Here is a 56,947-nt window from a genome sequence, read left to right as displayed (position 1 = left end):
GGCCCGCGCCATGCGCGCATAGGGCGGCCAGGCCGTCAGCGTAATCGCAAGAACCGCGTTGAAGATGCCGGGACCGAGCGCGGCGACGAAAGCCAGCGCCAGCAACAGCTTCGGCACGGCAAGGAAGACGTCGGTGATCCGCATGAAGATTTTGTCGACGATGCCGCCATAGGTGCCGGAAATCGCGCCGACGACAAGCCCCACCGGCGCGGCCGTGACCACCACCTGCAGCACGATCATCAGCGTCAAACGCGAGCCGTAGAGAATGCGCGTGTAGATATCGCGCCCCAGCTCGTCGGCACCGAGCCAGAATTCCGCCCCCGGCGCCGACAGGCGCTTGGCGAGGTCCGGCAGATACGGATCATGGGTCGAAAGCAACGGCGCAAAGATAGCGCAAAACACCAGCAAGATGAGAATGGCCAGACCGGCCATGCCAAGCCGATTGCGCCTGAAGCGGCTGACAAAGCGGTTGAACTCGGCCCGGCGCGCCATGCGCAGCGCCTGTCGCGAAGAGATCGGTTCGATGGATAGGGTGGAACTCATGACAGGTGTTCTCGGGCGCGTGGATCGAGGACGCCGTAGAGAGCGTCCGACAGCATGTTCAGGAAGACGAAGACCGCGCCCACGACCAATGTGCCCCCGAGGACGGCGTTCATATCGGCCCGGAACAGCGATGAGGCGAGATAGTTGCCGATGCCCGGCCAGGAAAAGATGGTTTCCACCAGAACGGACCCCTCCAGCAGGCTGCCATAGGAAAGCGCGACGATCGTGACCAGCGGGATCGCGGCATTGCGCAGCGCATGCCCCACCACCACCTCGAATTCGCTGGCCCCCTTCAGCCGCGCCGTCAGCACATATTCACGGTTGAGCTGGTCGAGCATCATCGACCGCGTCATGCGCCCGATATAGGCCAGGCTATAGTAACCGAGCAGGAGCGCCGGCAGGATGATGTGGCTCATCGCATTCCAGAACACCTCCCACTCGCCGGCAAGCGCGCTGTCGATCAGGATCGAGCCGGTGCGGTTTTCGACGATGCCCTGGTAAAAGACATCCAGCTGGCCCGGTCCCGACACCCAGTCGAGCTTGAAATACAGAAAGAAAAGCCCGACCAGTCCCAGCCAGAACACCGGCACCGAATAGCCCACCAGCGCGATCAGCCGCACCAGATGATCCGGCCATTTCTCATGCCAGTAGGCAGCGGCGACACCGGCGGGAATACCGAGCACCATGCCGATCAGAAGCCCGATGGTCGACAATTCGAGCGTGGCGGGAAAAAAGTCGAGCAGATCGCTCAGCACCGGCCGGCTGGTGACGAAGGACTGGCCGAAATCCCCATGCAGCAGCCCCGAGACATAGGTGGCGAACTGGACGTAAAGCGGCTTGTCGCGGCCAAGCTCTATGAAAACCCGCTGATAGACATCCGGTGAAGCCTTGTCGCCGACAATGGCCAGAACCGGATCGATCGGCACGACACGGCCGATCACGAAGGTCAGCACCGCCAGGCCGAAAAGCGTAATGGCCACGGTCGCCGCCCAGGCGCCGGCATGGCGCGAATATGTCAGAAGCCGCAAAATCAAGGGTGCACCTGCCTGCTGATGAGCGGCCCGCGGACAAAATCGTCCGCGGGTCTTTGAGCAATTCCGGTTAGGCCCGGTTCTATTCCTTGGTGATCGTCCAATAGCGATCATCGGAGAAGGTCAGGCCGAGCACCAGCCCCTTGACCTTCGAATTGATGGCCACCTTGCGCGTCTGCTGGAACATGTAGAGGAAGGGCGACGTATCGGTGTGCGTCTTCTGGATCGCCTCGTACATGGCCTTGCGCTTCTGCGTATCCTGCTCGCGCACGGCTGCCATTGCCTGCTTCGAGAGATCGCCGGCATCCCAGCCGAAACGGTCCGCGAGGCTTTCCGACCCGTCCGGCGCATCCTGCTTGTTGACCGCGAAGGCCTTGGCGTTCGAATGCGGATCGGGATAGTCCGGTCCCCACAGACCGAGCCAGATGTCCAGATTGTGGTTGCGGTAGCGATCCAGCCATTGCTGGCCATCGACGACCTGCAGGTTCAGCTTGATGCCGGCCTGCGCCATCGTTGCCTGGATGGCCTGGGCGAAGTCGGTATAGGGCGGCGTATTCCAGACGACGGTGTCGAGCGAAATCTCGCCCTTCACGCCGGCCTCGGCCAGCAGAGACTTGGCCTTCTCGATGTCCAGCTTGTAGGGCTTGTAATCCAGAGCGCCGAGGAAGCCGTTGGGAACCAGCGTCTGATGGACTTCCATCGTGCCCTTGGAAATGGTGCCGGCGATGCCGTCGTAATCGACGAGATATTTCAGCGCCTCCACCACCTTGGGCTTTGCCAAGTTCTCATTCCGCACATTGAGGCCCATATAATAGATGGTGCCCGAGCGGCCGTTCATGACAGCGATGTCCGAATTGCCGGCAATGGCGTCGAAATCATCGGGGCCGAGCTTGTTGGCAATGTCGATATCGCCCTTTTCCAGAAGCAGCCTCTGCGCGGCACTTTCGGCACTGTGCTGGATGAAGACCCGCTCGACGCCGGGCTTCTCACCCCAGTAGTTGTCGTTGCGCTTGAGCAGGATCGACTGCTTCGGCTCCCATTTGGCCAGCACGAACGGCCCGGAGCCAGCCGAGTTGGCGGTTTTCAGCCAGGCATTGCCGAAATCGCCGTTGGTTTCATGCTCCTTGACTAGCTTGCTGTCGACGATGCCGCCGACATAGGAGGACAGGCAGTAAAACAGAAAGCTCGGCGAATAGGTGTCGCCGATTTCCACGACGAGCGTCTGGTCGTCCGTCGCCTTGATGTGATCGTTGACGTTCTCCGGCGTAAAGCCGAACTGCGTGATGATGAAAGCCGAGCGCGACTTCATCAACACGACCCGCCGCAACGAATATTCCGCATCCCTGGCGGTGACCGGATTACCCGAGGCGAACGTCGCCTTGGGGTTCATCTTGAAGGTATAGATCTTGCCATCCGGCGAAACCGTCCAGCTTTCGGCGAGCACGCCGACGATCTTGGTCGGGTCGCTGACGTCGAAGCTGACCAGCGGCTGGTACATCTGGTTGGACGCCAGCACGCCGCCGACTTCGGAGACCTCGCCGGGGTCAAGGGTGATCACATCGTCGATCGCATCGGCGACGACCAGCGTGTTGGCGGGCGTCGCGGCCCAGACGGGGCTCGATAGGGCCAGCACGGCGGCAAGGGCGACCGAGTTCGCCCAACGGGAAATATTCATTCTGCTTTTCCTCCTCCAATGGCCGGCTTGCCTCATGTTTGGCCGGATCAAACAACCGCAGCGCGGCACCCTCATGCCTTGCTACGGAAAAAACGGTTGGGTGCGGACCCAAAGCTCCAGCGTGGAAACGCTCCCCAGTGTCGCCGAACGATGAGGCAGATGCGATTGAAAGTGCATGGAATCGCCCCCGTTCAGAATGTGGCGCTCACCGGCAATCTCAAGCAGCATGCTGCCCTCCAGAACATAGACGAAGTCTTCCCCATCATTGTGCATGACCTCGGAAACATGGCCCGGCGGACGGCGGACCAGCGACGGATGCAGCTTCGCTCCGGGGAACCCCCGCCCCAGCAACTCATAGGTACGCCGGGCATCGCCGAGGCTGAACGACTGGCGCTCGCCCTGACGGGACACCGCGCCGGACTGGAGCGGCGACTTCACGAAAGCATCCACACTGACACCAAGCACATCGGCGATATTGCAGAGCGACGCCAACGAAGGCGTCGACATGCCGCGCTCGATCTGCGACAGGAAACCGATCGAAAGACCCACGCGCTCCGATACCTGCTGCAGCGTCATGTCAATGGCGCGCCGCCGTTGACGAATTTTCTGCCCAAGTGCTTGGTCCGCGGCGTCTTCTGTCACGCCTCTCCCCTCTGCTTTCGACGTCGGCGGCACGCCAAACCTGACATTCCTTCAGATTCCGCATCACCGACCGGGCACGAGTTTCGCTTGCGGAACGCGCCGCCATGAAATTCATTGCACCGGCAGGTCTTACACGCCGTCTCACTTCAAAAATTTTACTATTTCACTTCAATTTATTTTGCAAGAGTTCAATTTTTATAGATCGAGATTTCCAGGCCAAAGCGCGCCGGCGAGCCCCCGGCTCCTCCGCTGGATGTGGAAAGCGACGAAGCGCGCGGTCACTCTGCCTGTTTGTCGAGGCGTGCTCGCAGCTCGGCATTTTCGGTTTCAAGTTCAGCCAAACGCGCGCGAAGCGGACCCACCGCTTCGGTAACTTCCTCTTCGGTGAAACGCGGCGTGATGTGCTGCGGGCAGTTCCAGTCGAAACTTTCCAGGCGCAGCCGGAATATGCGCTCCAGCTTTGCCCGGTAGTTCGGAATAGTCACAAGTTCGGTCAGCGCCGGGTCGGCTTCGAGGGGGACGGTCTCGACGCGAGCGTAGATTTTGAGGCGCGCCCGATGCGGGTAATCCATGAGAAACAGGCAGGCCCGACCGTCGGCCGCCAGATTGCCGGTGCTGATATACTGGCGGTTGCCGCGATAATCCGCAAAAGCCAGCGTCCGATCATCGACAAGTCTGAGGAAGCCGCGCGGGCCTCCACGATGCTGGACGTAGGGCCAGCCGGTCTCGGAAACCGTCGCCATGTAGAAGCTGTCGCGGGCAGCGATGAAAGCGGCTTCGTTCCGGCTGAAACGATCAAATTCGCGATGCTCCGCAAAACCCTGCCAGATGTGATCCGCGCCCATGCTGGCCTGCACCGCCCGCACGCTGGGCGTCACGGCGATATCGAGAAATCCGTATGACATGGCAGTTCTCCTCACGTTGTAGGGTGCTGGGGCCGGCGGAAAACCGCCAGCCCCTGTTCACATCAGGCGGCTTCGTCGGCCCTGACGACCGGAAAGTCGATGTCGGTTTCCGCAACGATATTGAGCAGATTGGTGAAGATATTCTCGGCGGCAACGGCGATGATCTCGACGATCTGGGCATCGCTAAAGCCGGCATCGCGAACCGCCACGATGTCCTCATTGCTGACGTGGCCACGCTCGCGCACCACCTTGGCCGCGAAATGCACGGCGGCATTCGCCTTCGGGTCGCCGGACTGACCCGCACGATTGAGAGCGATCTCCTCCGGGCTGATCTTGGCGAGGTTCAGACCGAGGTAGCTATGGGCCGAAAGACAATAATCGCAGCCATCCACCTGCGCGACGGCGAGCGCAATCCGTTCGCGCGTCTTGACATCGAGCGTTTTGGCGAGCGCGCCATTGTTGCCGGCAAAGCCTTGAAGGGTGGCAGGGCTCCGGGCAATCAGGCGGAACATATTCGGGACGACCCCGAGCTGTGCATGCACAGCATCAAGGATCGGCTTGGAGGTTTCGGGAACTTCGTCACGAGCGGGAATGGCAAGGCGGGACATTGAGTTTTCCTTCTGGAGCAACAACCGGGGATCGGCGTGCACGACCCTGATTTAAGCCTTTCCGATAATCGTGATAATCATCTATCATTGGGAATAAAGTTCCCATTTAATGGAATAATAATGGACCGCCTCGAAGCCATGTCGATCCTGCTGCGGATCGTGGACAAGGGAAGTTTCTCGGCCGCCGGCCGCGATCTCGGCATGCCGCTCGCCACCGTCAGCCGGAAGATAAACGAACTTGAGGGGCATCTCGGGACGCGGCTTCTCGTCCGCACGACCCGCAAAATTGCGTTGACCGATGCCGGCACCGCCTACGTGACGTCAGCACGCCGCATCCTCGACGATATCGACGAGACCGAACGGATCGCAGCCGGCGAGTTTCACACGCCTCGTGGCGAACTCATCCTGACGGCCCCTCTCCTCTTCGGACGGCTGCATATCCTGCCGATCGTCACCGCGTTCCTGGCAGCCTATCCGGAGATCGACGTGCGGCTGCTGCTCTCGGATCGAAACCTGCATCTGGTCGAAGATCACGTCGATATGGCGGTGCGGATTGGCCGGCTACCGGACAGCACCATGATCGCCACCAAGATCGGCACGATGCGGACGGTGGTGTGCGCTAGCCCGAAGCTGCTTGCCGCATATGGCGCGCCCCAATCTCCCGAGGACATCACGAACCTGCCATGCGTGAACTTCGAAGTCCTGTCGCCTGCGCCCACCTGGCCGTTCCACGCGAGAGACAGCAAAGGCCGCACCGACATCCCGATCCGCCCGCGCCTGTCGGTCAACGCGGCCGAGGCAGCTGTATCGGCAGCCTGCGAAGCAGTCGGAGCAACCCGCGTGCTGCATTATCAATGTGCAGACGCTGTGCGCGCCGGATCGCTACGGATCATCCTGCCGACATTCGAGGTCGATCCGCTGCCGGTCCATCTGCTTCACGCCGGCGGAGGCGCACTTCCGTCGAAGGTGCGCGTTTTTCTGGACTTTGCCGTCGGGCGTCTGCGGGAAAAACTGAGTTCCCTCTGACGCCGGGCGCTATGAATTCGCGGGAAGATGGTTGCCGTGGTATTCGTCGCCGTGTGTCAATCTCGACGCAGAACCTTCAACGCCGCCCGGTGGATTTCCTCATTCGCCGCCATCAGCACGGTGTCATATTGCCGGGCGTCCGCGAGCGCCCGGCCGTCCCAATCGGTCACGATCCCTCCTGCCGCCTCAATGATGGGTTTTTGCGGGAGGATGTCGTAGTCGAAGACGTTGCTTTCGAGCAGAAGATCGATGCCGCCGAGGGCCAGAAGGCCGGCGGCGTAGCAATCATGCGAAAAGCGGGTGAAGCGAACGCTTGCGGCCAGTGCCGCGAAACGATCGTGGCGTTGGCTGTCGAACTGTTCCAGGGCGGAGGTATAGAGGACCGCTTCGTTAAGCACGGTTCCGTCGCCAGTGCGGATCGGCTCGTCGTTGAGGGTTGCTTTCATGCCGGTGCCGAGCCAGCGTTCGCCGGTGATCGGCTGGTTGATGAGGCCGAGAATGGGTTTGCCCCGATGGAGCAGCGCAATCTGCGTGCCGAAGGCAAGCGAGCCGGAAAGAAAGGATTTCGTGCCGTCGATCGGATCGAGCACCCAGATCCAGTCGGCATCGGTGCGGCAGACGCCGAATTCCTCGCCCCGGATGCCATGCTCGGGAAAGGCAGCCTCGATCATCCGGCGCATCACCGTTTCCGCATCGCGGTCGGCGATCGTCACTGGGCTGGCGTCGGCTTTGGCGTCGATGGCGAGCCGCTTGCGGAACCAGGGGCGGATGACCTCCGTGGCGGCATCCGCCATGGCATGGGCGAGCGCCAGGAAGGCCGGCGGGCAAGGGGTTTGAGCGTTCATCCTTCAGCCCTTTCGGCTTCTGCGGCGATGTCGCCGAGCATGGTTCGGATCGTTTCCACCTGCCGGTGGGCGGCTATGGTCTCCTGCCGCAGGCGCAGGTCCAGATCGCCCGGTCCGAGGTCGGTGAAGCTGGCGGTCCGGGCGGGGATGAAGGGATCGGGTCCATCCGAAGGGCGGCGCAGGGCCGGAGCGAAATAACCTTCCTCCTCCTCGAGGCCGAAGGCCAGGACCTGCGGCTGCTCGTCGCCGAGCAGAAGCAATTCGACAAACATCGCCTGCAGCGGCAGATGCCCCTTGCCCGAGAGGCAGGCAAGGTGAGCCCAGCCGCCGCGATCCGGCTGCACGAGGCAATCCTTGACATGCACGTCGGTCACGCAAGGCGCCTGGATCGCCAAAGCCGGCATCGGCAGCTCATAGGCATTGATCATGTTGCCGAAATCGAACAACAGGCCGAGACGCGGATTGCCGACGGCCTTGACGATGCCGACCAGCTCCTCCGATTTCAGATCCTCGTGCTGTTCCAGCGTGAATCGCAACCGGCGCTGCGGGTCGAAATCGGCAAGACGCCGAAGATCGGCGATCGTCCAGGCGATGATCTGCGACACCCTGCCCTCGTAACGCGGATAACAGCGCAGCGATGTGGCGCCCGTGGCGAGCGCGATGCGCACCGCATCGGCAAGGCCCGGCGCTTGCGTCGTGCTGGTCTCGACATGCAGTTCCAGCCCGCATGCTTTCAATTGCGCGGCGAAGGCGGTGAGCGCTTCTCCATCCATGCGGCCCAGGCTGGCCTGCTCGCCGTCATCCACGTGGAGCTTGATGCCGCAAAGCCCCTGCGCCCCGGCAAATTCGGCAAGCTGCAGCGGAGTCATGCCGCCGAAGCGCATGTTGAGGTGAAAGGCATAGGCATGGGCAAAGAGCGGGGCGGTGCGCGCCCGCTCGGCAAGCCGGATACGCTGCGCGGGCACAAGTGCTGCCACCCTTGCCCGCCAGTCCGGAGACGGCGCGTCGGCCCATAGCATGTTGGTCACGATGCCGGTTCCTTCCATCGGTTCGGGTTTACCCATCAGGCGGCCAGCACCAGCAGGTCGCGGTCGCAGATGCTGACCTCGACGGCTGCGCCGACGGCCGGCGGCGGCCGGTCGGGCTGGTTGAAGGTATCGAGGGAAAGAAGCTGGTCGCCAACCGCCACACGGATACGGATCACCGAGCCGAGAAAATGCACATCGGCGATGCGGCCGGACAGGATGACATCGTGCCCCTCCGCACGCCCGAGCGCCACCGTTTCGGGCCGCAGCGCCAGACTGATGCGCTCACCGGCGCGGGCGGACAAAGGCCGGTTCAGCGCTACGGGCACGTCGCCGAGACGCACGCGGCCGCTCACCGCCTCGACCACATCGGCATCGACGAGATTAAGGGTGCCGACGAACTCCGCCACGAAACGCGTGGCAGGCCGGTTGTAGATGTCGAACGGCGCGCCGACCTGATCGGCAACCCCTTGATGCATGACGACGATGCGATCCGAAATGGAGAGCGCTTCTTCCTGATCGTGGGTAACGAAGATGGTGGTGATGCCGAGATCCTGCTGGATACGGCGGATTTCCTCGCGCAAGCTGACGCGGATTTTCGCATCGAGCGCCGAGAGCGGTTCATCGAGCAGCAGCACCTGCGGCCGCGGCGCAAGCGCGCGGGCGAGCGCCACGCGCTGCTGCTGGCCGCCGGAGAGCTGGAAGGGATAGCGCCCGCCAAGCTGCGGCAGGCCGATCAGTTCCAGCATCTCCGCGACGCGCCTTGCGATGTCCGCCTTGCCTTCGCCCGCCACCTTGAGGCCGAAGCCGATATTGTCGGCCACCGTCAGGTTCGGGAACAGCGCATAGGCCTGGAACACCATGCCGATCTTGCGCCGGTTGGCCGGCAGGCCGGTGACATCCTGTCCGTCGATGCGGATCGCACCCGACGTCGGCGTTTCGAAGCCGGCGACCATGCGCAAGACCGTCGTCTTGCCGCAGCCCGAGGGGCCGAGGAAGGAAACAAATTCGCCCTTTTCGATGCCGAGGATGAAGTCCTTCACGACGCGCAGCTCGCCGAAGGATTTTTGCAGATGGTTGATATCGAGAAAGGCCATGGTCAGCGCCTCGCGGTGGAGAATTTTGAAAAGCGGGTGAAGAGCTGCATCAGTCCCATGCAGGCCCAGGTGATGGCGAAGGCGACGACGGCGAGCGCGGAGGGCTCATAGGCCCGGTTGCCGCCCATCCAGACCATGTAGGGACCGAAGGAATTGACGTTCAGCAGGGCGGCGAAGACATATTCGCCGATGACGATTGCGAAGGTCAGGAACGCACCCGACATCACCGAGACGAAGACGTTCGGCAAGATGACGACGGTGAGAATGCGCGCCCAGCCGGCCCCGAGCGATTGGGCGGCTTCCGTCAGGCTGCCGATGTCGATGGTGCGCAGGCCTGTGTCCACCGAACGGTACATGTAGGGCAGCGCCAGCGTCGCATAACCGAAGAGCAGCAGGATGTTCGTGCCCCACCAGCTTCCCGTCAGCGGCAGGATCGAGGAGGTGTTGTATATGCGGATATAGCCGAAGACGATGACGATGGGCGGAATGACCAGCGGCAGGAGCGTGATGAACTCGATGACGGGCCTGAGTCCCGGCAGCTTCAGCCGCACGAAATAGGCCGTCGGCACGACGATGAGGATGCCGATGACGATCGTCAGCAGGGCAAGCCCGACCGAATAGAGGAACGTGTGCTGGAACTGCGGGTCCGTCAGCACGATCCGGTAGGCTTCGAAACTGTACTCGCCGCGCTTCATGCGCATCGAGAAATCGACCATGCCGGCGAGCGGCAGCAGGAAATAAAGTCCGCCGAGCGCGACGGCGAGGAGAGACCAGAGGCGTTTTCCCGTCATTTGACCCACCGTTCGGCGCGCATGCGCAGGAAGATGTAGATGGCGTTGGCGATCGCGGTCAGCAGGATCATGCCGAAGGCGATGGCATAACCGAGATGCGGATCGTTGAGCACGTCGCCGCGGATCTGCGCAAAGAGCACGATCGGCGCGATGGAGAGCGAGGAGCCGGTGAGTGCAATCGCCGTGGCCACCGCCCCGAAGGCATTGGCGAACAGCAGCGCCAGCGTGCCGAGCAGCGACGGCCACAGCACCGGCAGCGCCACCATGCGCCAATATTGCAGGCCGCTGGCCCCGAGGCTTTCGGCCGCCTCGCGCCATTCGCGGCGCAAGCCCTCCAGCGCCGGCGTGATGATCAGCACCATCAGCGGGATCTGGAAATAGAGATAGGTGAGCGCCAGTCCCAGGAACGAGACGATGTTGAAGCCGGAGCCATAGAGATTGATGCCGAACCAGTTGCGCAGCAGCATCGTCACGAAGCCGAGCCGGCCGAGCGTGGCGATGAAGGCGAAGGCGAGCGGCACGCCGGCGAAATTCGAGGCGACGCCCGAAAAGGTGATGATGCCGTTGCGAAGCCAGCGCGGCAGCTCGCCGAGCGTGATCGCGGCGGCGATGAGGAAGCCGAACAGGCAACCGAGCACCGCCGTCAGCAGACTAAGCTCGATGGAGATCCAGAACGCCGCACGGATCGACGGCGAAAAGAGTTTGCCGAGGTTTTCCAGCGTCACCTGGCCTTGCGGATTGCGGAAGGCGCCGACGACGATGTTGAGCGTCGGCAGGATCAGGAACAGCGTGGCAAAGAGGAAGAAGGGGGCGACCCCGACCCAGTTGAGAAGCTGCCGCGGCCGCAAGGCCGCCGGCAGGGAAACGGCGCTTGTCGTCATCGGATTGTTTCCTGAAGGGGGGCATCGGCCGGAGGCTCCACGACGGGCGAAGCCTCCGCGCCGGATGCGCGTGTTACTTCACGTTGGCGCCGACCACCTTATCCCAGCCTTCGACGATGGCGCCCTTGTTGGCATCCAGCTGCTCGACGGTCGGGAAGATCGCCTTTTCATAGGCTTCGGCAGGCGGCAGCTTGTCGAGCAGTTCCTGCGGGAACTTGTTGGCCTTCTGCATGGCGTTGAAGCGCGCCGGGTGGCAATAGCCCTTCAGCCAGCCGGTCTGGCCTTCGTCGGAATAGAGATATTCCATCCAGAGCTTTGCCGCGTTCGGGTGCGGCGCATAGGCAGAGATCGCCTGTACATAGACGCCCGCGACAACGCCGGTCGCCGGCACGATGACATCCATCGGCGGGTTGCCGGCAAGGGCGTCGCGCCAGGCGAGTAGGTTGTAATCCCAGGCGGCGACGATCGGCGTCTGACCCTGGGCGATGGTGCCGGCCTTGCCGAGCACCGGCACGAAATTACCGGCCTTGTTCAGTTCGGCGAAAAGTTCCAGCCCCTTCTTGCCCGAGTCTGCGCCCGGCTCGGCGCCGCGCGAAATACCGGCGGACATCAGCGCCAGGATTGCCTGCGCCGAGGAGCGCGGATCGCCGGTAAGCGCCACGGCGCCGGAATATTCCGACTTGGTGAGATCCGCCCAGTCGGCCGGCGCGGTCTCAATCAGGTCCTTGTTGATGCCAAGCGCCATGACGCCGTAGTAATCGCCGTACCAGTTGCCGTCGGCATCCTTGATGTTGTCGGGAATTTCATCCCAGGTCTCGACCTTGTAGGGCTGCAGCAGGCCCTCCTTGGTGGCGGCGGGCGCAAAGGCGAGGCCGAGGTCCACCACGTCAGGAGCTTGCGCGCCGGTATTGCCCTTGTTGGCGCGGATGGCTTCCAGCTCATCGGCCGTGCCGGCGTCGGGGTTCAGTTCGTTGACCTCGATACCCGGATATTTTGCCTTGAATCCGGTGATGACCTCACCGTAGTTGCACCAGTCGTGCGGCAGGGCGATGACCGTCAGCATGCCTTCCTTCGTGGCGGCGTCAACGAGGTCCTTTGCGGGCTCGGCCGAGGCAAGACCGGGCAAAGCGGCAGAAAGGGCGAGCGTGGAAGCGAATGCACGCGAGATGTAGCGGTTCATGAAGTCCTCCTGTTGACCGTCGGCGACGGTTCGTGGGCGATGGCTGCGTTGGTCCTTGCATCCGGTCGTCGGCCGCGCCGTTCGTCCCGGTTCCCCTGGCACCTGTCTGCGCCCTTTCGGGGACTGCATCGGTGCGTTCTCGTATAGGCAGAGCATGTAACAATTGGACAACAATAAAACGTCCATTATGATGCGTTCGACTGTACCAATTTTTGGGGACGAACCTTGGCCAAGCAGTTCGAAGGCCCGATCCTGCCTTTCCTTCGCCTCGATGACGGCGTGGCCCTGCCAAAATTCCGGCAGGTGCAGGACCAGTTGCGTGCTGCGATCCTGCAGGGGCATCTGCGGGCAGGCACGCGCCTGCCGGCAAGCCGCATCCTTGCCGGGGAACTGGGCCTGTCGCGCCAGACCTTGGTGCGGGTGCTGGAGAACCTGAAGGCGGAGGGGTATCTGGAGGCGCGGCAGGGTGCCGGCACCTTCGTCTCGGCGGCCTTGCCGCGCGCGGCGCCCAAGCTGCGCATGACGCCTGCATCGGATGATCCGCCGGCCGCCCCGCGCCTCTCCCGCATCGGCACGCTATCCCGCGCGGTTTCGGCCGAGATCGGGCCGATGGAACGAAAGCCCTTCCTGCCCAACCAGCCGGCGCTCGACCGCTTCCCTTTCGCCATCTGGCGCAAGTGCTGGAATGCGGCGACCCGCAACGGCAAGGCCATGGGCTACGGCGACGTCGCGGGCGAACTGGTGCTGCGCCAGCGCATCGCCGAATATCTCGCCGTGCACCGGCGCGATCCCTGCGATCCCGAGCAGATCGTCATCACGCCCGGCGGCCATGCCGCCTTCACGCTCGCCGCGCTGGCGCTGGCCGATCCCGGTGACGACATCTGGTTCGAGGACCCCGGCCCCGTCACCACCTCCAACCTGTTCCGCACGCTAGGCCTTAACCTCTGCCTTGTCGATGTCGATGCGGATGGCATGGACGTTGCCGTCGCCATGGCCCGCTACCCGCACGCGCGGCTCGCCTTCGTCATGCCCTCGCGCCATCATCCGCTGGGCGTAACGCTCTCCCTGCCCCGCCGGCTCGCCTTGCTCGAATGGGCACGGGCAAACGACGCCTGGATCATCGAGGACGATTACGACAGCGAGTTCCGCTATGACGGCGCGCCGCTTCCCTCGATGCGCTCCATCGACAGCCATGGACGGGTGATCTATGCGGGCAGTTTCAGCAAGGCGCTCTATCCGGGTATCCGGGTCGGCTATCTGGTGCTGCCGCAACCGCTGGTCGGCGCCTTCCGTAATCTTTCCGGCCTGATCCACCGCAGCGTGCCGGTGGAAACCCAGCTCGCCCTTGCGGAATTCATCGGCGGCGGGCATTTCGCCAGCCACTTGCGCCGCATGCGCAGCCTCTATGCCGAACGCCGGGCGGCTTTTATCGACGCAGCAAGCGTCTCCCTTTCCGGCCGCGCCCGCATCGACTGTTCCGAAAGCGGCCTCAACGCGCTCGCCTGGCTGACTGACGGAGTGAAAGACAGCGCGGCCCATCGCGCCATCCTCGATGCCGGACTGCAATGTTATCCGCTGTCCGACTATACAATCGCGACCTCTCGGCCGGCAGCCCTCATCCTCGGCTATGCCGGTGTGCCCGCAGAGCGCATGCGCCCCTATTTAAGCCGCTTGGCCGAGGCGCTTTCCCGGCTTTGAAACCACTGCTGTCGAGCTACCGGCGAAGGCTGTGTTGGGGCAAGCCGACAGTTCGACAGCGGGGCGACGACGAAGAGAACCCCGCCGATGCCGATGATCGTGCCGGGGACGGCGAAGCTCATCTCAGCGCGAATTGCTGACATGCCCAAGCCACGCAAATGTACGTTATCTTTCACTTCCACCCAGTGGCGGATCGGAGATCTTGTCCAAAGCAGGTTCCTGTCCGCTCTCCGGGGCGCCCTCGACGCCCTCGGACTTGAAGTTCGCCATGAAGCGTAGCGTCGCGAACGTGGCGATGGACAGCACGATCGCCGTTTCATAGGCGCCCAGCCCGACCGAAGCGCCGATGGCGCCGGTTGCCCACAGGCTTGCCGCTGTCGCGGTTCCCCTGACACTTGCCTTGCCGACAAGAATAGCCCCGCCGCCGATGAACCCGACGCCGTTTATCAGTCCCTCGACGATTCTCGCCGTGGCTTCGGGACTATCACGGGTAACAGTCTCCGCAGCCTGTATGAAACCGCAGGCGGCGATCGCCACGAGCGGGAACGTGCGGAGACCGGCGCTCCGTTCGTTTCGTTCACGATCCCATGCGATAGGAAGTGCCAGCACATAGGCGAACAAGAGCGCGATGAGGTGGGGAAGAAATTTGAGATCGAATTCGTACCCGGAGAGCCAATCTATCATTCCCGTCCTCCCGCTTCTTTGCCTGAAGCGGAAACATGGTAAGATTATTCGCTCCGGCAAGGCGGTCAGAGTTTTATAAAACAATGGTCCGCTCTTGCCGGCCGCAGCCACGCCCTCGTCGGCCGTTGACACAACAGTTGCTACCTGCCCAGTCGAGATCGGGCAGGCCCGGAAAAATGGCCAGCTACAACCCGTCATACTGGATGACTATCGGCAAGCCGTTATCGTCCTCAGACGCTTCAGCAGCACGGCATGAATCAAAACTTTGTCGGATAGCCGGCCGCCCGGAATTCGATGACCCGCGCACGGGAAAGGGCGAGTTCGATCAATCCGTCAGACAGGCGATGCAGACAGATGCGGCGCTTCCACGGTCCATCTTCCAACGTGAAGAGGAAGCGGCCATTGCCAAGCGATTGCAAGGGCATGGCGCGGCGCGTCGGGCCAACGCCCATGCATACCGCACCCTCCCGGATTTCCAGCCGGGCGTCGAAATCATCGCTGATCCACACGCCCGCGAGGTCGGTGGGAATGGCCTCTGGTTCGGCAGGTCGGTAGCGCCTGAGCGCATGGCCGACCGTGCCGAAAATATCCGCCCCATCCATCCGCAACCGCAGGCTCGAGGTCGGTGACAGGCTGTCGACACCGCCCTCGGAGCCGGCGGGATAGACGGCGACCTCATCATCGAGCCTCGAGACGGAGGCCCTGTCGACCTTGATCCAGTCGGCGCCCTTGTCCGTCACATAGAAGCCGGGAACGAGATTCGATCCTGCGATTGGCAGGCTTGCGCCGAACAGCGCGGCCATCGCCTTCGCGGCGATGTCGGCAGTGTTGACGTCATCGCGGTTGGCGACGACCGCGCAGCCGGTCAGCGTCTCGGGGTCAATCAAGAGATAACTCTTGAAGCCCGGTTGCGAGCCGCCATGACCGACGAGATCGCGCTCGCCGATCCGCTGGCGCCGCAAGCCGAGCCCGTATCCGGTCACCTGCCCATCTAACATCTGGCGCGGAGCGGACAACAGGGCAAGTACCCCGGCAAGACTGCCCTTGCCACGCAGCAGCGCCCTGCCCCATTCGGCAAGCGACCGGCCGCTTCCTGTCAGGCTGCCGGCGGCGGAGAGATGCATGCCCTGCAGACCCATCTGCCAACCCGCGCCATCGAACCAGTAGCCGGTGCAAAGTCCCGGCACGGGATCGGTCCACATCTCGGCGGCGTACATCGCTAGACCCAGCCCCTCGCGGACAACACGGCGCAGGTAGTCGTCGAACAGAAGACCATGGTTGCGCATCGCCTCCTCGACGAGGCGATAACCGCCATTGGAATAATGGACCTCCGTACCCGGTGCATAATTGGTGCGCCGGAGCGCCGCGTGGAAGGCGAGAAGATCGGCCGCACGGGTCTGCGTGAAAATGGAATGGCCTATGAGGGTCAGGCATTCGCGCGTATCGGGAACGCCGCCCGACATATCCAGCGCGCGGCCGACGGTCACCACCGCCGTCGCGGCCGCAAGTTGCGGCAGGTGCTTGCCGAGGGGATCATTGAGCGAAATCGCCTCGGGATGCGCCAGAACGAAGCTTGCAAAGACATGCTTGGTGACTGAGGCATAGCGAACGACGCTGTCGATGCCGAACGGGGCGAGCGTCGAGAGGCTTTCCACTCCCCCGGTCCGCGCGGCCCGCAGGCCCTCAGCATCGAAGAGGATCGCGGCCCCGCCCGGCTCGCCGTCGCCCCAGCAAACGGCCGCATCAAGGACTGCTTCGGCCCCAGCCCAGTCCAGCGTCGTCATTCGCCGTCCGGCTGCGCTCACGCCGCCTTCGCCGCCTTCACGAAAGCGGCGATCTTGTCGATATCCTTGCGAAAGCCGCCTTCCGGCAGCGGCTTGTTGGTGTGCGTCAGCGAATCCACCGCCCAGGGCTGCACGGCGGCAATAGCCTCGGCGACATTGTCCGGGCCGAGACCGCCGGCGAGGATGACCGGCAGCTTGCTGCGCTTGACGATTTCGCGGCTCAGCGACCAGTCGTGGGTGACACCCGCCGCGCCGATGCCGCCGATATGGGCGGCGACGGAATCGAGAATGAAGAGGTCCGAATAGGGCTCGAAGGCGGCCGCGTGGTCGAGCGCCTCCGGCCCCGTCATCGGAATGGCCTGCAGGATGCGCAACGCGGGATAAAGCGGCAGAAGCCTTTCGCGCAGCGCCTTCACCTGCTCGGGCGTCACCAGCGAGATATTGCCGCAAAGATGCAGCACGTCCGGCTGAACCGCAGCCACCATGTCGGCGATGGCCCCAAGGTCGCTTTCGACCGACAGCGCAACACGCTGCGCCCTGCCCTTGAGGGCATCCGCAATCTCGCGCGCCGTCGCAAAGTCGATCTCACCCGGCAGCCCGCGATTGGACGGGGTCAGGCCGAGATATTCGACGCCGGCCGCAGCAGCGGCAAGGGCCTCGGAAACGGTCTGCATGGTATAAATCTGGACTTTCACGGCGCTACCTGTGTCTGAATACTAGATGGATTTCGGAAGGATGGCGTTGACCATCCGCTCTTCGGTGAGTTGCGCCCGCTCGGCATTGCGCGCGACGAGCGCTGAATAAAGCGCGTCGATCAGGGCCATCTGCGCGATCTGCGCGGCCATCGGTTCGCTGCCCTGCTCGTGCGAGACGCTGACGAGCACGACATCGGCAAGACGCGCCAGCGGCGAGGCGCTGTTGCCGGTGATACAGAGCGTCGCCGCCCCGCGGGACCTGGCTTCCTGAAGCACGAGGACAGGGTCGCTGGTAATGCCCGAATAGGAGATGACGACGACGAGATCATCAGGCCCCGTCAACGCGGAATGCATGATCTGAAGCTGGGAATCGACCGGCGCATCGCAGCGCAGGCCAAGACGGATGCACCGCTGGTAGAAGGCTTGCGCGACGATGCCGGAGCCGCCGACGCCGCCGACCAGGATGTGACGGGCGCCTGCGATCAGATCGAGCGCCCTGGCAAATGTTGCCTCGTCCAGCACGCCCTGCGTATCGCTGACGGCCTGCGCCACGGCGCGAAAAAGACGGTTCGCAGCCTGGAGATCACTGGCTTCCGGCTCGCTTGTCGTCTCGGCACGGCCGCCGCGCGGCTCCTGCGCCAAGGCAAGCTTGAGATCGGTGAAACCTTCAAAGCCGGCAGTGCGGCACATGCGCAAGACCGTCGTGTCGCTCACGTCAGTCGCCTGAGCGATGGCCGACATGGAGTTGCGGATCGTCGCCCCGACATTCTCGAGAACCCACAATGCCACGCGCCGCTCCGAATCCGACAGCTTCGGAAGCACGCTGCGCAACCGGCTGCTGGCTGGGGCTGAGGGACCGCGCGGATCGACATTCATGAACGGTTCTCTCGCTGGCGAACGCTTTCGGGAACGAAGCTAGCATGGTGATGTTGTGGTGTCACTATAGACATGAGATTTTTGATGTGGCATCACTACATGAACGCAGCCGAGGTGCTGCACAAGCTCTTCGGGAGGAAATCGTGAAGCTGAAACGTCTTCTCATTGCAGGCGCATCCTTGGCACTGGCAGCATTCCCGGCCATGGCCGGCGAACTTACCTTCTGGCACGCCTATGCCGGACAGCAGGACAAGGTCGATTTCATCAACTTCGCGCTGGATGCCTTCGCCAAGAAGCATCCCGACATCAAGCTCGATGTCGTGGCCGCCGAACAGTCGGCCTACAAGACCAAGCTGAACACGGCGATGGCCTCCGGCAATCCGCCCGACGTATTCTACACCCTGCCCGGCGGCTTCCTGAACGCCTTCGTCAAGGGCGGCCAGATGTACGCGCTCGACCAGGACCTCGCCAAGGACGGCTGGCGCGAAAGCTTCCTCGAAAGCGCCATTGCCCAGACGAGCAAGGACGGCCACACCTATGCGGTGCCCGTCGACGTCGATTCCGTCGTCTTCTGGTACGACAAGGCGCTGTTTGCCGAAAAGGGCTGGACGGTTCCGAAGACCTATGACGAGCTGATGGCGCTTGCCGAGAAGATCAAGGCCGACGGCATCGTGCCCTTCGCGCTCGGCAACAAGGATTCCTGGCCTGCGACCTTCTGGTTCCAGTACATGGAAATGCGGCTCAAGGGCTCGGGCGTCGTCGCCTCCTTCGTCAATGGCGATGCCAATGCCACGCTCGGCCCGGAAGGCGAAAAGGCCTTCGAAAAAGTCGCCGAGATTGCCAGGAACGAATATTTCCCGACCGGCTTCAACGGCATGAGCGACCAGGAAGCCAACATGCTCTTCCTGAACGGCCAGGCCGCGATCCTGCTCAACGGCACGTGGCAGATCGGTGCTTCGGCCGATGCGCCCGAGGGATTCGAGCTCGGCACCTTCGCCTTCCCGACAGTGGCGGGCGGTGCGGGCGATCAGACCGACGTGCTGGCAGGCGTTGCCGCCTCCTTCGGCATTTCGGAAAAGGCCGAGAACAAGACGGATGCGGTCACGCTCCTGAAGTTCCTCTCCTCGCCCGAGGTGATGACCAAATATGTCGAGCTGCGCAAAACGATGGTGACCGTAAAGGGTGCAACGACGGAAGCGGCCGCCGGCCCCGTGCTCTACGGCATCAGCAACGACCTGATGAGTGCCGCCGGTCATCTCGATTCCTTCTATGACACGGCCATGCCGCCGGCAGCGACCAACACCTACTACACCGCCCTGCAGGGCGCGCTGGATGGGTCCGTGACGCCGGCCGACGCCGCCAAGCGTCTCGAAGGCGCGCTGAAGGAAAACAAATAGCCTCCCAAGGCTGCGGCCGCCGGGACGCCCGGCAGCAGCGCATATCTCCAGACGCCGGCGGGATCATGAGCACGGACATCGGCCTAGCGAAAAGACACAATCGGGCGACGCTTCTGTTTCTGGCGCCGGCGCTGATCTTCGTCTTCGCCTTTGTCGCCTATCCGGTGGTTTATGCCGGCTGGCTGTCGATGTTCGAATGGGACGGCGCATCGGCCCCGATCTTCGTCGGCGCGGGCAATTTTCTCAGGCTTGCCGCCGATCCCGTCTTCTGGGCATCGCTCGGCCGCAATCTGCTGGTCGCCCTCTCCGCCATCGTCTTCCAGGTTTTCCTCGCGCTCGCCATCGCCTATTGCCTGGTGCGCATCGTGCCGGCCTTCAGCCGCATCTTCCTGTTCTTCTATCTCGTGCCGGTCATGGTCAGCGAGATCTGCATCGGCCTGCTTTGGCGCTTCATGTACAACCCCTATTTCGGGCTGGTGAACGCCGCGCTGAAAGCCGTCGGCCTCGACAGCCTCAAGCGCGGCTGGCTCGGCGAATCCGAAACTGCCTTCCTCGCCGTCGTCGTGGTGATGAGCTTCACCTATCTCGGCCTCTATGTCCTGCTCTTCACCGCCGCCGTGCGCAGCGTGCCGGAAAGCGTCTATGAGGCGGCCGAACTCGACGGCGCCGGCGATATCAGAAAATTCTTCTCCATCACCGTGCCGATGGTGTGGGACGCCGTACGCGCCAATTCGCTGCTCGCCATCATCGGCTCGCTCAAAACCTTCTCGCTGGTCTTCGTGCTGACCAATGGCGGACCGAGCCACTCCAGCGAAGTCGTCTCGACCTATCTCTACAAGATGGGGTTCGGCAGCTTCCAGATGGGCTATGCCGCGACGATCGGCTTCGTGCAGATGGTGCTGACGGCGCTCGCCGCCTGGGTCGTCTTCCGCTTCCTGCGCCGCAAGGGGGATGCATGAACGCCGTCCGCCGCTGGAACCGCACGAGCACGGTCGTGCTCGCCCTCCTCACGCTGCATGTGCTGATGGTGATCTTCCCCTTTGTCTGGATGATCTACAGCACCTTCAAGACCAACAAGGAATTCATGCGCTCCGTCTGGTCCTTCCCGACAAGCCTGAATTTCGACGCCTATGTCGGCGCCTGGAGCGGCGGGGCGCTCGGCGGCTACGCGGTCAATTCGCTGATCATCATGGCCGGCGCGACGATCATCACGGTGCTGGTCTCGACGCTCGCCGGCTATGCGCTCGCCGTCTATCGTCCGCGCTGGATGCCGGCCGTGGAACTGTCGCTGACGGCAGCGATGGCCATTCCCGCCTATGTCGCCCTGGTGCCGCTCGTCGTGATGCTGCGCACCGCCGGCCTTCTCGACACCCATCTCGGTGTCATCCTGCCGACCGCCGCCTTCAACGTGCCCGTATCGATCTTCATCATGCAGGCCTTCTTCAACACGCTGCCGCGCGAACTCTTCGATGCCGGCCGTGTCGACGGCGCCTCGGAATGGATGATCTTCCGCACCATCGCCCTGCCGATCGCCCGACCCGCCATGTTCACCGTCGGCATCGTCAACATGATCTGGGTGTGGAATGACTTCCTGTTTCCCGTCGTCTTCATCAACAATCCCGCCCGCAAGACGTTGCCGGTCGGTCTCACCGATTTCGTCGGCGAGCATGTCACCAACTATCCGGTCATGCTGGCGGCGATCCTGATGGCGGCGATTGCGCCCCTCATCCTTTTCGTCTTCTTCGAACGCCAGATCACGGCCGCGCTCATCGGCGGCGCCGTAAAGGAATAATCTTTCCAGGAGAAATGCCCATGTCCGACACCCCTTCCAAAGCCCTCGAATTTGCCAGCCGCGCCGTCTTCTACGAGCCGGAAGAGCATTCCCAGTCGATCAGCTACCCGATCTACATGTCGGCGAACTTCCAGTATGGCGGCGACATCTACGACCAGATCGTCGCGGGTGCGCGCAAGGAAGTGAACATTTATTCGCGCTGCGGCAACCCGACGGAATACAAGCTCGAAGAGCATATCGCGCAGCTGACGGGCGGCACCGCCTGCCTTGCGACAGCCTCAGGCATGGCCGCGATCTCGCACGCCCTCTTCGGCATCATGAAGGCCGGCGACCATATTGTCGCAGACCTCACCACCTATTCCTCCACCCATGAATTCTTCGACCATCGCGCGCAGGATTTCGGCCTGAAGGTCAGCCTCGTCGATTGCACCGACGTGCGCGCCGTCGAAAACGCCTTCACGCCCGAAACGAAGGTCCTCTATGTCGAGGCCATCGCCAACCCGACGATGAAGGTCCCTCCGCTCAGGAAGCTTGTCGAGATCGCTCATGCGCGCGGCATCGTCGTCATCTGCGACAACACCTTCGCCTCCCCCGCCGTCTGCCGCCCGCATGATTTCGGCGTCGACGTCGTGGTGGAAAGCGCCACGAAATTCATCGGCGGCCACAACGATGCGGTCGGCGGCGTCATCACGCTGAAGTCCGATATCCTGCCGAAGGACTGGCTGGAGGACGTGCGCTGGAACACGCTGAACAAGCTCGGCGCGCCGCTCTCGCCCTTCAACGCCTGGCTCCTGCTGCGCGGTGCGCAGACGCTGGCGCTACGCCTCGAAAAGCAGTGCGCCAATGCGCTGGCACTCGCCAAGCATCTTGAGGCGCATCCGGCCGTCAAGCGCGTCTTCTATCCCGGCCTGCCCTCGCATCCGAACTATGCCTCGGCTTCGGAACAGCTGATCGGCGGTGGCGCCATGCTCTCCTTCCAGGTGGATGACGAGGCTTGCGGCGTGCGCCTGCTGAAGCGCCTGCAGCTCTGCTGCTTCGCGGCCAGCCTCGGGGGCCTTCGCACCACGACGCAGGTGCCCGCCACCATGGCCTTCCTCGATATTCCGAGCCAGGAACGCGAGGCGATGGGCGTCGTAGACGGCCTCGTGCGCTTCTCGGTCGGCATCGAGCACATCAACGACATCATCGCCGACGTCGACCAGGCCATCGATCTCATGCACGTCGATCTCTGAGGCGGAGAATATGGCCGCTATCGTCCTTCTCGGCGATATCAACATCGATCTGGTGCTCGCCATTCCCTCCTATCCCGGCGAGGGTGGCGAGGCGATCGCCACCGGCCAGACGGCCATGATCGGCGGTTCGGCGACGAACACAGCCTTCGCCCTTGCCAAAGCGGGGCATGACTGCCGCCTGATTGGTCGGGTGGGCATCGATTCCTGGGGTCGCGAGGCGCTGACCGAGCTTGCCGCCGCCGGCATCTCCACCCGCTGGATCGGCCGCGACGAACTGGAGCCGACCCAGATCAACGTCATCACCGTCAGCCCCGCCGGCGAGCGCACGATGTTCGCCTACCGCGGTGCAAATGCGCGCCTTTCGGCGGCAGATGTCGATCCGGCAGCTTTTGCAGGCGCAGCCCTGTTCCACCTTTCCGGCTACGCCCTGCTCCAGCCGCGCCAGGCCGAAGCAGCCCTCACCGCCATAGACATCGCCGTCGATGCGGACATCCCGGTCACGCTCGATATTCCCGGCGGTGTGGTGGCGGGCATCGCTACGCATGTAAGGACGCTCCTTCCCCGGATCGATACGATCCTGCTCGGCAGTTCCGATCTCCCCGGTCTTCTGGGACAGCCGAAGGAAACGGAGGAGGAAAAACTCATCGCCATGCTCCTGGAAAACGGCGTCAGGCGCGTGGCCGTGAAGGGCTCCGGTGGAACGGCATCCTGCCTTCATACGGCCGATGGCAGGGGCAGCGCACCCTGGTTCCCCGTCGAAGTGATCGATACGATCGGCGCCGGCGACGCCTTCGCCGCCGGCCACATCCACGGTCGCGTCACCGGCCTTTCCGGCCCCGACTGCTGCCGTCTCGCCAATGCCTACGGCGCGCTCGCCGTCACGCGTAAAGGCGCCGGTCGGACGATGCCTGCCCGAGACGAAGTTTGCGCCTTTCTGGAGAAGATCGAGCACTCCGCCTGATCAGTTTGTCCACGGAAACCGGTGCACCATATTGCCCTTGGCCGTCCGTTCTGGAGACTACGGTATCGTCCGTTATCTCATCGACGACGATCTTGAAGAACCCTGTGCAGGCTCGAAGAGGCGAAGGGCCAGACTGACATAGACCTTGCCTGCGAAAAGAAACTATACAAACGTATAATAATCCTCTTGCCTGATCAGGCGGTGGCGATATCTTGCCGAAGAATCATCCGCCGCCCTTCCCTGCGGCATTCCGTACCCTTCAGGATACCAGCCATGTCCCGCGATCCCCGCTTCGATATCCTCTTCGAACCCGTCAAGATCGGCCCGGTCACGGCGCGCAACCGCTTCTATCAGGTACCGCACTGTTCCGGCATGGGATACCGCTATCCCAACGCGGAAGCCCAACTGCGCGGCATGAAGGCCGAGGGCGGCTGGGCCGTCGTCTCCACCCAGGAAGCGGAAATCCATCCGACCTCGGATCTCACACCGGCCAATGAAGCGCGTCTGTGGGATGATGGCGATCTTCCGGCGCTTTCCGCCGTCACCCAACGCATCCACGCCCATGGCAGTCTTGCGGCCATCCAGCTCGTGCACAACGGCCTTCATGTCGCCAACCGCTTCAGCCGGATGATCCCGCTTGCCCCTTCGCACGCCATCACCGACAGCCTCGATCCCGTTCAGGCGCGTGCCATGGACAAGACCGACATCGCCGACATGCGCCGCTGGTATCGCAACGCCGCATTGCGCGCCAAAAAGGCGGGCTTCGATATCGTCTATGTCTATGCCGGCCACGATATGAGCGTGCTGCAGCATTTCCTCTCCCGCCGCCATAACAATCGCACCGACGAGTATGGCGGCTCTTTCGAAAACCGGCTGCGCCTGTTCCGCGAAATCCTCGACGATACGCGCGAAGCGATCGGCGACACGTGCGCGATTGCCGTGCGCCTTGCCGTCGATGAACTGATGGGGCCGGCCGGCATCACCAGCGAAGGAGAAGGCAGGGACATCATCACGGCGCTGGCGGAGCTTCCCGATCTTTGGGACGTCAACCTTTCCGACTGGTCGAACGACAGCCAGACGGCCCGCTTTTCCGAAGAGGGCTATCAGGAGCCCTATACCCGTTTCGTCAAATCCGTCACCACGAAGCCGGTGGTCGGCGTCGGCCGTTACACCTCGCCGGACAGCATGGCGCGAGCGATCCGGCAGGGCATTCTCGATTTTATCGGCGCTGCCCGCCCCTCGATCGCCGATCCGTATCTGCCGAAGAAGATCGAGGAAGGCCGCATCGACGATATCCGCGAATGCATCGGCTGCAACATCTGCACCTCCGGCGACAATACCAATGTGCCGATGCGCTGTACGCAGAACCCGACGATCGGCGAGGAATGGCGCAAGGGCTGGCATCCGGAAATCATCACGGCAGCTGCGGCGCCGGAACCCGCCCTCGTCATCGGCGGCGGGCCGGCGGGCCTCGAAGCGGCGCGGGCGCTTGCCCAGCGCGGCGTCGATGTCGTGCTGGCGGAAGGCGGCAGCGAATGGGGCGGGCGCGTGGCGCGCGAATGCCGCCTGCCGGGACTTGGCACCTGGGGCCGCGTGCGCGACTGGCGCGTCGGGCAACTGGGCGTGCGTCCGAATGCCGAGCTTTACCTGCACAGCCCGCTTTCCGCCGACGACGTGCTGCAATACGCCATCCCCCATGTGGCGATCGCCACCGGCGCAAGCTGGCGCATCGACGGTGTCGGACGCACCCACCGCATCCCCCTCGGCTTCATCACCGAGGGCAGGCTCGTCTCACCCGACGCCCTCTTGCGGGAGGGCGTGGCAGCCGTGGCCGAGGATGGCCCCGTGACCGTCTTCGACGACGACTGCTTCTACATGGGCAGCGTGCTTGCCGAACTGCTGGCCAAGGCGGGCCGCGCAGTGACGTTCGTGACCCCCGAAACCCAGGTCTCTCCCTGGAGCAGAAATACGCTGGAACAGGGCCGGGTGCAGCGGCGGCTGATCGATCTTGGCGTCGATATCATCACGGCGAAGGCGCTTGCCGGCCGCACCAAAGATCGGCTCGAACTCTCGTGCATCTATGGCGGCAAGTCCCAGGTCATCGACTGCGCCACCCTCATCCCGGTCACCGCCCGCCTGCCGGACGAAACCCTGTGGCTGGAACTGAAGGCGCGTGAAGACGAATGGGCCGATGCCGGCATCAGAACCGTGACCCGCCTCGGTGATTGCCTCGCCCCCGGTCTCATCGCTGCAGCGGTGTATTCAGGCCATCAATACGCCCGGGCCTATATGGAGCCGGCCGACAGGGATCTGGCACCCTTCCTGCGGGAAGATATCGCAAAGCTTTATGGTCCACGTTCTGCGTAAGGCAGGGCGAACCAAAACCGCAGGATAACGTGCAACCTTTTGATGGTGGGGCGACCGTTTGACGAGCCGCCCGATACTTTCGAAACGAGCTGCCATCGCCTTGATCCTCATGCCTCAGGGCACCCTTACGCAACTTGTCCCCGCCGCGAGAACACGGCGGGGTTTTCCTTTTCCATCGATATCGCGATAGACGGTCTTACATTAGGAAATCCGAGCCGGAGACGCCGGTAATGCCGACCAGATCGATCCGGAAATCGGCCGCGCCGTCACCGTTCACGTCACCGTAGACAGTCGTGCTGCCGTTTGCCTTGGTCGTCCACAGGGAGCCGGCGACGCCATCCATCGGCTTGTCGATGGTGAAGCTGAAGGCATTGTCGCCTGCGACCTTGGTGTTGGCATCGATCGAGGAGAGGTCGATCTTGTCGAGGCCGCGCTCGAAGTCCTTGATGGTGTCCCAGCCGCTGGTCGTGCTGTCGGAGACGGATTTGAACTTGAACATGTCGGCACCGGTACCGCCCCAGAGGCTGTCGCCGAGCGCGCCGCCGATCAGCGTGTCGTTGCCCGCATCACCGTGGAGGGCGTCGATATCGGCGCCGCCGTCGAGTTTGTCGTTTCCGTCGCCGCCCCAAAGCTGGTCGATGCCGACACCGCCATTGACGAAATCGTTGCCTGCGCCGCCGTAGACTTCGTCATAGCCGTCGTCACCGTTGAGAACGTCGCCGCCGGCACCGCCGTCGATCTTGTCCTTGCCGGCACCACCCCAGATGAAATCGACGCCGTCCTGACCGTAGAGGGCGTCATCGCCGTTTTCGCCGTAGATCATGTCATCGCCGGTGCCGCCGCCGATGCCGTCATTGCCGTCGCCACCATGCAGCATATCATTGCCGCCGATGCCGAAGATCGTGTCGTTACCGGCTCGACCGTCGATGTAATTGTTGCCGTTGCCGCCGGAGAGGCTGTTGTCGTAGCGGTTACCGTAGCCGCTTTGATCACCGCTGCCGCCAAGCGAGAGGTTTTCGATGTAGTCGCCGATCGTGTAGCTCGCCACCCTGGAAATGACGGTATCGCTACCGCCGCCGCCGGCTTCGATGACCTTGTCCGACAGGGTGTCGACCACGAACGTATCGTTGCCCTGACCGCCCCACATCGAATCCGCACCGGTGCCGCCGTCGAGGAAATCGTTGCCATCGCCGCCGTCGATGCGGTCGGCGTCGCGCCCGCCTTCGAGGTGGTCGTTGCCTGCACCGCCATAGAGATTGTCGTTGCCATCGTCGCCGAAGAGCATGTCGTTGCCGCTGTCGCCGAACAGATTGTCATGCCCGTCCTTGCCGCTGATGACGTCGTTACCGCCAGCACCCCTGAAAGTCTCGCTGCGGCCGGCGCCGGTCATGCGGTTCGACAGATCGTTACCCTTCAACTCCCCGCCGCCGTCGGGCGTTTCGAAATCGGCAAGCGTCATCGTGGTTTCCTCGTAGACATAATTGTCCACTTCGAGGTTCTCGACATTGGCGTCCAGCGTGTAATCGACGCCGAGTAGCACGCGCACGGTGTCGATGCCGCCATTGGCGTCCTCGTGGATGCGGGTGGTGAAGTCGCCGCCGATATCGATATAACGGTCATCGCCAGCGCCGCCGTAGAGGTCCATGTCGAGGTTGTCGCTGACATCGCCGACATTGAAGATGTCGTTGCCGTTGCCGCCATAGGCCTTGCCATAGCCGGCCAGAATGAACTCGTCGTTGCCATCCTCGCCATAGAGCTTGGCGCTGCTGTCGGTATAGTTGATGATGGTATCGTCGCCGCTACCTCCGTAGACGATGCCCTGCCCGCCCGGGAAGAATTGTGCGATCGAGCCGATGCGAATGGTGTCATTGCCGCCACCGCCATAGATCATGTCGTAGCCGTCTTCGGAATCGATGATATCGTCGCCGATGCCGCCGTAGATGTAATCGTCGCCGTCACCGGTGGTGATCGTGTCGTTGCCGCCCTCACCCTCGATATAATAGTTGTCGTCGTCCGGTGCTGTCCACTTGTTGTCGCCGGCTCCCAGCTTGATTTGATACTGACCCATCTGATGTTCGCCCTTCGTTGGTTTTCGAAAATCCACATGTCGGTTCGCGCCGACCGGATGGGGAGGACTATTGTTCGTTTTTGTTTCTGTTTGAGATCGTTTTGCTTGCGAAATTGTTTCAATTGTTTCAGTGACCGCTCCAAAACCGCGGCCTGCCGTTTTCGTTGTGTCGCATTCGAAATATCTAACAATTGCGGAAGCAGGTGTTCGCGCTTAAAATCGCCGAATGAAGTCAAGCAAATCTGTCACGTGCTCAGATGATGGCCATCTTTATGGATCGCCACGATCTGAAGGGATAAACCGCCGCTGACGTTGCCGAAGCACATCGGAAAAATCTCGAAATCCAGGACCAGTATACAAACGTCGCAACCGCATCGAGATCATGTTCCGTCACTCGAGGACTGGCGACGCGTCGCCACCAGATATGACCGATGCCCGACGGTCGTCTTCTCCGCACTCGCTCTGGCGGCAACAGCTCTCTTCTGGCTATTATCAACGAGTCCTGGCCCTATGGGCTATTCAGGATACTATTGTAAACGCACCAATCGACGGAGTTCAGGTCATGGCCAAAGGTCAGGTTCGCAGTAATAAAGAGACACGCAAACCGAAGAAGGACAAGAAGGCTGAAAAGGTTGCTCCTGTCCTGGGTTCACAGGTCAAGAACAGCGAGAGCGCGACTAAGAAAAAGTGAGCGCCTGCCGTGAAGCAGGGCTGATGGCGGCGACGAATAGGAACCGTGGAACCTTTTCCGGTGGTAGGTGGTTCACCCGTCGGAGGAATTCCCATGACCCCTAGGAACATTCTTTTCCTGATCGCCTGCCTATTCGTCTTCCTGGCGCTGCTGCTCGTCTACAACGGCTTCTACAAGCCTGCCGCGATGAACACGGCCAACACTGCTGTGATCGTCGCGCCATCCTGATTTCTCCGGAGCCTTTGCAGCACTGGCGACCTCCGCGTTACCCGGTTCCCGGAACTATAACTGCGATCTACAGTTGGTATCCTTCTGAGGAAGGTTCCCACCATGACTGAAAACAAAACTCCGACCGGGCTCTCACCATCGAGCGACCCATCCGCTCAAAAGCGGAGAAAGCTGCTATTCGGCAAGGGTGCCGTTGTCGTCATCAGCAGCATCGCCGTCGCGGCCTTCACGCTCTATGCGGTGATCGTGCTTTATGCGATCATGACAGCGCCGTGATCATACCCGCGCAGAGCGGGAGAATAAGAGCTCTTGGCGCGTTCCCGGTGATCGATGCTCCACGCTGATGGGCATGTCGGCGAACGCCGGATCGTCGGCTATGTCTCGATCGGCCTTGCTGCGACCTCTGGGGTATCCATGTTCCACGGGTCTGCTGCAGATTTCGCGACCGCCTCCGAAGCCGTGTGCAGCATTGTTGTTCCCGCTCTTCCAAAATGACTGTAAATGCCTGGTTGCAGACGTACCGCGTGCCGACTATGCTCCGCGGCGGCGTCAACGCCAATCAGTTTACGAGGATCACTATGGCAACCGGTACCGTTAAGTTTTTCAATCAGGACAAGGGTTTTGGCTTCATCACGCCCGACGATGGGGGCCAGGATGTGTTTGTCCATATCTCGGCGGTGCTGTCGGGCGGTCCTCTTAAGGATGGCGCGAAGGTCAGCTATGACATTGGCCAGGACCGCAAGACTGGAAAGTCGAAAGCAGAGGACGTTCGCGCGATCTGATCGACCTGCCTGACGCGGCGGCTAGTTGCCGCCGCCGATGGTTTCAAGGGTAAGCCGATCTGGTTCGCCGGAAACAACAGCTCAAGAGCGAGCCGGCTTATTCCCTGTGCTCGCAACCTCTTCGCTGCACAGCGTCATCGATGAGCGGCATTAAGCTCGAGGCTCCGCGATAGAGGAAATGCCGTAGACGTTCGCTGTGGGAGACCATCCCCTTACGGAAAGCGGACGCGATCTCGCCAGCGTTCACCATTGCAAAGCGCACCGTGGCTCTTATCTCTTCATGAGGAGGTCAACGGAGACGTGGGCGATGAAGGAATTCGTCATCGATATCGTATCGAACGATGAGGCAGAAATCGTGGTGCCGAGCGGAAATAGGGGCCGGCTCAGATGTTCTGTCGTTTGCCTCTGTTGCGAGCGGGCCGACCAGCCGATGGACGATGATGGCTGCGGCATTTGCGATGCCTGCCTTGGCTTACCGCTTCGCACAACGGATGCTTCAGACGGCCTTGAATTCCCGGCGATGCCGCCCTATCTATCTCTCACTACCCGTAATCGATGACTGCCTGCAGCGATGGTTCTGTCGCGCGTTCGTAGTTGTCCGGGTCCGAAGGGCGCTCCCCGAAAGGGTCGAGCGCCCTTCGTCATTTCGGCAGGGATCGCCCTGTTGAAACGATCATTTGACTTCCTGTCGTGACGCCCCACATCACCATCGTTCGTCCGTCTCGATCGGAAGGACGGGGCGGTTCGCACAGCACGCTGGATTGAACCTGCCCCATCGAATAGAAATATATGCAGGAAACGAAATGCCGCTTATCAGAAAGCAAGGCGCGTCGGCGCCGAAGGAACTCGGGCTGTTCTGGCCAATGCAGACGACCGAGGGAATGACGATCGACGTCTTCATCTATGCCAGCTCACTGCAATCGCTCGGCCCGAGTTCGGTTGGCCCGGTCGGATTGCTCAAGCGGCATAGGCCTGCACTCGAACGCATAGCGAGCGAAAAGTTCGATCGAGAGGGTGTTACCGACGCCAATCTCCTCCATATCACGGATAATGACATACGTTCTGCGCACATAAGCGAGACGACGGCAGACGAGGTCGAGTAAGGAGGCGGCGAGAACGCCAGCGCTCATAATTAACGGCGACGAGCTTTATGCCCCGGTTCGCGAGGTCATCCAGACGCCCACCAGCGTCACCGCCAGGCCGATGAACATGACCGGCGTCAAAGGCTCGGAAAACAGCGCCCAGGCCCAGAGCATGGTGACGGGTGGACTGAGATAGATCGCCGCGCTGACCTTGGCCACCGGGAACAGCCGCAGGCTGGTATAATAGACCGAATAGGCGGCGAAGGTGGCGATAAGAACCAGCCAGGCCATGCCGATGGCAAAGTCCATCGTCATCGGCGGCGCCATGTTTCCCTGGTATGCCGCGCAGAGGCCGAACAACAGCGCCCCGGTGAGCATATGGATACAGAGGCTCTGGTGCACAGGCATCCGAAGTGCCGGCCGGCGCTTGTGCAGCACCGACGCGAAGGCAAAGACCAGCATTGAGCCGATGGTGAGGCCGTAGGCCCAGAGCGGGGCTGTGCCCAGGCTGAGACTGTCGAGCGAAACGACAAGCACGCCCGCCACGGCGATCGCCGTGCCGAGCCATTGCCGGGCGCCGACCTTTTCGCCGAGCACGGGTTGCGACAGAACCGCGATCGCCAGTGGCAGCAGATCAGAGATCAGCGCGACCAGACCCGTCGGCACCCGCTGTTCGATCGCCAGCGCAAAGCCGCCGAGATACAGGAACACCGACATCACGCCGAACAGCATCTGCTCGACGACGACGCGCAGCCGCAGGCGCGGCCCGATGGCCAGGGCAAAGGGCAGCAGGATCAGCCCCGACAGCAGCGTGCGCCAGAACAGCACGAGCAGCACGCTTGCGCCCTCGCTGGCATAGCGGATGCCGACAAAGCCGGAACTCCACCCGATGACCAGGAGCGCCGCCATCAGCGGCCAGAGGAAGGGGTGGCGTGTAGAAACCGGCGCGGCAAGAGCTTGATCGGTCATCAGGGTTCCGTGGTGATGGACTGGCGATGTCCATAGGGCATACTGGGATGCACTTCACATGAAAAATTTCGATGGCGACGAGGGATGCCGTGGCATGGCTGTCATGCTGACAAGGTCGTGGGGAGGCTGATCGGCCGCATCGGTCATGGCGAGATAGAATCATATTCACTCCCACCTTCCAGCCATTTCCATTATCCAGCAGAGCTCTGACGCTAGGTTTTTGCGGTATTCGCCAGTCGATTCCTTCGAGCAGATAACGAAGATCAAGGACGACTATCGAAGCGAGTGGCAAGGCTCACCGTGTTTCTTTTTTCGAGAGTGAGCGTCGCCGATTGTCCAGCATCGCGTTGTTCGTCGTTCATTTTCCATCCCGACCCATGGCTTGTAGCTGTCTAACGAGCTCTGCGATTTGGGGATTATCCGGCTGCAGACGCGCCAGCGCCTCCGCAAATCTGAGTGTTTCGCCATAGCGGCGAAGCTTCAGCCCGATCTGAATGGCCGTGCCGAGCAGATCGGGGTCCGTTGCGCCATCTGCAAGGGCCGGATCGAAGAGCGCAAAAGCGTCCTCCATTCGGCCGACGGAATCCAGAGCGATCGCTGCCGTTGTCCTGTATCTGGCGTTGCCGGGATTAAGACGCACGGCCGTCTTCAGTTCTCCTATCGCCTCCTCTATTGCCTTCTGGCGCACGAGCGACAAACCGTGCCCGTAGCGAAGGTCGGCCCGGTCCGGATCGGCTGCCACGGCTTCCGCGTATGTCTGTTCCGATTTCCCGCCCTCCCCTGTTGCGCGGTAGAGTTCGGCGAGGTTGATGCGTGCGCCCGCAAGGGCGGGATCGAGTTGGATCGCCTGGCAGAGTGCCTTCTCCGCTTCCTCTGGACGTCCCTGTTCGAGCAAAAACGTTCCATAGCCGCTTTGGGTCTCGGCAACGTCAGCGTTTGCTTGTACATACGTTTTCAAGTCGGCCACTGCACGGTCGAAATCACGACGTCTATCGCCGAGAAAGTCCAGCGACTGCGTGGCTCCCAGCGCCCTGGCCGCAGCCACCCGCACCGCGCGCACGTCGTCGCTGACGAGACCACCGATGGCATACAGCCGATACTGCGGCGGCAAATTGGCAGCGGCCTCGGCTGCCCCAAGACGCACCAGCGAGTCGGGGCTCTCCGCTGCCGCCTTCACATCTGCAGCAACATCAGTTCCAGCGAGCCTGCCCATCTCGGCAATAGCGCTTCCTTCGACTATTCCGGCCTGTTTTCCGTCGCCGACCAATGTCCGCAAGGCCTCGATCGCAGCATCGTTGTTTTTCGCAGCGGCTGCGAAGGCATGTGCGATCGTCGGTCGCTTGCGCCAGCCTGCGCCAAACCATTTGTCCAGGATTTGCGAGGCCCACTTGTACGTCCTGCCGTTGTGGCACGACGTACAGGCGTTCGGCGCTCCGTACATCTCCGAAAGGTCGGGCCGCGGGATCACGAAAGAATGGTCGCGCCGACGATCGATCTTCATGTAGGTCCGCTCGGGCATGTGGCAGTTGGCGCAGAGTGCGCCAGCGGAGCCTTCCGGATGATGCGTATGGGCTGGAGTATCGAAAGTGCCGCTCGGATCGGCGCTGCTAAAGCGCTCCGGCACATCCGAAGTGTGGCATTGTGTGCAGAGCGCATTTCCAACGGCCTTTACGCGGCCCTCATGCGGGCGGTGGCAGTCGAAGCACGTCACGCCTGCTCTTGCCATCTTGCTCTGCTGGAAGGAACCATATTCGAAGACCTCATCCAGAATTTGGCCGTCTGGAAAGTAAAGATCGCTACGCAGCAACGCCGGGGAAAAATTGTCGAGAAAGGAGCCTCCCGGCTGATAGTCATCGACAAGCCGGGTCCGGCGCGCATGGCAGGCGAAGCAGGTGTTCGCATCGACCTTCGACAGGCCGAAGCCTGCAACTGCTGCCGTTTGCGCATTCCTAAGTTTGGCTCTCGCCCAGTCGACATGGTTTGCACCACCGCCGTGACAGGACTGGCAGCCGATGCTGGTCGCGACATAGGATGATTGATACTCGGTCGCCTGCGGTTGGAAGCCGGTCTGGGGATCGGTGGAATGACAGTCGATACAGGTGCGGTTCCATCGATAGAACGGACCTGTCCAATGAAACGTCGAGCCAGGTTTCGCCGGGGCGCCTTCGCCGAGCCAGAACCATTGCTGTTTTTGCGTGTCCCAGGCGATATCGAGAGCCTGCAGCCTGCAGCTTGCCGCTGCCGAGGTCGATCAGATATTGTTGGAGCGGCTCATAGGCGAATGTGTACTTGACCTCGAACTCCGCCTCCTTGCCGTCCGGCCCTTCGGTGCGGACGATGAACCGGCCGCCCCGACGTGAGAAGTGTTGATTTGCACTGAGAGCTGACCCGAGAGTTGCGCCGAGAAGTGCCCCGCCTTTAGGTATCGTTCGTGTCAGTCGTGGTGGTCAAGTTCCTGTGTTTCTCCGTCGTCGTTTTGGTCTCATGAGCCGAACTGTTTGAAGCGGAAGCTGCCGTTTCCGGTTTCGAGGATGTGGCAACGATGGGTGAGCCGATCGAGCAGCGCGGTCGTCATCTTGGGATCGCCGAAGACGCTGGCCCATTCGCTGAAGCTCAAGTTGGTCGTGATGATGACGCTGGTGTGCTCGTAGAGCTTGCTCAACAGATGGAAAAGCACCACCCCGCCTGAAGCGCTGAACGGCAGGCAGCCAAGCTCGTCGAGAATGACGAGATCGGAATGCGCCAGGCGGTTGGCGATCTGGCATCGAAGCTCCAACCAGTGGTTCAGGGCATCCAATGATGGAAAGCGCGGAACAGGTTGGAAGAAGCGATGACGCGCATCCTGAACGTTCTTCTCGACCTGTCCTTTTTCCCAACCGGATGCCGGATTGCAGAACTCGGGTTCGAACACATAGTGGCTTGCCATCGCCATGAAGCGCACGTTGACGTCGCGCTCCTTGCCACGGCCGACCTTGTCGATCGCCGTGCGCATATTGTCGTAGATGCCGCGGCCGGGATGCCGCCAAACACGCGGAAGGCATGGTTGCGGGCGTCGAACAGCATCTCGCGCGTCTGCAGGAGATAGGCCCGAACGATGAAGGCACGACTGTAGCTCAGCTTCATATGCGCCACCTGCAGCTTGGTGCGCTCATTGCCGATGATGGCCCAGTCCTGCGACCAATCGAACTGGAACGCTTTGCCCGGTTCGAAGGCCAGAGGCACTAACATTCCCGTGCCCCGTCGTCTGGAATTCCCTCTGCCGGTCTGCCTTCCATTCCTGGGCAAAGGCCGCAACACGGCAATAAGAACCGTCATAGCCGAGGCTCACCAAGTCGGCATGAAGTTGCTTCAGGGTGCGCTTTTGCTTGCGGCCCTTCTTGGATTCCGTCTTCAGCAAAGCCGACAGCCGATCCGCGAACGGATCAAGGCTGCTAGGTCGCTCCGGGACCTTGAACTTCGGCTCCACGCCATCAAGGCGCAGGTATTTGCGGACAGTGTTCCGGGACAGGCCGGTCCTGCCCCCGCTGAAACCTCGCGAGGGATGATTGGAACATGGGTCAAATCTCAGTGATAATTTCCCCCAATCCCGGGTTAGCTCTCAGTGCGAATCAACACTACCCGCCATTTTCATCACGGCCGTGGACAACGAAATCCTCGAGCGCGAAGCGCTCAATGCCGGGTGTGTCGCATATCTTCATAAGCCATTCCCGGCGCAATCTTTGGTCACGGCCATCAACGATGCGCTTCAGCGTTCCTCCCTCTCTTGAGGCCGTTTGTTCAAATCCCTCATCATCATCCTCGCGCTGGGAGCAATTGTGCCGTGGCTGAACCCTGTCGGGAAGCAGAAGGAAGAAGATGATGAGCATTCGACTTAGCGCTTTGTTTTTGATCGCCTCACGCTGGTTTCCGGCCAGACTATGGCCCAGGAACTGGGCGACAAACAGCTCGTGCGCACGCTCGGGCGGTGGAGGGTGTCGCGCCCGCCATCGATCTAGCCATGGTGGAAGAAGCGTCCGCAAGTGCCGACAAGGGCGTTGCCGGCCTTCCGTACTGGCAGCACCTGTCGAAACTCTCGCAACTGATCGACGATGCCCTGCATCATCCGAACTTGCGGCAATACAAGGTTCAAGCTCGACGGGCGACGCTCAGCACAATCTCCAACTCAGTGAGGAACGGGTGAACGTCATTACTGAAGCGCTTTCCACCGAATTCGCCATCGCGCCGGACCGTCTCTTTGCCATCGGCGTCGGGCAGGAGTGGCCTTGGACCCGGCTAACCCGCAGGCTGCAGACAACCGTCGCGTCCAACTGATAAACTTGGGACTCGTCGACGAATGGGGTCGCCCACCATGCCGATTCACAATGAACTTTTCGTTGGCGACGTGGCGAACGGTCTGCGGATCGCTATGGCGTGGCTCGTCGTCACTTCGGGAACAAGAACGTTACTCCCGCCCTGAACCCCCATCCTTGCGGGCCATTTTCGGGGGACTGCGCCCAGTAGCGGGCGCCCGCAGTGAAGCTGACGGGCTGTTCACCGAGTTTCACCAGTTTGGACACTTGAAAATTGACCGGAACCGACCACTCGTCTTGCACCCAATCGTAGGAGCTTTCCGTGTTCAAAGCAAAGGTCCAGGCATCGGGCGTGGTATAGGAAACAAATGGCTGCAGAAACGTCGAGCTGACATCCTGCCGGTCATTCCGGCCGGCGAAAGACCAGATATGATTGGCCAGTAGACCATATGTCCAAGGCCCATCCTGCTTCAAAGCAACAGCCGTGGGGCCGGCTCCCCATTGTCCAGTTCCAAGCAGATCGTCGGTTGCCGTCGGGATAAGAAAGGCCGGTCCTGCACCCCAGATGATCCCGTCGGGACCAGGTTGCTTCGGAGAAAAGAACAGGCTCTGAGTGATATCCCCGAGCCCGAACTGGTGTCCGGATTGTCCAGCTATGTCATTCTGCGAAATCACCGGCAGAATCGTGCGCGAGATGACATTCCAGTCTTCGTTGAGCGAGATGGGTATGACCGGCTGGATGTTGAGGACTTCGCGATTGCCATCTTCCGAACCGTATCCACGATCATAGTTGAACTGAAAAGGCACGCTGATGAGCGAAGCGATCGGATTGCTGAGCTTCTTGGCGAGGTCCGCGCCGGACTCTTGCCCCAGGGCTGACCCGGCGGTGGCCATAAAAAATACCATCGAACAAGCAGTTCTGTGATGCGGTCTCATTTTATGATCCGGCCCTTCGATTCAAAGATTGTCCATGCCGTCTCGCCTCAAGACGGCGTTACTTCAGCGTCCGCGGCGTTCCAACCGCTTACACTCGCGGCGATCGGTGTGCTTGATGTTTTTCAACGCCTACCGAACGTCGCGCGGCACGCGATTATCTTAGAACCGCACGACCAGACCGAGGACTGGGCCCTGCTGGACCGCATCGAACACGAACCCATCATTGCTGTAGTCCACACCCAGGGCGCGGTAGCCGGCAGTCGCCGAAATCGTATCGCTGAACCGGTAGCCGATGGCCGCCGCGACGTCCCAATCGAGGTTGGCGCCGCCCGCGCCGATGAAACCCCATCCTGTCAGATAAATTTCCGGAGTGAGCGAATAGGTGCCGCGAAAGCCGGCCAGGCCGTCCACCCAGGTTTCCTCATCGCTCCTGGAACGCCCGTCGAGAACCCCGCCGCTGAAGGAAAGCTGGCTTTCGACGGACCAGACCCGCAGGCCGCCGACCACTTCGAGCCTTGCGCCATTATTCTCCAGGAGGGAGTATCCTACACCGAGCAGCCCCGCAAAGGTTTCGGATTTGAGCTCGACGTCCGTGGCCAGGATACCTCGTGGTGTACCGGCCTGCCCCGAAATCTTGGAATACATGACATCGCCGAAGATGCTGTAAGGACCGTTGCGAGCTTCACCCATGGCCATGGCGCCGAAGTCGAGGTGGTCCAGGATATCGCTGAAGCTGGCATCGACGTCCACGGTAGGCAATCCCAACTGCCCGACTTCCCCGTGCAAACCGGCTGCCCAGAAATAGGGGGCAAAAGAAAACGTCCAGCCGTCTTCCGTCGTCGTCTGCTGAGCCTGCGGCGTCATCGGCGAGTAGATGTCGGCAGCCATTGCCCCATGACCGACGAGGCTTGTTCCGATCGCTGACAGAGCGAGAAGTAGATTTGATTTCATGCTGACCCCCAATAGCGCCGCGTATGCGACCAAGTTCGATTTACGTTCTCGATCATTGTAGATGGAGGCCGCGTTTTAACCAATTTACGTTCTCGCAAACCTCCAGCTGTCTACCGGCTGCAGTGCGATCTCGCGGTCCGACTGCTCCTGTCTCAAGTATTCTTATCGGTCGTACCCCTTACATCGGGCGGCCCGACAAGCATCTCGACATTTTGAGCGTAATTCTCCCGCCCGTTCTGATCGACGATCGCTGCGGGGCCGAAACGACCAAGCCGCGGCGGTTCCAACTGCTTGCGCGGCTCCGGCCGTCGCGTCCACGAAGTGGTCGCCAAGTTCAAGGCGGCTATCGGTCAGCGTTTGGCCGCTCGACAGGCGGTGGCCGATCAGTTGCACGATCTCGGGCGACTCGGCAAACTTGCTGTGGTGCAGACTATCTTCCGCCTTGATCTTGGTGAGGTCAATCACCGAGATATCGTTTTCGGCCAGTTCCTCGTTGTAGGGTGGACTGCTCCGGGTCGATGGTCCGAGCCGGGAAACATTGCCCCAGACCCGTTGGGAAAATGCAATAGCACGGCGATCGCGCAAACGAACAGCGTAAAATGCGGGCGTTGATCGCCCATGTCGGCAATCTGCGAGCCGAAAATATCAACATCGACATCCGGCGCCGCCAACATCACATCCTTGAATTTCTTCGGGAGCCCGCCGTTGCGGATCGCCATCTGGCGGAGGGATTCGAGCGCGAGCCAGTTGCCCGTCGAATGGGCCAGGATCGACACTTCCTTCACCTCCGGATCGCATGCCAGACTGCGTCGAGATATTGGAAGACGTTATTCACTCAATTCTGCTGGCCAAAGGCATTGGTGTGGCCCTATGGGTTACTTCAGGGTTAACGGCAGGGAAGCGGCACTTGGAACTCAAATGGCTGGAAGATTTCGTCGTGCTCACCGCGACCCTCAGCTTTTCTCGGGCGGCACAGGAGCGTGCGATCACGCAATCCGCCTTCAGCCGGCGGATCAAGCAGCTGGAGAACTGGCTGGGCGTACTTCTCGTGAACCGAGCCACCTTTCCGGCGGAACTCACGAAGGAAGGCAAGGCATTCCTTCCAGTCGCGCAAGAGGCCATTCGTAATTTTTACAGCACACGCGACACCCTGCGCCCCAAGGGACCGCGAGCGGACGTTGTCGCCTTCGCCGCTTTGCAAACGCTGGCCGTCACCTTCTTTCCTCAATGGCTCCGAGATCTGGAGCGGAACGTCGAGCCGCTCCGCTCGAAGCTCGTCCCGGATAGGGGCGGAATCGAGGACAATGTCGCGATGCTCGTCGACGGCGATGTCGACTTTTTCTTAACATATGCCCATAGCGACGTGCCGTTCTTCCTCGATACCAACCGCTTTCCGTTTATCGATATGGGCGAGGAAACGCTGCTGCCGGTGTCGTTGCCCGATCCGGAAGGACCGCCGCTCGACCGGTGCACCGAGACAGGCAAACCGGTTCCCTATCTGAGCTACGGTGAGTACTCCTTCTTCGGCGTAGCGCTGGCCAAGCGTTTCAGCTCGGAACACCCTTTCAAGCACAACGTCGTTCACGAAAACACTATATCGGTTGCGTTGAAGGCCATGGCACTTGCCGGTTGGGGGGTCGCCTGGCTTCCCGAAAAGCTCGTCGAACAAGAACTGCTCGATGGCCGCCTTGCGCCAGCAAGCCGTGATCCCCGCTGGAACATCGACGTCACGATTCGCATTTATCGCCACGCCGTCACTTCGCGACCGGTCGTGGAGCGATTGTGGCGCGGCATTCGCGATCTGCACACGCGGTAAGCGCACGCCCCCTTCCCGGAAGGCTGTCTCACGCGGTGGACGGCCCGAAAAACCTGCCTATGCATATTTTTCATAGCCCTTGGAAAACAATGCATTGGCCTATCCGCGCTTTATTGCCTAGCTTCCGCCCGAACAGAAAATACGAGGCAGGTTGTGGGCAGGACGGTATACATAAATGGCGCCTTCAAGGCGGAAGAAGATGCTTTCATCTCGATTTTCGACCGTGGTTTTCTTTTTGCCGACGGCATCTATGAGGTGACCGCCGTGATCGACGGTCGTCTGGTCGATAACGACCTGCATCTCGCCCGGCTGGAACGCTCTCTCCACGAGATCGCAATCCCGATGCCGATGGCCATCGAGCAGATTCTCGAAATCCAGGTCGACCTGATCCGCCGTAACCAGTTGAGGGAGGGCGTCGTCTATCTGCAGGTCACACGCGGCTCGGCCGACCGCGATTTCGGCTATGCGGAAGGGATGCGGCCAAACTTCATCGCCTTCACGCAAGCGAAGTCTCTGGTCGATGCGCCGTCCGTTCGCAACGGCGTCGCCGTCGATGTCACTGACGATCCCCGCTGGTCGCGGCGCGACATCAAGACGATCATGCTGCTCGGTCAGGTCCTCGCCAAGAAGAAGGCCAACGCCGGCGGCTTCCACGAGGTCTGGTTCGTCGAAGACGGCTATATCACCGAAGGCGCGTCTTCAACGGCTTTCATTTTGACCAAGGACAACGTGGTCCTCACCCGGCCGAACTCCCAGGCGGTACTGCCTGGCTGCACTCGCCGCGCGCTCCAGAAGCTTGCCAAGGAAGGGGGCGTGATCATCGAAGAACGTCGCTTCACCCTCCAGGAAGCCTATGAGGCAAAGGAAGCATTCCTGACGAGCGCGTCGAGCCTCGTCACGCCCATCATCAGAGTTGCACAACGGGTGATCGGGGACGGAACCCCCGGTCCGGTCACGCGTCGTCTGCAAGCCGCCTATCTAGATCTCGCTCGCACCCGATCCGAGCCCGTCCTGTAGCGGCAATGACACCCACCAAACAACGATAAAGGAAGGGAACTATGAAAAAGCTCAGTATCCGCGCGACGGCGAAGGCCGCACTGCTTGCAACCACACTGACGGTTGGCGCCGCAGGCGCCGCATCCGCCACCGAAGGTTACGGCGATTGCCCACTGACAGGCACCAAGGGCAGCGCCTCCATTACTCCGGCGGTCCCCGGCCAATTCACCGTCATCATCAATCTCCCGGCGGTTGGCCAGTTCAACGGTGATACGCCGGAGACGATCAAGGACGGCTACGAGTTCTGCATGGCCGTTAACATCGCTCATCGCCTTGGCCTTGACAAGGTCAAGCTGGTCAATGCCTCGTTCGATTCCATCGTCGCCGGCCAGAACAAGGATTTCGACGTTGCGCTGGCTCTGATCTCGGTCACCGAACCGCGCAAGAAGGTCGTCGATTTCTCGGTTCCCTACATGACCTCCGATTACGGGGTTGCCGCTAAGGCAGGGTCGGGCGTCACCGAAGCGACCATCAAGACCAGCCATGTCGGCGCCCAGGCCGGAACGACGCTGGTACCGTTCCTGCAGGAAACGCTGAAGGTCGAGAACCTCGACGTGTTCGACGATACTGCCTCGATGTTTACGGCCGCCGCTGCCGGCAAGGTCGATGCCGTCATGACCGATCTCGGCGTCGTTCTCGGTCAGGTGGCTGCATCCGGCGGCAAGCTCGTCACCGTTGGCAAGTACGCGACCGGCGGCCAGACCGCCGGTATCTACCAGAAGGGCTCTGAAAGCGGCCCGGTCATCGACAAGATCATCGAAGAGCTGAAGACCGACGGCACGCTCAAGAAGCTTGAACAAGCCTATCTCCTCGAGTCCTACGGCGGCGTATCGCCCGACGACATCCCGGCCTGGAAGCCGTGAAGCAAGGATAGTCCCGATGTCCACAACGGCTTTCGAAGCCAGGGAGGAGCGCGCCGGCAAATGGCGCGCTCGCAACCAGGTCCGCACCCACGGCAGGCGCGCGCTTTGCGTCATGCTGTTTTCTCTCGTCACATCAGCCGTCGTCGTCTACACGGCGCTCTACATCCGCAACTTCGTGGTGGCGCAGGGCTGGCCTGCGACGGCTTCGACCGCGGTCGCAATCCTCGCTTCAACGATCCCGCTGATGGTGGTCTGGGGCGCGTGGCGTGCTGTCTCGGGTTCGTCGCGGGCGGCGAGATCGGCCGACATCTATGCGGGCCGCGAACTCGGCGCACGATCGTCCGATAGCTCCTGGAAGGCTCTTTCCTATGCTGCGGCGCTGCTCATCGTCTGCGCCATGGCCTGGTTCATGGTGGTCAACGACGCGGCGGTCAGCCGGACGTTCTTCGACGTCTCCGTGATCGCCATCTCGTTCACGACGGTCCTCAAGGCCTTCGGCACCAACGTTTTCATTTTCCTCGTCTCGGGCTCGCTCATCCTCGTCTGGGCCCTCATCGTCGCCATCGCGCGCACGCTGCCCGGCGATGCTGGCAAGCCGATCCGCACGATCGCCATCATCTACGGCGATCTATTTCGCGGATTACCGGCCATCATTACGATCTACCTTATCGGTTTCGGCCTGCCGCTGACCGGCCTGCCGTTCCTCAGCGACCTGTCGTCGAACGCCTATGCGATCATCGCGCTGACGCTGACCTACGGCGCCTATACGTCGGAAGTCTACCGCGCCGGCATCGAGAGCATCCATCCGAGCCAGGTCGCCGCCGCCCGATCGCTAGGCCTCTCCTATTTCAGGACCATGCGCTACGTCGTGGTCCCACAGGCGGTGCGCGGCATCATCCCGCCGCTGATGAACAATTGCATCAGCCTGCAAAAGGACACGGCACTTGTCGCGATCATCGGCACGATCGACGCCTTCAACCAGTCGAAGATCATCGCCAGCAATCATTTCAACCTCTCCGCCGTCACCACGGTTGCGATCATCTTTATCCTGATCACGATCCCCCAGGCCCGTTTCGTGGACAGGCTGATCGAGCGGGATCGCAAGAAGATGCGATCAGGAATGTAACGGAAGGGAGCAGATACAATGGCACTGGTCGAAATAGACAAGGCATACAAGCGCTACGGCGTCTTCGAAGTTCTCTCCGGCATCTCGCTTGATATCGAGGAACATGAGGTCGTGTGCCTCATCGGCCCCTCTGGCTGCGGCAAGTCCACGCTGCTGCGCTGCATCAACAGGCTGGAGACAATCCAGGAGGGCGAAATCCGCCTGCACGGCGACCGGGTGACCGGCCCCGGCGTCGATCTCGACGCCTTGCGCCGCGAAATCGGCATCGTCTTTCAGGGCTACAACCTCTTTCCGCATATGAGCGTGATGGCGAATGTCACGCTCGCACCGATCAAGGTGCTGGGCATGCCGAAGAAGGAAGCCCTTGAAAAGGGCCGCGCACTTCTTTCCCGCATCGGGCTGGAGCACAAGGCCGACGAATATCCCGACCGGCTTTCCGGCGGCCAGCAGCAGCGCGTGGCGATCGTCCGCGCCCTGATGATGGACCCAACGCTCTTGCTGCTCGACGAGATCACCTCTGCGCTCGACCCTGAACTCGTGTCAGAGGTTCTCGACATCGTGCGCGATCTGGCGAAAAAGGGCATGACGATGGTGCTTGCCACGCACGAGATGGGATTTGCCCGCGAGGTCGCCGACAAGGTCTGCTTCCTGCAGGGCGGCGTCGTCTACGAACAGGGACCGCCGTCGCAGATCTTCGGGCAGCCGCAGGGCGAACGAACCCAGGCGTTCTTGAAGAGCATCATCGAAGCCGGGCGTCTCTGACGCCTCTGCCGGAAAGGACCCCGATCACATGACCCCGACAGCCCGCGATTTCGGCATCGTCTGCGGAACCCTGCCGACCGGCGCGCGCAACACCATTGCCGATGTGCCCGGCGTGCGGGTCGGCCACCACACGCTGCGCGACGGCGACATCAACACCGGCGTGACGGCGATCGTGCCGCATGCCGGAAACCTTTACCGCAAGAAGGTGCTTGCCGCATCCGACGTCATCAACGGCTTCGGCAAGAGCGTCGGCCTTGTGCAGATCGACGAACTCGGCACGCTGGAAACCCCGATCCTGCTGACCAACACGTTTGGCGTCGGCACCTGTGCCAATGCGCTCATCCGCGAGGCCATCGCCGCCAACCCAGATATCGGCCGCGGAACCTCGACCGTCAATCCCGCGGTCGGCGAATGCAACGACGGACCGCTCAACGACATTCAGGCGATGGCCGTGACGGAAGAGCATGCCCTTCTGGCGCTCGCGGACGCACAGGACCAAGTTGCACAGGGCAATGTCGGAGCGGGGGCCGGTATGACCTGCTTCGGTTTCAAGGGCGGCATCGGCTCGTCGTCACGGCGGCTCAAGCTGGATGGCACGGATTTTCATGTGGGTATCCTGACGCTGACCAATTTCGGCCGGGCGGGCGACCTCGTCCTGCCCGACGGCCGCCGCCCGAAGCTGCTGCGCGACGACGATGCGGAGAAGGGCTCCGTCATCATCGTGCTGGCGACAGACGCTCCGATGGAACATCGGCAACTGCATCGCGTCAGCCGCCGTTGCGCCGCCGGTCTCGCCCGTCTCGGCGCCTTCTGGGGCCATGGCAGCGGCGACATCACCATCGGCTTTTCAACCGGCGTGACCTTCGACCACGATGAACCACGTGATTTGGTGCCGATTTTCGCCCTTAATGAAAACCGGATCGACGAGCTTTTCCGGGCAGCCGCTGAAGCGACGCAGGAAGCGGTCCTCAATTCCCTCTGCGCGGCGGAAGCAATGACCGGCCGCGGGGGCCAGAAGCGGCAGTCCCTCGCCGACTGGCTGCGCAAGGCCGGCAGCTGACGATGCCGGATTGGCATGATCTCGGCATCGCCGACATATCAAGGCTTCTGCGCTCCGGCGCGATGACCTCGGTGGCGCTCACCAAGCATATGCTGGCCCGTATCGAAGCTATCAACCCAACGTTGAACGTTTTCATCACCATCGCTGCCGATTTTGCTCTCGAAGCTGCGGAAGAAGCCGACCGGGATGCATCGAAGGGGCGCTGGCGCGGTCCGCTGCACGGCATCCCGATCGCCATCAAGGACAATATCGCCGTCGCGGGGGTCCGTATGACCTGCGGCTCGAAACTGTTTGCCAATCACGTGCCGCAGAGGGATGCGGACGTCGTACGGATTCTGAAGGATGGCGGTGCGGTCCTCCTCGGCAAGGTCGGCATGCACGAACTCGCCTATGGCACGACGGGCGAAAACCCATTCTGGGGGCCGATCCTCAATCCTCGCGACCCCGATCTCGACGTTGGTGGTTCCAGCGGCGGATCGGCAGGCGCCGTTGCCGCCAAGCTCGCATTTGCGGCCCTTGGAACGGACACGGCCTGCTCCATCCGCTTTCCCGCCCATTGCTGCGGGATTGTGGGTTTCAAGCCAAGCTTCGATGCGATCTCGACCACCGGTGTTATCCCGCTGGTCAAGCGGCTCGACCATATAGGACATTTGACGCGCAATGTGAGCGATGCCGCCCTCACCTTTGCTGCGAGCGCCGGTCTCGATCTCCCGACGCTTGATAGCACAGGCGTAAAGGGCATGAGGATCGGAGTCATCAGACGCTTCTTCTTCGATGCGGATGCGCGAATTTGCGATACGATCGAGGAGAGCCTGCGGATCTTGCAGGCCCATGGTGCAGTACTGCTCGAACTGGACAAGCCCGATATCGCCGACAGCCTCGATATGACGGGCTATCTGTTTCGCGAAGCCTACGACGCGTTCGCAGAGGATTTCGCATCGCATGAGGCGCTGTTCAGCCCAGGCGCACGGGAAAAATTCGCCCGCAAATCGCTGATATTCTCAGCCGATTATGAAAGAGCATTGCGCTGGTCGGCCGTTTTCGCAGGCGAGATGGATGAATTGTTGGGCGATTGTGACGTCCTCGTCGCGCCGACCGCTGCGACAATGCCGGCCATGCGCGGACAATGGCCCGCCGACTACGACCTGCTGGCATCGCGAAACGCAACGGTGTTCAACCTGTCGCGCCAACCTTCAGTGTCGATCCCCGTAGGGTCGGGGTCTGGCGCGCGGGTCGGGCTGATGATCAACGCACGCCGCGGTGAGGATTTTCGGCTGTTGCAGATGGCCACAGCGATCGAAGATGGTTTGCGCACTGTCCATCCATAGCGGCGGCCGCGTCAGGACGCTTTCTAGTGTTAATCGTGGCTGCCGTGTGTCTCAGCGGGTAGCCGGCGGTCGATGAAATCACGCATGAGGGCGAGCGCTTCGTCACGCAGGATGCCGCCGGAATGCAGGCCGAGGCGCAGCCACAGTCCGTCGATGAGCGCGCTGATTAGATGCACCGTCTGCCGCGCCTCCTCGTCGGGCAGCACCGGTTTGAGTGCCGATAGAAGGTTGGAATGCATGCGGACCTGAATGACGGCCTGGATGCGGGCAAGCTGCGGCTCACGCGGCACTTCTCCGCACAGCGACAGCCAGGCATGTGTTCAGTCCCGGCATCCGGTGGATTGGATCGAGGATGAATCTGTCGGGCTCTGAAGTCCAGACCTTGCAGATAACTTCGTAGGGTGTGAGGCTGCCGAGGGTCTTGAGCCTGCGGGCGAAGTTGTAGGCGGCGAGGAAGTCGGCGAGATGGCGGCGCATTTGGTCGTGGCGCTGCCGTGACGAACTTGTCCCATAGTACTTCCTTCCATTCTGCAGAAAGGATCACACCATCAAACCGTGGGATCAAACACTTAGCTTGGAAGCTGCCGAGACATAGAGGTGGCCGGTGATAGCGGGGGCAGCCAGAAGCACTCGATCTGAACAATTGACCACGCGCACACACGTATCAGGCAACGGGACGCGGCATCATCGCTTAGCCATGGGCGCAAGCGGGCCGAGGCTGTCGAGATAGGCCGAGGCGCCATTGTTCTCATAGGTGGAGAACACCACGTCGCGGTCGCGGTACGACTTCAGCACCTGGCCGAGACCGTTGGCGCCCTGCGCGCGGACCTGACGCACCAGACCGAGATCGACATTGATCGGGAAGATTTCCGCAACCTGCCCGCATTGGTGCACGACGTTGCCGGTCGGGTCCGCGACCAGCGAACGGCCGACGCCGCCCGCGTCGAGCCCGTTCACGTCGACGACGTAGCAGGAGAACATGACCGCCGTCGCCTGCACGATCGCCAGTTCCGCCTTGCGGTCCGTCGTGCCGGTCAGCACGGGGTGGAGGAGAACCTCGACGCCCGCCGAGGTCAAAGTGCGCGTCGTCTCGGGGAACCAGATGTCGTAGCAGATCGAAAGGCCGAAGCGGCCGACATCCGGCACATCGAAGATCAGGAATTCGGTCCCGCCGGCAACCCCGGCCTCGAAGGGCCGGAACGGAAACATCTTGTCGTAGCGGCCGGCGATCTCGCCCTGCGGATCGATGACGACGGCATGGTTATAGGTCTCGCCGTCCCGATGCACGAAGAAGCTGCCGGGGATGATCCAGACGCGATGCTTGACGGCCAGCGCCTGGAAGATGGCGATATCCGCCTGCGGGTCCTGGGCGGCGCAGGAATGCAGGGGGCCATGCATGGCGAGTTCGGAAAAGACGATCATGTCGGTGCCCGGAAAGAGCGCCATGGTCTTTTCGATCTGGATCGTCATGGCCGCGATGTTGCGGCCGCCGATCGGCACGGACATCTGAATGCCCGCTATCATGAAGCGGGTGTTGTCGCGCGGACCGGATGAGGCCGAGGTCGCCTCCGCATAGGTAAGAGAGCCTGACATGAATTTGAAATCCCGTTGAAGCTATTTGCCGGGGCGCGTGCCGGGTTTTGCCGTTACGCCCCCCATGGGCAGCGCGGAGACGAGGTCGTCCAAGGCGACACCGCGGTAGGGTTTGCTCGACTTGAGCACGATGTAGCTGGAAAGATTGCCTATTCTGGGGCCGAGCCTCAAAAGTTCGTCGGACAGCATCTGGTAGGAGGAAATGTCGGGGCAAACGAAGCGCACGAGATAATCGATCGGGCCGCTGACCTTGGTGCATTCCACCACATAGCGCATGTTCTCGACCATGCTCTCGAAGATTTCGAAATCCTCGTATCCGTGGCTGTTCAGCGTCACGGCGGCGATGACATCGACATGGCGGCAGACCTTCGTCAGGTCGATGCTCATATGATAGCAGATGATGACGCCTGCCTTCTCGAGCTGTTTGACGCGCTGCAGGCAAGGGCTCGGCGAGAGGCCGACGGCTTCGGCCAGTTCCTGGTTGGTGACGCGCGAATTGGCCTGCAGATAGGCCAGGATACGCACATCCGTAGGGTCCAGCCGGATCTCTCCCTCGATATCCTTCATTCGCTCGTTCCTTTTAAACTGATCGGTCCGCGTTTCCGTCCGACAGATGTTCCCAGGCGTAGTACGCAACAAGCTGAAATAGCGCAACGAACCGCGCCTTAAGGATACGGCTGATTTCTGTCAAGCACGCCATCGGGGCCGGGTTTTTCGCCCTTGGCCGGCCTTGCGACACACCCGACACAAGCTACCGCAAAGATGCGTACTTGCGGCAGTAAATGTGGGAACAGGGGCGAAAATTGTCAGCACCTTTGCCGAGCCCGACGCTACAGTTCGGACATAAGGGAGACATCGGAGGGAGGAACGATGGCATCGTCTATCTTTGAGCAGATTACGCGCAAAAAGCCGGTCGCACGGCTCATGGCGGACACGTCGGACACAAGTGACGGGCACGGGCATCTCGGTCGCTCGATCACGCTGTTCCAGTTGATCATGTTCGGCGTCGGCGCAACCATCGGCACGGGTATTTTCTTCGTGCTGAGTGAGCAGGTACCCGTCGCAGGCCCTGCGGTGGTCATTTCCTTTATCATCGCGGCCGTCGCGGCCGGCCTTTCGGCGCTCTGCTACGCTGAGATGAGTTCGATGATCCCGGTTTCGGGCTCCTCCTATTCCTACGCCTACGCGACGCTCGGCGAAGGCGTCGCCTTCTTCGTTGCAGCCTGCCTGGTGCTCGAATACGGCATTTCCGCCGCGGCCGTCGCCGTCGGCTGGGCCGAATATGTGGAAAAGCTGCTCTTCAACATCACCGGTATCGTGCTGCCGGGCTGGATGACCAAGGGGCCGATCAGCCTGGCTGGCGGCGATAATCCCTTCGCCATGACCTTCTTTCAGGAAGGTTCCGGCCTCATCAATCTACCGGCCGTCATCCTCGTCACGCTCTGCTGCGTCCTGCTGCTGCGCGGCGCAAAGGAATCGGCCCGCGCCAATGCCATCATGGTCATGGTCAAGCTCGCCGTTCTAACGCTCTTCATCGTGATTGCCGGCAGCGCCTTCGACAGCGCCAATTTCACGCCTTTCTTCAATGAGAGCGGCTTTGGCGGGGTGCAGGCGGCGGCGGCCTCGATCTTCTTCACCTTCGTCGGTCTCGACGCCGTCTCGACGGCGGGCGAGGAAGTCATCAACCCGCGGCGCAACCTGCCGCTCGCCATCATATCGGCGCTGGTCATCGTCACCGGCTTCTATGTGCTGGTCGCCATTGCCGCCCTCGGCGTGCAGCCGGCAGGCGCTTTCGACGGACAGGAGGCGGGTCTCGCCACCATCCTGCAGAACATCACAGGCTCGGTCTGGCCGGCAAACATGCTCGCCGCCGGCGCCGTGATCTCGATCTTCTCCGTCACGCTGATCGTGCTCTACGGGCAGTCGCGCATTCTCTTCGCGGTCTCCCGCGACGGTTTGCTGCCTTCGATCTTCCACAAGGTCGATCCGCGCAGCATGACACCGGTCGCCTGCACCATCATCGTCGCGATCTTCGTGTCGCTGATCGCAGCTTTCGTTCCATCCGGCCTGCTCTGGGATCTGACGAGCATGGGCACGCTGACCGCCTTTACCGTGGTTTCGGCCGGCGTGCTCATCCTGCGTTATACCCAACCCGACATGCAACGCGGCTACCGTGTGCCGTTCGGCCCTGTGCTGCCGGTGCTCAGCATCACGGCCTGCCTCTATCTCATCCTCAAGCTCAGCTTGATGGTCTATCTCGTCACTGCCGTCTGGGTCGGCATCGCCGCGCTCGTCTACTTCGGCTACTCGGCTCGCCACTCGCGCCTCGAACAGCCGGATGCCGTCGGCGAGGTGGCATGATGAAGCTTCTCGTCGGACTTTCCGCCGACCAGGGCGGGCAGGAAGCGCTGGCTCTGGCCGCCGTGCTTGCCCGCTCCTGCAAGGCCACGCTCGTCGCCTGCACGGTGACGCCCGACACCTGGGGCCACCCTTCGCCGGCACGTGTCGACGGTGAATACGGCAGCTTCCTTGCCCGGCATACCTCGGCCGTCCAGACCGAGGCGAAGGCCTCGCTTCCCGCAGATGTGACGGCGGAATTCATCGCCGTTTCCGCACCTTCGGCCCGCGAAGGCCTGATCAGGGCCGCTGCGGATGTGGGGGCGGACTGCCTCGTGCTCGGCTCGGCGCGAGACGCGCCGCTCGGCCGCTTCGGTGAAGGTGGCGTGACCACTGAACTCCTGCGCTCGGCGGATTTGCCGATCGCGGTAGCGCCGCATGGCTACTCGGCCGGGCCGGAAACCCGCGTGCATCGGCTGAGCGCCGCCTTCAGCGGCTCCTCCTCCTCGCCCGGCATCGTCGCGCGCAGCATCGCACTGGCGAAGGAATATTCGGTGGCGCTTCGTCTCGTGACCTTCGTGGTGCGCGACAAACAGATGTACCCGACAGGCGCCGGCTACGACGCGGAGCAGTTCGTCTCCAACGTGCTGCGCGAACAGGCGCGGGATGCGCAAACGGCTCTCCTCGCCGACAGGCAGGGGCTTTCCGGCGAGATCGCCGACGGCCCGACATGGAAGGCAGCCTTCGAGTCGCTGGACTGGCAGGAGGGCGAGCTTCTGGTCCTCGGCTCCAGCAAGCTTGGACCGCTGCTGCGCGTCTTCCTCGGCTCGAACGCCCGCAAGATCGTCCACAACGCGCCGGTGCCCTGCCTGATCCTGCCACGCGGCGAAGAATAACAAGACCGCAAATATCATGCCTGAGGGAGACAGAATGACCACGAGAACGTTCAATCAGCCGCTCGGGGGCAATGAGATGCCGCGCTTCGGCGGCCCCGCCACCATGATGCGCCTGCCGACACAGCCGACCACGGAAGGGCTCGATGCCTGCTTCGTCGGCATTCCCATGGATATCGGCACCTCGAACCGGCCGGGCACACGCTTCGGGCCGCGGCAGATCCGCACCGAGAGCTGCATGATCCGCCCCTACAACATGGCGACGCGCGCCGCCCCCTTCGACAGCCTGCAGGTGGCCGATATCGGCGACGTCGCCATCGATACCTTCAACCTGCCGAAATGCGTCGACATCATCACCGATGCCTATCGCGGCATCATCAAGGACGGCTGCAAGCCGCTGACGCTCGGTGGCGACCACACGCTTTCTTACCCGATCCTGCGGGCCATGGCCGAAAAATACGGCCCCGTCGGCCTCATCCACGTCGATGCCCATGCCGACGTCAACGAGCACATGTTCGGCGAGCCCATCGCCCACGGCACGCCCTTCCGCCGCGCGGTGGAGGCCGGCGTGCTCGATACCAAGCGTTGCATCCAGATCGGCGTGCGCGGCACTGGCTATGCCGCCGACGATTTCGACTGGCCGCGCGAGCAGGGTTTCCGCGTCGTGCAGGTGGAAGAGTGCTGGTACAAATCGCTGGCGCCGCTGATGGAGGAAGTCCGCGCGCAGATGGGCGACCGCCCGGTCTACCTCTCCTTCGACATCGATAGCCTCGACCCGTCGATCGCGCCCGGCACCGGCACGCCGGAGATCGCCGGCCTCAACACGATGCAGGCGCTGGAAATCATCCGCGGCTGCTGGGGCCTCAATCTCGTCGGCTGCGATCTGGTCGAGGTCTCCCCGCCCTACGATCCGTCCGGCAACACGGCGATCACCGCCGCGAACCTCCTCTTCGAAATGCTTTGCGTCCTTCCCGGCGTCCAGAGGCGATAAAACAATGGCAGCGACTTCCCTTACCACCGGCGAATATCTCGTCCGTCTTCTGGAATCCTACGGCGTCGAGCTGATCTTCGGCATTCCCGGCGTCCATACGGTCGAACTCTATCGCGGCCTGCCGGCCACGAACATCCGCCATATCACGCCGCGCCACGAACAGGGCGCGGGCTTCATGGCCGACGGCTATGCTCGCGTCACCGGCAAGCCTGGCGTCTGCTTCATCGTCACCGGCCCCGGCATGACCAACATCTCCACCGCCATGGGCCAGGCCTATGCCGACTCCGTGCCGATGCTGGTCATCTCCGCCGTCAATTCGCGCGAGCAGTTGGCCATGGGCCAGGGCCGCCTGCACGAGCTGCCGTCGCAGCGCAATCTCGTCGCTGGCGTTGCCGCCTTCAGCCACACGCTGCTCGATCCCGCGCAGCTTCCCGAGGTGATGGCCCGCGCCTTCACCGTCTTCAACTCGGCGCGCCCGCGCCCGGTCCATATCGAAATCCCGCTCGACGTCATCGTCGCGCCGGCCGACCATCTTTCCGCCGAGGCCTGGCCGCTGCCCGGTCGCGCCGCGGCGGACCCGGCTGCCATCGCCAAGGCGGCCGCGATCCTCAAGGGCGCGAAGCGTCCGATGATCGTTGCCGGCGGCGGCGCCGCCGATGCGTCGGCCGAAATCACCGCCATCGCCGAAAAGCTCGATGCGCCGGTGTTCATGACCATCAACGGCCGTGGCGTCCTGAAGCCCGGCCATGCGCTGACCCTGATCGGCAATCTCAGCATGCAGCCGCTGCTCGACGAGCTGGCGGCCAGCGACGCGATCCTCGCCATCGGCACGGAATTCGGCGAGACGGAAATGTATCCCGAGCCCAAGCCGCTTTCCTTCGGCGGTCCGCTGATCCGCATCGATATCGACCCGGCGCAGATCGTCACCGGCCTGCGCGCCGACGTGCCGATCGCAGCCGACGCGAAGCTCGCCGCCGCCGCTCTGCTGCCGGCGCTGGGCGATGCCCGTGTGGCTGGCGAAGGGGCGGTCCGCGCTGCCGCTATCCGCCAGGCGGTCGAGGCCGGGCTGTGGCCCGCCTGCCGCACCCACGGCGCCCTGATGGAGATCGTCACCCGCACACTGCCCGACGCCACGGTCGCGGGCGACCAGACCGAACCGGTCTATGCCGTCAACCAGTTCTACCAGGCGCCGCAGCCGCGCTCGTTCTTCAATTCCTCCACTGGCTACGGCACGCTCGGCTACGGCCTGCCGGCCGCGTTTGGGGCGAAACTCGGCGCGCCGAAACGGCCTTCCGTTTGCCTCATCGGCGATGGCGGGCTGCAGTTCTCGCTGCAGGAACTGGCGAGTGCTGCGGAAGCGGGCATCGCAACCGTGGTAATCATCTGGAACAATCGCAGCTACGGCGAGATAAAGGCGTTCATGGCCGAACGCGATATCCCGCAGATCGGCGTCGATATCTTCACGCCGGATTTCGTCGGCCTCGCCAAGGCACTCGGTTGCGAAGCGTCGCTGCCGGCTACGATTGCCGAGCTGGAAGCCGAGCTGAAAGCTTCGACCACTCGCAAGGTGCCGACCGTGATCGAAATCCGGGCGGGCTCTCCGCTCGCCGAAACCCTGGCGGCGTGAGGCGGCGATGCGAAACCAGCTCTTTATCGACGGCCGCTGGCAGGACCCGGTCGAACCGGGCAGCATCCCCGTCTTCGATCCCTATCGCGGCACCACCTATCACGCGGTCGCGGCAGGCGGCCCCGCCGATGTGGACAAGGCGGTCGCTGCCGCCAAGGCCGCGTTTCCCGGCTGGCGTGATGCCGGCGGTCGCGAACGTGCCCACTATCTCGGAGCAATCGCCGTAAAACTGCAGGAGCGCGCCGAGGAACTGGCGCGCCTCTCCTCCCGCAACAACGGCAAGCCGATCGCCGAGGCGCGCATCGACCTTTCCGATGCCGCCGCATCCTTCGCCTACTACGCCGAGCAGGCCATCGTCCTGCAGAACCGGCAGGACGCCGAGGTGGCGCTGCCCGACGACGGTTTTCATGCCCGGCTGCGCCAGGAGCCGGCGGGCGTGGGAAGCCTGATCGTGCCGTGGAATTTTCCGCTGGTGACGACCTCGTGGAAAGTGGCGCCGGCGCTTGCGGCCGGCTGCACGGTGGTCCTGAAGCCTTCGGAAATCACCCCGGTCGTGGAACTCGAACTCGGCGCCATTGCCGAGGAAGTCGGCCTGCCGGCCGGCGTACTCAACATCGTCACCGGCACCGGCGAGCGCGTCGGCGCGCCGATGACGACCCATCCGGACGTCGCCAAGGTTTCCTTCACCGGCTCGAACGCCGTTGGCGCGCGGGTCATGGCCGCCGGGGCGCCGGGCGTCAAATCGGTGAGCCTCGAGCTTGGCGGCAAGTCGCCGATCGTCGTCTTCGAAAACGCCGATTTCGACGAGGCGGTGGAATGCGTGCTCGGCGGCATCTTCTTCAATGCCGGGCAGATGTGCTCGGCGACCTCGCGGCTGCTGGTGGAAAAATCGCTGGCCCCGCGCCTGATGGAAGCCGTGATCGCCAAGGCCCGCGCGCTGAAGCCCGGCGACCCGCTGGACGAGGCGACCGAAATCGGCCCGATCACCATGAAAGCGCAGCAGGACAAGGTGCTCGCCTATATCGAGCGCGGCAAGGCGGAAGGCCTGACGCTTGTGACTGGCGGCGGCAAGCCGGCCGGCGACGGCTGGTTCGTCGAACCGACGATCTTTGCCGACGTGCCGACGACCAGCGCGCTGTGGCGCGAGGAGATTTTCGGGCCGGTGCTCTGCATGCGCACCTTCGAGACCGAAGACGAGGCGGTCGCCCTCGCCAATGATTGCGATTTCGGCCTCGTCGCCACCGTCGTCTGTGGCGACGACGTGCAGGCCAATCGCGTCGCCGATGCCATCGAGGCCGGCCATGTCTGGATCAACAGCCCGCAGGCGATCTTCGTGCAGACATCCTGGGGTGGCTTCAAGGCGAGCGGCATCGGCCGGGAACTCGGGCCGTGGGGAATGTCGTCCTATCTGGAAGTGAAGCATGTCACGTCACGCCTGAAACGCTGACGCAAACGACGGACCGGGGGGCATGTCGAAGAAGAAGAAAGACAAAAAGAAAGAGAAGAAGCGCGGCAAGCGCAAGACGCAATCGAAGAAACATCAGGGGTACATCATGGAAACCATTCGCAACGTGGCCGACCTGCGCGTCGTCATGCACCGCAACGAACGCCCGATCTATTTCATCTCCGCGACGAACTTCAACCTGATCGGCATCGACGAGTGGGTGCGGAATTTCAAGTTCGTGAGCTATATCGATTGCTTCGACGGTCGCCACCCGAATGTCTTCGTCCCCTCAGAAATACCCCATGCCGAATTCGAGAGCATCGAGGACATCAACAACTACCTGCTGCAGCACAAGGAAGTCATCGACTACATCACCAAGCGCGGCGGCCGCGCGGTGGCCACCTTCCTGATGTTCGACGAGACGACCGAGGAGATCTGCAGGGACCTCGGCATCGAGGTCTGGTTCCCGGCGGCCAAGCTGCGCCAGCGCTGCGACAACAAGATGGAGACGGTGCGCATCGGCAACAAGGCGGATGTGCCCTCGGTGCCGAACACGCTCGCCCCCGCCCGCACCTATGAGGAGCTGCTGTCCTCGGCCAGGAAGGCCGGCATCGGCAATGACCTCGTCGTGCAGACCGCCTTCGGCGACAGCGGCCACACCACCTTCTTCATCGCCAGCGAGGAGGACTACAACCGTCATGCGGCGGAGATTTCAGCGGAAGACGAAGTCAAGATCATGAAGCGCATCAAGTGCCGCGGCGCGACCATGGAGGCCTGCACCACGGCCTCGGGCACGCTCGTCGGCCCGCTTTTGACCGAAGTCGTCGGCCAGCCGGCGCTGACGCCCTACAAGGGCGGCTGGTGCGGCAACGAGATCTTTCCGGGCGCGTTCTCGGAGAAAATCCGCGCCAAGGCGCGCGACATGGCCTACCGCTTCGGCAACCAGCTCCGCGAGGAAGGCTATCGCGGTTACTTCGACCTCGATTTCCTCATCGACATCGAGGACAACGAGGTCTATCTCGGCGAGTTGAACCCGCGCATCTGCGGCGCCAGTTCTATGACCAACCACGCCGCCTTCGCCTATGCCGACGCGCCGCTGTTCCTGTTCCACCTGATGGAATTCTCCGGCATCGAGTACAAGATCGACGTCGAGGAACTGAACGACCGCTGGGCGCGAAAAGAATTTATCGACTCGTGGTCGCAGGTGGTCATCAAGTCGACCGAGGATATCGTCGACATCGTCACCCATGCGCCGTCGTCGGGCATCTACCGCATGGCGCCGGACGGCAGCGTCTCCTATGACCGGTTCGACTATCACCGCCAGGCGATCGAGAACGAGCAGGAAGCCTTCTTCCTGCGCATCACCGGCCCCGGCGACTATCGCTACGAAGGTGCCGATCTCGGCATCCTGATCACGCGCGGCCGGGTGATGAACGACGAATTCGAGCTGAACGAACGCGCCAGCAACTGGATCAAGGGCATCAAGCGCCTATATGCCAGCAAGCCGCTGACGGAAGTTCAGCGCGAGGAGGCGCCCGACGCCGGCTCGTTCAAAATCCTGTAGTGGGGTATCATGGATCTTCTGTTTGAAGCCATCGACGAAGACATGCCCGGCCCCAAGTGGCGCCGGGTGTTCGATCGCCACTGGCACGCCTACAGCCGCTGGTTCGTGCGCGACGGGGTGCGTACCCGCGCCACCTATCTGGAAAGCCTGAAGGCGTTGCGGGCGCATATGCCGGAACTGCTGCCGACCTACGAGGCGATCGTCGAGGCGGCCGGCGGCGGCGATCTGGAAGCCCGTTTCCTCTCGATGTGGCGACCGCCCTTCTATGTGGGCGGGTGTTCGCAGGCGATCGTCACCGGCGCGGAACCGGCGCTGATCCGCAACTACGACTACAGCCCGCGGCTTCTCGAAGGCACCTGGCTCGCCTCCCGCTTCAACGGCAAGCGGGTGGTCGCGGTGGTCGATTGCCTGTGGGGCGTGCTCGACGGCATCAACGAGGACGGCCTTGCAGTTTCGCTGTCCTTCGGCGGACGTACCGCGGCAGGGCAGGGCTTCGGCATTCCGGTGGTGCTGCGCTATGTGCTGGAATTCGCCAGCAATACCGCCGAGGCTGTGGCGATACTCCAGCGCGTCCCCGTGCATATGTCCTATTCCATCGCCGTCATCGACCGGACGGGCCGCCATGCGACCGTCTATGTCAATCCGGACCGGCCTGCCGAAGTGGTGGAGCGCTGTGTCAGCACCAATCACCAGCATGGGGTGGAATGGACGCGGCATGCCGAGACCACCAAGTCGGTGGAGCGGGAGAAGGCGCTC

General features: G+C 62.2%; 51 protein-coding genes and 8 pseudogenes (2 of these 59 only partly in view). 31 read left to right on the top strand and 28 right to left on the bottom strand.

What is annotated here, in order from left to right:
- The 6 genes from ASC86_RS07625 to ASC86_RS07600 form a co-directional block, all read right to left on the bottom strand.
- Positions 1-492, bottom strand: partial view of an ABC transporter permease gene (locus ASC86_RS07625; protein ID WP_244477559.1) — the 5' portion only. Its footprint begins 363 nt before the window's first position; the window shows 492 of its 855 coding nt (coding positions 1-492); its start codon is at positions 490-492; the stop codon falls past the left edge of the window.
- 47 nt (positions 493-539) lie between these two features.
- Positions 540-1,523: an ABC transporter permease gene (locus tag ASC86_RS07620; RefSeq protein ID WP_244477556.1), complete on the bottom strand. Its 984-nt coding sequence runs from the start codon at positions 1,521-1,523 to the stop codon at positions 540-542.
- Between the two features lie 133 nt (positions 1,524-1,656).
- Positions 1,657-3,249, bottom strand: a complete 1,593-nt coding sequence (locus ASC86_RS07615; protein WP_056318661.1) for an ABC transporter substrate-binding protein — start codon at positions 3,247-3,249, stop codon at positions 1,657-1,659.
- An 81-nt stretch (positions 3,250-3,330) separates the two neighbouring features.
- Positions 3,331-3,891, bottom strand: coding sequence for a helix-turn-helix domain-containing protein (locus ASC86_RS07610; protein WP_156386946.1), 561 nt, complete (start codon positions 3,889-3,891; stop codon positions 3,331-3,333).
- A gap of 278 nt (positions 3,892-4,169) precedes the next feature.
- Positions 4,170-4,796: a pyridoxamine 5'-phosphate oxidase family protein gene (locus tag ASC86_RS07605; RefSeq protein ID WP_056318653.1), complete on the bottom strand. Its 627-nt coding sequence runs from the start codon at positions 4,794-4,796 to the stop codon at positions 4,170-4,172.
- Between the two features lie 62 nt (positions 4,797-4,858).
- Complete coding sequence (locus tag ASC86_RS07600; RefSeq protein WP_056318648.1) at positions 4,859-5,404, bottom strand: peroxidase-related enzyme; 546 nt, start codon at positions 5,402-5,404, stop codon at positions 4,859-4,861.
- Positions 5,405-5,524: 120 nt separating this feature from the next.
- Between ASC86_RS07600 and ASC86_RS07595 the strand changes: the two genes are divergently transcribed.
- On the top strand, positions 5,525-6,430 hold the full coding sequence (locus ASC86_RS07595; RefSeq protein WP_056318645.1) for a LysR family transcriptional regulator: 906 nt from the start codon (positions 5,525-5,527) through the stop codon (positions 6,428-6,430).
- Positions 6,431-6,486: 56 nt separating this feature from the next.
- Here the strand turns inward: ASC86_RS07595 and ASC86_RS07590 are convergent, their stop codons facing one another.
- The 6 genes from ASC86_RS07590 to ASC86_RS07565 all read right to left on the bottom strand — a co-directional run bounded on the left by ASC86_RS07590 (position 6,487) and on the right by ASC86_RS07565 (position 12,249).
- Positions 6,487-7,275, bottom strand: coding sequence for an inositol monophosphatase family protein (locus ASC86_RS07590; RefSeq protein WP_056318642.1), 789 nt, complete (start codon positions 7,273-7,275; stop codon positions 6,487-6,489).
- Positions 7,272-8,294, bottom strand: a complete 1,023-nt coding sequence (locus ASC86_RS07585; RefSeq protein ID WP_244477558.1) for a TIM barrel protein — start codon at positions 8,292-8,294, stop codon at positions 7,272-7,274. The genes ASC86_RS07590 and ASC86_RS07585 overlap by 4 nt, the downstream gene beginning before the upstream one ends.
- Positions 8,295-8,338: 44 nt before the next feature.
- A complete protein-coding gene (locus ASC86_RS07580; RefSeq protein WP_056318639.1) occupies positions 8,339-9,397 on the bottom strand; it encodes an ABC transporter ATP-binding protein in 1,059 nt (352 codons plus the stop codon).
- A 2-nt stretch (positions 9,398-9,399) separates the two neighbouring features.
- Positions 9,400-10,188 carry an ABC transporter permease subunit gene (locus ASC86_RS07575; RefSeq protein ID WP_056318636.1) on the bottom strand — a complete coding sequence of 263 codons (789 nt, stop codon included), beginning with the start codon at positions 10,186-10,188 and terminating at the stop codon, positions 9,400-9,402.
- Complete coding sequence (locus tag ASC86_RS07570; RefSeq protein ID WP_056318634.1) at positions 10,185-11,069, bottom strand: ABC transporter permease subunit; 885 nt, start codon at positions 11,067-11,069, stop codon at positions 10,185-10,187. The genes ASC86_RS07575 and ASC86_RS07570 overlap by 4 nt, the downstream gene beginning before the upstream one ends.
- Positions 11,070-11,142: 73 nt before the next feature.
- Positions 11,143-12,249: an ABC transporter substrate-binding protein gene (locus ASC86_RS07565; protein WP_056318631.1), complete on the bottom strand. Its 1,107-nt coding sequence runs from the start codon at positions 12,247-12,249 to the stop codon at positions 11,143-11,145.
- Positions 12,250-12,474: 225 nt separating this feature from the next.
- Here ASC86_RS07565 and ASC86_RS07560 point away from each other — a divergent pair, with 225 nt between their 5' ends.
- Entirely contained in the window at positions 12,475-13,947 is a 1,473-nt protein-coding gene (locus ASC86_RS07560; RefSeq protein ID WP_082509941.1) for a PLP-dependent aminotransferase family protein, read from the top strand.
- 165 nt (positions 13,948-14,112) lie between these two features.
- On the opposite strand, the gene ASC86_RS07555 is transcribed toward ASC86_RS07560, so the two are convergent.
- The 4 genes from ASC86_RS07555 to ASC86_RS07540 form a co-directional block, all read right to left on the bottom strand.
- On the bottom strand, positions 14,113-14,631 hold the full coding sequence (locus tag ASC86_RS07555) for an MgtC/SapB family protein (protein ID WP_056318627.1): 519 nt from the start codon (positions 14,629-14,631) through the stop codon (positions 14,113-14,115).
- Between the two features lie 257 nt (positions 14,632-14,888).
- Positions 14,889-16,415, bottom strand: coding sequence for a serine hydrolase domain-containing protein (locus ASC86_RS07550; protein ID WP_056318625.1), 1,527 nt, complete (start codon positions 16,413-16,415; stop codon positions 14,889-14,891).
- A 17-nt stretch (positions 16,416-16,432) separates the two neighbouring features.
- Positions 16,433-17,110: a phosphoribosylanthranilate isomerase gene (locus ASC86_RS07545; protein ID WP_056318621.1), complete on the bottom strand. Its 678-nt coding sequence runs from the start codon at positions 17,108-17,110 to the stop codon at positions 16,433-16,435.
- A gap of 21 nt (positions 17,111-17,131) precedes the next feature.
- Entirely contained in the window at positions 17,132-17,986 is an 855-nt protein-coding gene (locus ASC86_RS07540) for a MurR/RpiR family transcriptional regulator (protein WP_082509939.1), read from the bottom strand.
- A gap of 143 nt (positions 17,987-18,129) precedes the next feature.
- Here ASC86_RS07540 and ASC86_RS07535 point away from each other — a divergent pair, with 143 nt between their 5' ends.
- The 6 genes from ASC86_RS07535 (at position 18,130) to ASC86_RS07510 (ending at position 25,735) form a co-directional block, all read left to right on the top strand.
- On the top strand, positions 18,130-19,383 hold the full coding sequence (locus ASC86_RS07535; RefSeq protein ID WP_244477554.1) for an extracellular solute-binding protein: 1,254 nt from the start codon (positions 18,130-18,132) through the stop codon (positions 19,381-19,383).
- A 65-nt stretch (positions 19,384-19,448) separates the two neighbouring features.
- Positions 19,449-20,342 carry a sugar ABC transporter permease gene (locus ASC86_RS07530; protein ID WP_056318618.1) on the top strand — a complete coding sequence of 298 codons (894 nt, stop codon included), beginning with the start codon at positions 19,449-19,451 and terminating at the stop codon, positions 20,340-20,342.
- A complete protein-coding gene (locus tag ASC86_RS07525) occupies positions 20,339-21,175 on the top strand; it encodes a carbohydrate ABC transporter permease (protein WP_056318616.1) in 837 nt (278 codons plus the stop codon). The genes ASC86_RS07530 and ASC86_RS07525 overlap by 4 nt, the downstream gene beginning before the upstream one ends.
- Positions 21,176-21,195: 20 nt before the next feature.
- Complete coding sequence (locus ASC86_RS07520; protein WP_056318613.1) at positions 21,196-22,407, top strand: aminotransferase class I/II-fold pyridoxal phosphate-dependent enzyme; 1,212 nt, start codon at positions 21,196-21,198, stop codon at positions 22,405-22,407.
- 10 nt (positions 22,408-22,417) lie between these two features.
- Complete coding sequence (locus ASC86_RS07515; RefSeq protein ID WP_056318609.1) at positions 22,418-23,368, top strand: carbohydrate kinase family protein; 951 nt, start codon at positions 22,418-22,420, stop codon at positions 23,366-23,368.
- Positions 23,369-23,641: 273 nt separating this feature from the next.
- On the top strand, positions 23,642-25,735 hold the full coding sequence (locus ASC86_RS07510) for an NAD(P)-binding protein (protein ID WP_056318606.1): 2,094 nt from the start codon (positions 23,642-23,644) through the stop codon (positions 25,733-25,735).
- 196 nt (positions 25,736-25,931) lie between these two features.
- Here ASC86_RS07510 and ASC86_RS07505 read toward each other — a convergent pair whose 3' ends face one another.
- The gene (locus ASC86_RS07505) at positions 25,932-27,803 is read right to left on the bottom strand and encodes a calcium-binding protein (protein WP_056318602.1); all 1,872 of its coding nucleotides are present in this window, start codon (positions 27,801-27,803) and stop codon (positions 25,932-25,934) included.
- Positions 27,804-28,158: 355 nt separating this feature from the next.
- On the opposite strand from ASC86_RS07505, the pseudogene ASC86_RS25005 reads away from it, so the two are divergent.
- The 7 genes and pseudogenes from ASC86_RS25005 to ASC86_RS07495 all read left to right on the top strand — a co-directional run.
- Positions 28,159-28,292 (top strand): annotated as a pseudogene (locus tag ASC86_RS25005) (IS5/IS1182 family transposase); the annotation flags it as partial.
- A gap of 73 nt (positions 28,293-28,365) precedes the next feature.
- On the top strand, positions 28,366-28,494 hold the full coding sequence (locus tag ASC86_RS26860) for a hypothetical protein (RefSeq protein ID WP_280136969.1): 129 nt from the start codon (positions 28,366-28,368) through the stop codon (positions 28,492-28,494).
- A 93-nt stretch (positions 28,495-28,587) separates the two neighbouring features.
- Positions 28,588-28,722, top strand: a complete 135-nt coding sequence (locus ASC86_RS26855) for a hypothetical protein (RefSeq protein ID WP_280136968.1) — start codon at positions 28,588-28,590, stop codon at positions 28,720-28,722.
- A 102-nt stretch (positions 28,723-28,824) separates the two neighbouring features.
- Positions 28,825-28,998: a hypothetical protein gene (locus ASC86_RS25610; protein WP_156386945.1), complete on the top strand. Its 174-nt coding sequence runs from the start codon at positions 28,825-28,827 to the stop codon at positions 28,996-28,998.
- 302 nt (positions 28,999-29,300) lie between these two features.
- Positions 29,301-29,504, top strand: a complete 204-nt coding sequence (locus ASC86_RS07500) for a cold-shock protein (RefSeq protein ID WP_056318744.1) — start codon at positions 29,301-29,303, stop codon at positions 29,502-29,504.
- A gap of 307 nt (positions 29,505-29,811) precedes the next feature.
- Entirely contained in the window at positions 29,812-30,063 is a 252-nt protein-coding gene (locus tag ASC86_RS25000) for a hypothetical protein (RefSeq protein WP_200943787.1), read from the top strand.
- A 244-nt stretch (positions 30,064-30,307) separates the two neighbouring features.
- Positions 30,308-30,607 (top strand): hypothetical protein, encoded by a 300-nt coding sequence (locus ASC86_RS07495; protein WP_056318600.1) that lies wholly within the window; start codon positions 30,308-30,310, stop codon positions 30,605-30,607.
- A 45-nt stretch (positions 30,608-30,652) separates the two neighbouring features.
- Here ASC86_RS07495 and ASC86_RS07490 read toward each other — a convergent pair whose 3' ends face one another.
- From ASC86_RS07490 to istA, 4 genes and pseudogenes are all read right to left on the bottom strand, one after another.
- Entirely contained in the window at positions 30,653-31,555 is a 903-nt protein-coding gene (locus ASC86_RS07490) for a DMT family transporter (RefSeq protein WP_056318597.1), read from the bottom strand.
- A gap of 358 nt (positions 31,556-31,913) precedes the next feature.
- Positions 31,914-33,900, bottom strand: a pseudogene (locus tag ASC86_RS07485) (tetratricopeptide repeat protein); the annotation flags it as partial.
- Positions 33,901-34,037: 137 nt separating this feature from the next.
- Positions 34,038-34,313: pseudogene (locus ASC86_RS07480) on the bottom strand (ATP-binding protein); the annotation flags it as partial.
- A pseudogene (istA, locus tag ASC86_RS24995) lies at positions 34,314-35,072 on the bottom strand (IS21 family transposase); the annotation flags it as partial. It lies immediately after the preceding pseudogene.
- A gap of 106 nt (positions 35,073-35,178) precedes the next feature.
- Between istA and ASC86_RS26505 the strand changes: the two are divergent.
- Together ASC86_RS26505 and ASC86_RS07460 are read left to right on the top strand one after the other, a co-directional pair.
- A pseudogene (locus ASC86_RS26505) lies at positions 35,179-35,322 on the top strand (response regulator); the annotation flags it as partial.
- An 88-nt stretch (positions 35,323-35,410) separates the two neighbouring features.
- Positions 35,411-35,883 (top strand): annotated as a pseudogene (locus ASC86_RS07460) (OmpA family protein); the annotation flags it as partial.
- A 93-nt stretch (positions 35,884-35,976) separates the two neighbouring features.
- On the opposite strand, the gene ASC86_RS07455 reads toward ASC86_RS07460, so the two are convergent.
- From ASC86_RS07455 to ASC86_RS07445, 3 genes and pseudogenes are all read right to left on the bottom strand, one after another.
- The gene (locus ASC86_RS07455; protein WP_156386944.1) at positions 35,977-36,750 is read right to left on the bottom strand and encodes a transporter; all 774 of its coding nucleotides are present in this window, start codon (positions 36,748-36,750) and stop codon (positions 35,977-35,979) included.
- Positions 36,751-36,939: 189 nt separating this feature from the next.
- The gene (locus ASC86_RS07450) at positions 36,940-37,731 is read right to left on the bottom strand and encodes a hypothetical protein (RefSeq protein ID WP_056318738.1); all 792 of its coding nucleotides are present in this window, start codon (positions 37,729-37,731) and stop codon (positions 36,940-36,942) included.
- A gap of 152 nt (positions 37,732-37,883) precedes the next feature.
- Positions 37,884-38,534 (bottom strand): annotated as a pseudogene (locus ASC86_RS07445) (alpha/beta hydrolase); the annotation flags it as partial.
- Between the two features lie 104 nt (positions 38,535-38,638).
- Here ASC86_RS07445 and ASC86_RS07440 point away from each other — a divergent pair.
- The 7 genes from ASC86_RS07440 (at position 38,639) to ASC86_RS07410 (ending at position 45,742) form a co-directional block, all read left to right on the top strand.
- Positions 38,639-39,547, top strand: a complete 909-nt coding sequence (locus tag ASC86_RS07440; RefSeq protein ID WP_056318586.1) for a LysR family transcriptional regulator — start codon at positions 38,639-38,641, stop codon at positions 39,545-39,547.
- A gap of 153 nt (positions 39,548-39,700) precedes the next feature.
- Positions 39,701-40,564, top strand: a complete 864-nt coding sequence (locus ASC86_RS07435; protein ID WP_056318584.1) for a D-amino-acid transaminase — start codon at positions 39,701-39,703, stop codon at positions 40,562-40,564.
- Positions 40,565-40,605: 41 nt separating this feature from the next.
- Positions 40,606-41,466, top strand: coding sequence for an ABC transporter substrate-binding protein (locus ASC86_RS07430; protein ID WP_056318581.1), 861 nt, complete (start codon positions 40,606-40,608; stop codon positions 41,464-41,466).
- Between the two features lie 16 nt (positions 41,467-41,482).
- Positions 41,483-42,592 carry an amino acid ABC transporter permease gene (locus tag ASC86_RS07425; RefSeq protein ID WP_056318579.1) on the top strand — a complete coding sequence of 370 codons (1,110 nt, stop codon included), beginning with the start codon at positions 41,483-41,485 and terminating at the stop codon, positions 42,590-42,592.
- An 18-nt stretch (positions 42,593-42,610) separates the two neighbouring features.
- On the top strand, positions 42,611-43,354 hold the full coding sequence (locus tag ASC86_RS07420; RefSeq protein WP_056318576.1) for an amino acid ABC transporter ATP-binding protein: 744 nt from the start codon (positions 42,611-42,613) through the stop codon (positions 43,352-43,354).
- Between the two features lie 28 nt (positions 43,355-43,382).
- The gene (locus ASC86_RS07415; RefSeq protein ID WP_056318573.1) at positions 43,383-44,414 is read left to right on the top strand and encodes a P1 family peptidase; all 1,032 of its coding nucleotides are present in this window, start codon (positions 43,383-43,385) and stop codon (positions 44,412-44,414) included.
- A 2-nt stretch (positions 44,415-44,416) separates the two neighbouring features.
- Positions 44,417-45,742, top strand: a complete 1,326-nt coding sequence (locus ASC86_RS07410) for an amidase (RefSeq protein ID WP_056318570.1) — start codon at positions 44,417-44,419, stop codon at positions 45,740-45,742.
- A 29-nt stretch (positions 45,743-45,771) separates the two neighbouring features.
- Here the strand turns inward: ASC86_RS07410 and ASC86_RS07405 are convergent, their stop codons facing one another.
- The 4 genes and pseudogenes from ASC86_RS07405 to ASC86_RS07390 form a co-directional block, all read right to left on the bottom strand.
- Entirely contained in the window at positions 45,772-46,032 is a 261-nt protein-coding gene (locus ASC86_RS07405; protein ID WP_056318567.1) for a TetR family transcriptional regulator C-terminal domain-containing protein, read from the bottom strand.
- A pseudogene (locus ASC86_RS07400) lies at positions 46,022-46,228 on the bottom strand (IS481 family transposase); the annotation flags it as partial. The pseudogene ASC86_RS07400 and the gene ASC86_RS07405, both read right to left, overlap by 11 nt.
- 198 nt (positions 46,229-46,426) lie before the next feature.
- A complete protein-coding gene (locus ASC86_RS07395; RefSeq protein WP_200943786.1) occupies positions 46,427-47,335 on the bottom strand; it encodes a carbon-nitrogen hydrolase family protein in 909 nt (302 codons plus the stop codon).
- A gap of 21 nt (positions 47,336-47,356) precedes the next feature.
- On the bottom strand, positions 47,357-47,902 hold the full coding sequence (locus tag ASC86_RS07390) for an Lrp/AsnC family transcriptional regulator (protein ID WP_056318564.1): 546 nt from the start codon (positions 47,900-47,902) through the stop codon (positions 47,357-47,359).
- A 303-nt stretch (positions 47,903-48,205) separates the two neighbouring features.
- On the opposite strand from ASC86_RS07390, the gene ASC86_RS07385 reads away from it, so the two are divergent.
- The 7 genes from ASC86_RS07385 to ASC86_RS07355 form a co-directional block, all read left to right on the top strand.
- Positions 48,206-49,696: an amino acid permease gene (locus tag ASC86_RS07385; protein WP_056318561.1), complete on the top strand. Its 1,491-nt coding sequence runs from the start codon at positions 48,206-48,208 to the stop codon at positions 49,694-49,696.
- Positions 49,693-50,568 (top strand): universal stress protein, encoded by an 876-nt coding sequence (locus tag ASC86_RS07380; RefSeq protein WP_056318557.1) that lies wholly within the window; start codon positions 49,693-49,695, stop codon positions 50,566-50,568. The genes ASC86_RS07385 and ASC86_RS07380 overlap by 4 nt, the downstream gene beginning before the upstream one ends.
- A 34-nt stretch (positions 50,569-50,602) precedes the next feature.
- The gene (gene speB, locus ASC86_RS07375) at positions 50,603-51,556 is read left to right on the top strand and encodes an agmatinase (protein WP_056318554.1); all 954 of its coding nucleotides are present in this window, start codon (positions 50,603-50,605) and stop codon (positions 51,554-51,556) included.
- Positions 51,557-51,560: 4 nt separating this feature from the next.
- On the top strand, positions 51,561-53,183 hold the full coding sequence (locus ASC86_RS07370; RefSeq protein ID WP_056318544.1) for a 5-guanidino-2-oxopentanoate decarboxylase: 1,623 nt from the start codon (positions 51,561-51,563) through the stop codon (positions 53,181-53,183).
- Positions 53,184-53,190: 7 nt separating this feature from the next.
- A complete protein-coding gene (locus tag ASC86_RS07365; RefSeq protein WP_056318543.1) occupies positions 53,191-54,630 on the top strand; it encodes an aldehyde dehydrogenase family protein in 1,440 nt (479 codons plus the stop codon).
- Between the two features lie 106 nt (positions 54,631-54,736).
- Positions 54,737-56,191, top strand: a complete 1,455-nt coding sequence (locus tag ASC86_RS07360) for a biotin carboxylase (protein WP_056318731.1) — start codon at positions 54,737-54,739, stop codon at positions 56,189-56,191.
- A 9-nt stretch (positions 56,192-56,200) separates the two neighbouring features.
- Positions 56,201-56,947: the 5' portion of a C45 family peptidase gene (locus tag ASC86_RS07355; protein ID WP_056318530.1), read on the top strand. Its footprint extends 273 nt past the window's final position; only the first 747 of its 1,020 coding nucleotides appear in the window; it begins with the start codon at positions 56,201-56,203; its stop codon lies off the right edge, out of view.

The organism is Rhizobium sp. Root1212, assembly GCF_001424985.1.
GTDB lineage: Bacteria > Pseudomonadota > Alphaproteobacteria > Rhizobiales > Rhizobiaceae > Pararhizobium.
Note: the sequence above shows the minus strand (reverse complement) of the source record. Positions and strands in the feature narration are given on the sequence as shown.

Excerpts from the sequence above, each read along its gene's own strand:
- ASC86_RS07615 (WP_056318661.1), bottom strand. The coding sequence starts at position 3,249 with ATGAATATTTCCCGTTGGGCGAACTCGGTCGCCCTTGCCGCCGTGCTG.
- ASC86_RS07605 (WP_056318653.1), bottom strand. The coding sequence starts at position 4,796 with ATGTCATACGGATTTCTCGATATCGCCGTGACGCCCAGCGTGCGGGCG.
- ASC86_RS07600 (WP_056318648.1), bottom strand. The coding sequence starts at position 5,404 with ATGTCCCGCCTTGCCATTCCCGCTCGTGACGAAGTTCCCGAAACCTCC.
- ASC86_RS07595 (WP_056318645.1), top strand. The coding sequence starts at position 5,525 with ATGGACCGCCTCGAAGCCATGTCGATCCTGCTGCGGATCGTGGACAAG.
- ASC86_RS07590 (WP_056318642.1), bottom strand. The coding sequence starts at position 7,275 with ATGAACGCTCAAACCCCTTGCCCGCCGGCCTTCCTGGCGCTCGCCCAT.
- ASC86_RS07585 (WP_244477558.1), bottom strand. The coding sequence starts at position 8,294 with ATGCTATGGGCCGACGCGCCGTCTCCGGACTGGCGGGCAAGGGTGGCA.
- ASC86_RS07580 (WP_056318639.1), bottom strand. The coding sequence starts at position 9,397 with ATGGCCTTTCTCGATATCAACCATCTGCAAAAATCCTTCGGCGAGCTG.
- ASC86_RS07575 (WP_056318636.1), bottom strand. The coding sequence starts at position 10,188 with ATGACGGGAAAACGCCTCTGGTCTCTCCTCGCCGTCGCGCTCGGCGGA.
- ASC86_RS07570 (WP_056318634.1), bottom strand. The coding sequence starts at position 11,069 with ATGACGACAAGCGCCGTTTCCCTGCCGGCGGCCTTGCGGCCGCGGCAG.
- ASC86_RS07565 (WP_056318631.1), bottom strand. The coding sequence starts at position 12,249 with ATGAACCGCTACATCTCGCGTGCATTCGCTTCCACGCTCGCCCTTTCT.
- ASC86_RS07555 (WP_056318627.1), bottom strand. The coding sequence starts at position 14,631 with ATGATAGATTGGCTCTCCGGGTACGAATTCGATCTCAAATTTCTTCCC.
- ASC86_RS07550 (WP_056318625.1), bottom strand. The coding sequence starts at position 16,415 with ATGACGACGCTGGACTGGGCTGGGGCCGAAGCAGTCCTTGATGCGGCC.
- ASC86_RS07540 (WP_082509939.1), bottom strand. The coding sequence starts at position 17,986 with ATGAATGTCGATCCGCGCGGTCCCTCAGCCCCAGCCAGCAGCCGGTTG.
- ASC86_RS07530 (WP_056318618.1), top strand. The coding sequence starts at position 19,449 with ATGAGCACGGACATCGGCCTAGCGAAAAGACACAATCGGGCGACGCTT.
- ASC86_RS07525 (WP_056318616.1), top strand. The coding sequence starts at position 20,339 with ATGAACGCCGTCCGCCGCTGGAACCGCACGAGCACGGTCGTGCTCGCC.
- ASC86_RS07520 (WP_056318613.1), top strand. The coding sequence starts at position 21,196 with ATGTCCGACACCCCTTCCAAAGCCCTCGAATTTGCCAGCCGCGCCGTC.
- ASC86_RS07515 (WP_056318609.1), top strand. The coding sequence starts at position 22,418 with ATGGCCGCTATCGTCCTTCTCGGCGATATCAACATCGATCTGGTGCTC.
- ASC86_RS07510 (WP_056318606.1), top strand. The coding sequence starts at position 23,642 with ATGTCCCGCGATCCCCGCTTCGATATCCTCTTCGAACCCGTCAAGATC.
- ASC86_RS07505 (WP_056318602.1), bottom strand. The coding sequence starts at position 27,803 with ATGGGTCAGTATCAAATCAAGCTGGGAGCCGGCGACAACAAGTGGACA.
- ASC86_RS26860 (WP_280136969.1), top strand. The coding sequence starts at position 28,366 with ATGGCCAAAGGTCAGGTTCGCAGTAATAAAGAGACACGCAAACCGAAG.
- ASC86_RS26855 (WP_280136968.1), top strand. The coding sequence starts at position 28,588 with ATGACCCCTAGGAACATTCTTTTCCTGATCGCCTGCCTATTCGTCTTC.
- ASC86_RS25610 (WP_156386945.1), top strand. The coding sequence starts at position 28,825 with ATGACTGAAAACAAAACTCCGACCGGGCTCTCACCATCGAGCGACCCA.
- ASC86_RS07500 (WP_056318744.1), top strand. The coding sequence starts at position 29,301 with ATGGCAACCGGTACCGTTAAGTTTTTCAATCAGGACAAGGGTTTTGGC.
- ASC86_RS25000 (WP_200943787.1), top strand. The coding sequence starts at position 29,812 with ATGAAGGAATTCGTCATCGATATCGTATCGAACGATGAGGCAGAAATC.
- ASC86_RS07495 (WP_056318600.1), top strand. The coding sequence starts at position 30,308 with ATGCCGCTTATCAGAAAGCAAGGCGCGTCGGCGCCGAAGGAACTCGGG.
- ASC86_RS07490 (WP_056318597.1), bottom strand. The coding sequence starts at position 31,555 with ATGACCGATCAAGCTCTTGCCGCGCCGGTTTCTACACGCCACCCCTTC.
- ASC86_RS07455 (WP_156386944.1), bottom strand. The coding sequence starts at position 36,750 with ATGGTATTTTTTATGGCCACCGCCGGGTCAGCCCTGGGGCAAGAGTCC.
- ASC86_RS07450 (WP_056318738.1), bottom strand. The coding sequence starts at position 37,731 with ATGAAATCAAATCTACTTCTCGCTCTGTCAGCGATCGGAACAAGCCTC.
- ASC86_RS07430 (WP_056318581.1), top strand. The coding sequence starts at position 40,606 with ATGAAAAAGCTCAGTATCCGCGCGACGGCGAAGGCCGCACTGCTTGCA.
- ASC86_RS07425 (WP_056318579.1), top strand. The coding sequence starts at position 41,483 with ATGTCCACAACGGCTTTCGAAGCCAGGGAGGAGCGCGCCGGCAAATGG.
- ASC86_RS07420 (WP_056318576.1), top strand. The coding sequence starts at position 42,611 with ATGGCACTGGTCGAAATAGACAAGGCATACAAGCGCTACGGCGTCTTC.
- ASC86_RS07415 (WP_056318573.1), top strand. The coding sequence starts at position 43,383 with ATGACCCCGACAGCCCGCGATTTCGGCATCGTCTGCGGAACCCTGCCG.
- ASC86_RS07410 (WP_056318570.1), top strand. The coding sequence starts at position 44,417 with ATGCCGGATTGGCATGATCTCGGCATCGCCGACATATCAAGGCTTCTG.
- ASC86_RS07395 (WP_200943786.1), bottom strand. The coding sequence starts at position 47,335 with ATGTCAGGCTCTCTTACCTATGCGGAGGCGACCTCGGCCTCATCCGGT.
- ASC86_RS07390 (WP_056318564.1), bottom strand. The coding sequence starts at position 47,902 with ATGAAGGATATCGAGGGAGAGATCCGGCTGGACCCTACGGATGTGCGT.
- ASC86_RS07385 (WP_056318561.1), top strand. The coding sequence starts at position 48,206 with ATGGCATCGTCTATCTTTGAGCAGATTACGCGCAAAAAGCCGGTCGCA.
- ASC86_RS07380 (WP_056318557.1), top strand. The coding sequence starts at position 49,693 with ATGATGAAGCTTCTCGTCGGACTTTCCGCCGACCAGGGCGGGCAGGAA.
- speB (WP_056318554.1), top strand. The coding sequence starts at position 50,603 with ATGACCACGAGAACGTTCAATCAGCCGCTCGGGGGCAATGAGATGCCG.
- ASC86_RS07370 (WP_056318544.1), top strand. The coding sequence starts at position 51,561 with ATGGCAGCGACTTCCCTTACCACCGGCGAATATCTCGTCCGTCTTCTG.
- ASC86_RS07365 (WP_056318543.1), top strand. The coding sequence starts at position 53,191 with ATGCGAAACCAGCTCTTTATCGACGGCCGCTGGCAGGACCCGGTCGAA.
- ASC86_RS07360 (WP_056318731.1), top strand. The coding sequence starts at position 54,737 with ATGGAAACCATTCGCAACGTGGCCGACCTGCGCGTCGTCATGCACCGC.